Origin of the sequence: Arthrobacter sp. MAHUQ-56, from assembly GCF_019710585.1 — a bacterium.
Taxonomy (GTDB): Bacteria; Actinomycetota; Actinomycetes; order Actinomycetales; family Micrococcaceae; genus Arthrobacter.
The window spans coordinates 451,438-506,510 of sequence record NZ_JAIFZQ010000008.1 but is presented as its reverse complement, the minus strand read 5'-3'; the positions used below and the strand labels follow the sequence as shown (position 1 = coordinate 506,510).

Annotated in this window: 55 protein-coding genes (2 of these 55 only partly in view); 19 read left to right on the top strand and 36 right to left on the bottom strand. The window is 67.9% G+C overall.

Features of this window, described 5'->3' with window-relative positions; genetic code table 11:
- Positions 1-479: the 3' portion of a TetR/AcrR family transcriptional regulator gene (locus tag K4G53_RS06555; protein WP_221384690.1), read on the top strand. The gene continues 193 nt to the left of window position 1, outside the view; only the last 479 of its 672 coding nucleotides appear in the window; its start codon lies off the left edge, out of view; the stop codon is at positions 477-479.
- Between the two features lie 57 nt (positions 480-536).
- Positions 537-1,373, top strand: coding sequence for an alpha/beta fold hydrolase (locus K4G53_RS06550; RefSeq protein WP_221384689.1), 837 nt, complete (start codon positions 537-539; stop codon positions 1,371-1,373).
- 6 nt (positions 1,374-1,379) lie between these two features.
- Here the strand turns inward: K4G53_RS06550 and K4G53_RS06545 are convergent, their stop codons facing one another.
- A complete protein-coding gene (locus K4G53_RS06545; RefSeq protein WP_221384688.1) occupies positions 1,380-2,858 on the bottom strand; it encodes a DHA2 family efflux MFS transporter permease subunit in 1,479 nt (492 codons plus the stop codon).
- A 127-nt stretch (positions 2,859-2,985) separates the two neighbouring features.
- On the bottom strand, positions 2,986-3,552 hold the full coding sequence (locus K4G53_RS06540; RefSeq protein ID WP_221384687.1) for a type 1 glutamine amidotransferase domain-containing protein: 567 nt from the start codon (positions 3,550-3,552) through the stop codon (positions 2,986-2,988).
- A gap of 262 nt (positions 3,553-3,814) precedes the next feature.
- Here K4G53_RS06540 and K4G53_RS06535 point away from each other — a divergent pair, with 262 nt between their 5' ends.
- Positions 3,815-5,542 (top strand): HNH endonuclease signature motif containing protein, encoded by a 1,728-nt coding sequence (locus tag K4G53_RS06535; RefSeq protein ID WP_221384685.1) that lies wholly within the window; start codon positions 3,815-3,817, stop codon positions 5,540-5,542.
- A 60-nt stretch (positions 5,543-5,602) separates the two neighbouring features.
- Here K4G53_RS06535 and K4G53_RS06530 read toward each other — a convergent pair whose 3' ends face one another.
- A complete protein-coding gene (locus tag K4G53_RS06530) occupies positions 5,603-6,238 on the bottom strand; it encodes a TetR/AcrR family transcriptional regulator (RefSeq protein WP_221384683.1) in 636 nt (211 codons plus the stop codon).
- A gap of 128 nt (positions 6,239-6,366) precedes the next feature.
- On the opposite strand from K4G53_RS06530, the gene K4G53_RS06525 reads away from it, so the two are divergent.
- Entirely contained in the window at positions 6,367-6,633 is a 267-nt protein-coding gene (locus tag K4G53_RS06525) for a hypothetical protein (protein WP_221384680.1), read from the top strand.
- A 56-nt stretch (positions 6,634-6,689) separates the two neighbouring features.
- Here the strand turns inward: K4G53_RS06525 and K4G53_RS06520 are convergent, their stop codons facing one another.
- From K4G53_RS06520 to dacB, 15 genes are all read right to left on the bottom strand, one after another.
- Entirely contained in the window at positions 6,690-7,619 is a 930-nt protein-coding gene (locus K4G53_RS06520) for a pantoate--beta-alanine ligase (protein WP_221384678.1), read from the bottom strand.
- Positions 7,620-8,513, bottom strand: a complete 894-nt coding sequence (locus K4G53_RS06515; protein ID WP_221384676.1) for a Rossmann-like and DUF2520 domain-containing protein — start codon at positions 8,511-8,513, stop codon at positions 7,620-7,622.
- Complete coding sequence (locus tag K4G53_RS06510) at positions 8,506-10,080, bottom strand: PH domain-containing protein (RefSeq protein ID WP_221384674.1); 1,575 nt, start codon at positions 10,078-10,080, stop codon at positions 8,506-8,508. Before K4G53_RS06510 ends, K4G53_RS06515 begins: the two co-directional genes overlap by 8 nt.
- The gene (locus tag K4G53_RS06505) at positions 10,077-10,589 is read right to left on the bottom strand and encodes a PH domain-containing protein (protein WP_221384672.1); all 513 of its coding nucleotides are present in this window, start codon (positions 10,587-10,589) and stop codon (positions 10,077-10,079) included. The genes K4G53_RS06510 and K4G53_RS06505 overlap by 4 nt, the downstream gene beginning before the upstream one ends.
- The gene (locus K4G53_RS06500) at positions 10,570-11,118 is read right to left on the bottom strand and encodes a DUF3180 domain-containing protein (protein WP_221384670.1); all 549 of its coding nucleotides are present in this window, start codon (positions 11,116-11,118) and stop codon (positions 10,570-10,572) included. The genes K4G53_RS06505 and K4G53_RS06500 overlap by 20 nt, the downstream gene beginning before the upstream one ends.
- Positions 11,115-11,660, bottom strand: coding sequence for a 2-amino-4-hydroxy-6-hydroxymethyldihydropteridine diphosphokinase (gene folK / locus K4G53_RS06495; protein WP_221384668.1), 546 nt, complete (start codon positions 11,658-11,660; stop codon positions 11,115-11,117). The genes K4G53_RS06500 and folK overlap by 4 nt, the downstream gene beginning before the upstream one ends.
- Entirely contained in the window at positions 11,657-12,028 is a 372-nt protein-coding gene (gene folB, locus K4G53_RS06490) for a dihydroneopterin aldolase (RefSeq protein ID WP_221384666.1), read from the bottom strand. The genes folK and folB overlap by 4 nt, the downstream gene beginning before the upstream one ends.
- 15 nt (positions 12,029-12,043) lie before the next feature.
- Positions 12,044-12,994: a dihydropteroate synthase gene (gene folP / locus K4G53_RS06485; RefSeq protein WP_221384664.1), complete on the bottom strand. Its 951-nt coding sequence runs from the start codon at positions 12,992-12,994 to the stop codon at positions 12,044-12,046.
- A 9-nt stretch (positions 12,995-13,003) separates the two neighbouring features.
- Positions 13,004-13,648, bottom strand: coding sequence for a GTP cyclohydrolase I FolE (gene folE, locus K4G53_RS06480; protein WP_221384662.1), 645 nt, complete (start codon positions 13,646-13,648; stop codon positions 13,004-13,006).
- A 9-nt stretch (positions 13,649-13,657) separates the two neighbouring features.
- Positions 13,658-15,718 (bottom strand): ATP-dependent zinc metalloprotease FtsH, encoded by a 2,061-nt coding sequence (gene ftsH, locus K4G53_RS06475; RefSeq protein WP_221384660.1) that lies wholly within the window; start codon positions 15,716-15,718, stop codon positions 13,658-13,660.
- A 159-nt stretch (positions 15,719-15,877) separates the two neighbouring features.
- Complete coding sequence (locus K4G53_RS06470) at positions 15,878-16,945, bottom strand: LacI family DNA-binding transcriptional regulator (RefSeq protein WP_260323302.1); 1,068 nt, start codon at positions 16,943-16,945, stop codon at positions 15,878-15,880.
- Between the two features lie 16 nt (positions 16,946-16,961).
- A complete protein-coding gene (gene hpt, locus K4G53_RS06465; protein ID WP_131132307.1) occupies positions 16,962-17,513 on the bottom strand; it encodes a hypoxanthine phosphoribosyltransferase in 552 nt (183 codons plus the stop codon).
- A 31-nt stretch (positions 17,514-17,544) separates the two neighbouring features.
- On the bottom strand, positions 17,545-18,618 hold the full coding sequence (tilS, locus tag K4G53_RS06460) for a tRNA lysidine(34) synthetase TilS (RefSeq protein WP_221384792.1): 1,074 nt from the start codon (positions 18,616-18,618) through the stop codon (positions 17,545-17,547).
- A 144-nt stretch (positions 18,619-18,762) separates the two neighbouring features.
- The gene (locus tag K4G53_RS06455) at positions 18,763-19,953 is read right to left on the bottom strand and encodes a zinc-dependent metalloprotease (protein WP_221384652.1); all 1,191 of its coding nucleotides are present in this window, start codon (positions 19,951-19,953) and stop codon (positions 18,763-18,765) included.
- 130 nt (positions 19,954-20,083) lie between these two features.
- The gene (gene dacB, locus K4G53_RS06450; protein WP_221384650.1) at positions 20,084-21,589 is read right to left on the bottom strand and encodes a D-alanyl-D-alanine carboxypeptidase/D-alanyl-D-alanine-endopeptidase; all 1,506 of its coding nucleotides are present in this window, start codon (positions 21,587-21,589) and stop codon (positions 20,084-20,086) included.
- Positions 21,590-21,745: 156 nt separating this feature from the next.
- Here dacB and K4G53_RS06445 point away from each other — a divergent pair, with 156 nt between their 5' ends.
- The 3 genes from K4G53_RS06445 (at position 21,746) to K4G53_RS06435 (ending at position 24,454) form a co-directional block, all read left to right on the top strand.
- The gene (locus K4G53_RS06445) at positions 21,746-22,234 is read left to right on the top strand and encodes an inorganic diphosphatase (RefSeq protein WP_221384648.1); all 489 of its coding nucleotides are present in this window, start codon (positions 21,746-21,748) and stop codon (positions 22,232-22,234) included.
- A gap of 119 nt (positions 22,235-22,353) precedes the next feature.
- Positions 22,354-23,697, top strand: coding sequence for a carboxylesterase family protein (locus K4G53_RS06440; protein ID WP_221384647.1), 1,344 nt, complete (start codon positions 22,354-22,356; stop codon positions 23,695-23,697).
- A gap of 7 nt (positions 23,698-23,704) precedes the next feature.
- Positions 23,705-24,454 (top strand): DUF429 domain-containing protein, encoded by a 750-nt coding sequence (locus K4G53_RS06435; protein WP_221384645.1) that lies wholly within the window; start codon positions 23,705-23,707, stop codon positions 24,452-24,454.
- A 1-nt stretch (position 24,455) separates the two neighbouring features.
- Here the strand turns inward: K4G53_RS06435 and K4G53_RS06430 are convergent, their stop codons facing one another.
- Complete coding sequence (locus tag K4G53_RS06430) at positions 24,456-26,879, bottom strand: phosphoketolase (protein WP_260323300.1); 2,424 nt, start codon at positions 26,877-26,879, stop codon at positions 24,456-24,458.
- A gap of 108 nt (positions 26,880-26,987) precedes the next feature.
- On the opposite strand from K4G53_RS06430, the gene K4G53_RS06425 reads away from it, so the two are divergent.
- Together K4G53_RS06425 and K4G53_RS06420 are read left to right on the top strand one after the other, a co-directional pair.
- Positions 26,988-29,222 (top strand): catalase, encoded by a 2,235-nt coding sequence (locus tag K4G53_RS06425; protein WP_221384644.1) that lies wholly within the window; start codon positions 26,988-26,990, stop codon positions 29,220-29,222.
- A 166-nt stretch (positions 29,223-29,388) separates the two neighbouring features.
- On the top strand, positions 29,389-29,988 hold the full coding sequence (locus tag K4G53_RS06420) for a hypothetical protein (RefSeq protein ID WP_221384643.1): 600 nt from the start codon (positions 29,389-29,391) through the stop codon (positions 29,986-29,988).
- Between the two features lie 23 nt (positions 29,989-30,011).
- On the opposite strand, the gene K4G53_RS06415 is transcribed toward K4G53_RS06420, so the two are convergent.
- The 4 genes from K4G53_RS06415 to serS all read right to left on the bottom strand — a co-directional run bounded on the left by K4G53_RS06415 (position 30,012) and on the right by serS (position 34,247).
- Entirely contained in the window at positions 30,012-30,596 is a 585-nt protein-coding gene (locus tag K4G53_RS06415; RefSeq protein ID WP_221384642.1) for a histidine phosphatase family protein, read from the bottom strand.
- Between the two features lie 68 nt (positions 30,597-30,664).
- A complete protein-coding gene (locus K4G53_RS06410) occupies positions 30,665-31,564 on the bottom strand; it encodes an HAD family hydrolase (RefSeq protein ID WP_221384641.1) in 900 nt (299 codons plus the stop codon).
- Positions 31,565-31,800: 236 nt separating this feature from the next.
- Positions 31,801-32,814 (bottom strand): type IV toxin-antitoxin system AbiEi family antitoxin domain-containing protein, encoded by a 1,014-nt coding sequence (locus tag K4G53_RS06405; RefSeq protein WP_221384640.1) that lies wholly within the window; start codon positions 32,812-32,814, stop codon positions 31,801-31,803.
- A 152-nt stretch (positions 32,815-32,966) separates the two neighbouring features.
- Complete coding sequence (serS, locus tag K4G53_RS06400; protein ID WP_221384639.1) at positions 32,967-34,247, bottom strand: serine--tRNA ligase; 1,281 nt, start codon at positions 34,245-34,247, stop codon at positions 32,967-32,969.
- A gap of 89 nt (positions 34,248-34,336) precedes the next feature.
- Here serS and K4G53_RS06395 point away from each other — a divergent pair, with 89 nt between their 5' ends.
- A complete protein-coding gene (locus K4G53_RS06395; RefSeq protein ID WP_221384638.1) occupies positions 34,337-35,416 on the top strand; it encodes a diacylglycerol kinase family protein in 1,080 nt (359 codons plus the stop codon).
- A gap of 29 nt (positions 35,417-35,445) precedes the next feature.
- On the opposite strand, the gene K4G53_RS06390 is transcribed toward K4G53_RS06395, so the two are convergent.
- From K4G53_RS06390 to K4G53_RS06380, 3 genes are all read right to left on the bottom strand, one after another.
- Positions 35,446-35,649, bottom strand: coding sequence for a hypothetical protein (locus K4G53_RS06390; protein WP_221384637.1), 204 nt, complete (start codon positions 35,647-35,649; stop codon positions 35,446-35,448).
- Between the two features lie 93 nt (positions 35,650-35,742).
- The gene (gene pheA, locus K4G53_RS06385; protein ID WP_308287834.1) at positions 35,743-36,720 is read right to left on the bottom strand and encodes a prephenate dehydratase; all 978 of its coding nucleotides are present in this window, start codon (positions 36,718-36,720) and stop codon (positions 35,743-35,745) included.
- Positions 36,720-37,046, bottom strand: coding sequence for a rhodanese-like domain-containing protein (locus K4G53_RS06380; protein ID WP_221384635.1), 327 nt, complete (start codon positions 37,044-37,046; stop codon positions 36,720-36,722). Before K4G53_RS06380 ends, pheA begins: the two co-directional genes overlap by 1 nt.
- A gap of 206 nt (positions 37,047-37,252) precedes the next feature.
- Here K4G53_RS06380 and K4G53_RS06375 point away from each other — a divergent pair, with 206 nt between their 5' ends.
- The 4 genes from K4G53_RS06375 to K4G53_RS06360 all read left to right on the top strand — a co-directional run bounded on the left by K4G53_RS06375 (position 37,253) and on the right by K4G53_RS06360 (position 39,943).
- Positions 37,253-38,659: an amidase gene (locus tag K4G53_RS06375; RefSeq protein WP_221384634.1), complete on the top strand. Its 1,407-nt coding sequence runs from the start codon at positions 37,253-37,255 to the stop codon at positions 38,657-38,659.
- A gap of 128 nt (positions 38,660-38,787) precedes the next feature.
- A complete protein-coding gene (locus tag K4G53_RS06370; protein ID WP_221384633.1) occupies positions 38,788-39,021 on the top strand; it encodes a hypothetical protein in 234 nt (77 codons plus the stop codon).
- Positions 39,022-39,068: 47 nt separating this feature from the next.
- Positions 39,069-39,296 carry a hypothetical protein gene (locus K4G53_RS06365; protein WP_221384632.1) on the top strand — a complete coding sequence of 76 codons (228 nt, stop codon included), beginning with the start codon at positions 39,069-39,071 and terminating at the stop codon, positions 39,294-39,296.
- Between the two features lie 206 nt (positions 39,297-39,502).
- Positions 39,503-39,943, top strand: a complete 441-nt coding sequence (locus tag K4G53_RS06360; RefSeq protein ID WP_221384631.1) for a lipopolysaccharide assembly LapA domain-containing protein — start codon at positions 39,503-39,505, stop codon at positions 39,941-39,943.
- A 97-nt stretch (positions 39,944-40,040) separates the two neighbouring features.
- Here the strand turns inward: K4G53_RS06360 and K4G53_RS06355 are convergent, their stop codons facing one another.
- Genes K4G53_RS06355 through K4G53_RS06345 form a run of 3 tightly spaced genes read right to left on the bottom strand, consistent with a single transcriptional unit; the run spans position 40,041 to position 44,214 of the window.
- Positions 40,041-41,567, bottom strand: a complete 1,527-nt coding sequence (locus K4G53_RS06355) for a carboxyl transferase domain-containing protein (RefSeq protein WP_221384630.1) — start codon at positions 41,565-41,567, stop codon at positions 40,041-40,043.
- A gap of 1 nt (position 41,568) precedes the next feature.
- Complete coding sequence (locus K4G53_RS06350; protein WP_221384629.1) at positions 41,569-42,789, bottom strand: CaiB/BaiF CoA-transferase family protein; 1,221 nt, start codon at positions 42,787-42,789, stop codon at positions 41,569-41,571.
- 54 nt (positions 42,790-42,843) lie between these two features.
- Positions 42,844-44,214, bottom strand: coding sequence for an SLC13 family permease (locus K4G53_RS06345; RefSeq protein ID WP_221384628.1), 1,371 nt, complete (start codon positions 44,212-44,214; stop codon positions 42,844-42,846).
- Positions 44,215-44,347: 133 nt separating this feature from the next.
- On the opposite strand from K4G53_RS06345, the gene K4G53_RS06340 reads away from it, so the two are divergent.
- Complete coding sequence (locus K4G53_RS06340; protein WP_221384627.1) at positions 44,348-45,046, top strand: FadR/GntR family transcriptional regulator; 699 nt, start codon at positions 44,348-44,350, stop codon at positions 45,044-45,046.
- 65 nt (positions 45,047-45,111) lie between these two features.
- Here the strand turns inward: K4G53_RS06340 and K4G53_RS06335 are convergent, their stop codons facing one another.
- Positions 45,112-45,528 (bottom strand): DUF4190 domain-containing protein, encoded by a 417-nt coding sequence (locus tag K4G53_RS06335; RefSeq protein WP_221384626.1) that lies wholly within the window; start codon positions 45,526-45,528, stop codon positions 45,112-45,114.
- 51 nt (positions 45,529-45,579) lie between these two features.
- A complete protein-coding gene (locus tag K4G53_RS06330) occupies positions 45,580-46,176 on the bottom strand; it encodes a LysE/ArgO family amino acid transporter (RefSeq protein WP_221384625.1) in 597 nt (198 codons plus the stop codon).
- A gap of 71 nt (positions 46,177-46,247) precedes the next feature.
- On the opposite strand from K4G53_RS06330, the gene K4G53_RS06325 reads away from it, so the two are divergent.
- Complete coding sequence (locus K4G53_RS06325) at positions 46,248-47,210, top strand: LysR family transcriptional regulator ArgP (protein ID WP_221384624.1); 963 nt, start codon at positions 46,248-46,250, stop codon at positions 47,208-47,210.
- Here the strand turns inward: K4G53_RS06325 and K4G53_RS06320 are convergent.
- Positions 47,170-48,144, bottom strand: coding sequence for a nuclease-related domain-containing protein (locus tag K4G53_RS06320; RefSeq protein ID WP_221384623.1), 975 nt, complete (start codon positions 48,142-48,144; stop codon positions 47,170-47,172). The two genes, K4G53_RS06325 and K4G53_RS06320, sit on opposite strands and share 41 nt — an antisense overlap.
- A gap of 240 nt (positions 48,145-48,384) precedes the next feature.
- Between K4G53_RS06320 and pgm the strand changes: the two genes are divergently transcribed.
- Entirely contained in the window at positions 48,385-50,049 is a 1,665-nt protein-coding gene (gene pgm, locus K4G53_RS06315) for a phosphoglucomutase (alpha-D-glucose-1,6-bisphosphate-dependent) (protein ID WP_221384622.1), read from the top strand.
- A 78-nt stretch (positions 50,050-50,127) separates the two neighbouring features.
- Here the strand turns inward: pgm and K4G53_RS06310 are convergent, their stop codons facing one another.
- Both K4G53_RS06310 and K4G53_RS06305 read right to left on the bottom strand, forming a co-directional pair.
- Entirely contained in the window at positions 50,128-50,634 is a 507-nt protein-coding gene (locus K4G53_RS06310; RefSeq protein WP_221384621.1) for a 2'-5' RNA ligase family protein, read from the bottom strand.
- Between the two features lie 104 nt (positions 50,635-50,738).
- Positions 50,739-51,344, bottom strand: a complete 606-nt coding sequence (locus tag K4G53_RS06305) for a malonic semialdehyde reductase (protein WP_221384620.1) — start codon at positions 51,342-51,344, stop codon at positions 50,739-50,741.
- Positions 51,345-51,544: 200 nt separating this feature from the next.
- On the opposite strand from K4G53_RS06305, the gene K4G53_RS06300 reads away from it, so the two are divergent.
- The gene (locus K4G53_RS06300; RefSeq protein ID WP_221384619.1) at positions 51,545-52,897 is read left to right on the top strand and encodes a uracil-xanthine permease family protein; all 1,353 of its coding nucleotides are present in this window, start codon (positions 51,545-51,547) and stop codon (positions 52,895-52,897) included.
- 7 nt (positions 52,898-52,904) lie between these two features.
- On the opposite strand, the gene K4G53_RS06295 is transcribed toward K4G53_RS06300, so the two are convergent.
- Complete coding sequence (locus K4G53_RS06295; RefSeq protein WP_221384618.1) at positions 52,905-53,837, bottom strand: SGNH/GDSL hydrolase family protein; 933 nt, start codon at positions 53,835-53,837, stop codon at positions 52,905-52,907.
- The gene (locus K4G53_RS06290) at positions 53,834-54,718 is read right to left on the bottom strand and encodes a GAF domain-containing protein (protein WP_221384617.1); all 885 of its coding nucleotides are present in this window, start codon (positions 54,716-54,718) and stop codon (positions 53,834-53,836) included. Before K4G53_RS06290 ends, K4G53_RS06295 begins: the two co-directional genes overlap by 4 nt.
- Before the next feature lie 284 nt (positions 54,719-55,002).
- On the opposite strand from K4G53_RS06290, the gene treS reads away from it, so the two are divergent.
- A protein-coding gene (gene treS / locus K4G53_RS06285) for a maltose alpha-D-glucosyltransferase (protein ID WP_221384616.1) crosses the window boundary here: on the top strand, positions 55,003-55,073 show its 5' portion. 2,206 nt of this gene lie beyond the right edge of the window; 71 of the gene's 2,277 nt are visible here — the first part of the coding sequence; the start codon lies at positions 55,003-55,005; its stop codon lies off the right edge, out of view.

Genomic DNA, 55,073 nt, shown 5'->3' with positions numbered 1-55,073 from the left:
ACGACATCCTCGAGGACCTGCTGGAGGGAACCGTGTCCGCCGGGCTGACGTTCGCGCGGGCAGTGGCGGCGTTGCCTGCCGATTCCAGCGGGACTGACAGCCCCGCTGGAAGCCGGCTGCACGCCGTCGCGCTTTACGACGGCACCCAGCTGTGCACCGCGCGCTGGAACCTCGGTGTCCTCTACCACCTGCCGGAGGTCAGGAGCACCCGCTTTGCCCGGTTCCTGGCCGACCGCCAGGAACTCCGCCGGCTATACGGGCTGCTGGGCGCCAGCCTTTCCACCGCCACCGGCGGCCCGGACGGCGGAGATTTCACGTTCCGCCTGGTCGAATCCCTGATCTACCTCAGGGCGGACGGCATGGCCGGCAGCGACTCGGCGGCGCAGGCCGCCGACGCCGGGCTCACCCTTTGCGGACTCGGCGGCCAACTGCCGGCCATCCGGGCGGCGAGCCAAGCCCTGGTCAGCCGGATCGCCTAGGCCCTGGTCCCCGCGTCCGTTATGCCCCTACCCGGCCTGCTCGGCTAGGCTCGGACCATGACGCGAGAGAACATCAGGACCCCCGACGGCGGCACTGTGGAGCTCTTCTCCACCGGCACGGAACATGCTTCGGCAGGTTCGGGCGTGGTGGTGGTGCCGCCCTCCATGGTGACGGCCGCTGAGTACACCAAGTTCGCCCAGAAACTCAGCGCTTCCCTGGGCCGGCCGGTGCACACCTTCAACCGGCGCGGGCGCGGCTCGTCGTCACCGCAGCCCGAGGACTACACCCTCGACGTGGACATCCGGGACCTCGACACCGTCATGAAGCACACGTCGAGCACTGACGTCTTCGGCCACAGCTTTGGCGGCGCAGTGGCCCTGCACGCGGCCCGGACGCTGCCGGTGGAACGGCTGGCCGTCTATGACCCCGCGGTCTCCGTGAACGGCAGCGTGACCGCCGACTGGATCGCCGAGTACGAGAAGGCGATCGCCGCCAAGGATGACGACCGCGCCCTTGCGGTGATCCAGCGCGGCCTCGAGGCGGGCGGGGCGTTCTCCTCGCGCATGCCGCTGTCCATGCTGACCCTGGCCAACAAGCTGACCGCCGGCACTTCGGAGGGTAAGCAGCAACGGGAACTGATGCGCACCGGCGTCCGCGAAATCAAGGCCATCATCGCCGCCGACATGCCCGCGGAGCCGTTCCTGGACCTCCCGCTGGAAACGCTGATCGTCGTGGGCGAAAAGAGCCCGGCCTACTTCGGCATCGCCTGCGGGCAGATCCACGACGTGCTCTCCGGATCCAGCTACACCATCCTGCCGGGCTTCGGCCATGATGGCGCCATCAAGGCCCCGGACAAGCTGATCAAGGAACTGAGCGACTTCTTCGCGGGCTAGTTTCGGCTAGTGCGCCGGGCCGTGACCCGGGCCGGCGCCCTCGGTCTTACGCATCATCGCCGAAAGCACGACGGCGGCAAAGGCTATGACCGTTGCGGTCAGGAAGGCGGCGCTCATCCCGGCGACGAGCCCCGACGTCGCGCTCACCACGGCGAAGATGGACACCAGCAGGGCCGTGCCGGCGGCGCCTGCCACCTGCTGCGTGGTGCTCATGATCGCCGAACCGTGGGAGTAGAGGTGCGGGGGCAGCGGGTTCAGTCCGGTGGTGAAGGCGGGGGTGAAGAGCAGCGCCAGGCCGAAACTCAGGCCCACGTGGAGGGTGACGATCCACCAAACCGCCGTGCCGGCGTCGAGCATTGAAAACTGCCAGAGCGTCACAACCATGAGGATGGAACCGCTGACCGTGAGCGGCAGCGGGCCCACCTTGTCGAACGCGCGGCCGATGACCGGGCCAAGCAGGCCCATGGCGAGACCGCCGGGAAGCAGCGCCAGGCCGGTCTCCAGCGAGCCGAGGCCCCGGACTTCCTGCAGGTAGAGCGGCAGCAGGATGACCCCGCCGAACAGTGCCATCATGGCCACCACCATCAGCAGGACCGATACGGTGAACATCCGGAAGTTGAAGGCACGCAGGTCCAGCAGCGGCGCGGCCGCCTTCTGGAGCCGGACCTGGCGGAGCACGAAGACTGCCAGGGCGGCGACGCCGATGACCAGTGCTGCGATTGCCGCAGCGCCGGGACCGGCCTGGCCGCCGTGGCCGCCGCCGATCTGGCTGAGCCCGTAGACCAGGCCGCCGAATGCAGGGACGGTGAGGATGACGGACAGCGCGTCCAGCCGGGCTTTTTCAGTCTCTCCCACGTTGGTGAGGTATTTCGCTCCGATGGCAAGCGCCGCAAGGGCCACCGGCAGCACGAACACGAACATGAACCGCCAGGTGAAATGCTCCAGGATCAGGCCTGAGACAGTGGGGCCCATGGCGGGGGCAACGGAGATCGCGATGCTGACATTTCCCATGACCGCCCCGCGTTTGGCCAGCGGGACCAGGGTGAGGATGGTGGTCATCAGGAGCGGGAGCATGATGGCGGTGCCGCTGGCCTGGACAATGCGTGCCAGCAGCAGGACTTCGAACCCGGGGGCCACTGCAGCCAGGGTGGTGCCGCCGGCAAACAGGCCCATGGCCAGCATGAAGACGGCGCGCGTGGACAGACTCTGGAGGATGAATCCGGTAGTCGGGATGACCACGGCCATGGTGAGCATGAAGCCGGTCGAGAGCCACTGGACCGTTGGCGGGTCCACCCGGAGGTCCACCATGAGCCGCTGCAGGGCGACGTTCATGATGGTCTCGTTCAGGATCACCACGAACGTCGCCACCAGCAGCGTGCTGATGATGGTGACTGCCTCCCGGGACATCTTCTCCGGCGTGGCGGCCTCGGTTCCTTGGCTCTGGACGGCCTGGCCCTTGGCGTTCGGAGAGGCTTCGGTAGACATGGGTGTTCCCTCAGGGTTTTGGTGAGTGATGCGCGGTCAGCGCCGCTGCAGATGCCAACACTCTACCCGCTGGAGTAATTCCTCCGCACGGGTATTTTTTCCAAACCCTGAGGGAACAGGAGTAGTTCTAGGCCGTCTGGCCGGCGTGCTGGCCCTCCGAGATTTCCTCCACCAGCTTGTTGTTGAATGCCGGCAGGTCATCCGGGTTCCGGCTGGTCACCAGGCCTTGGTCAACCACCACTTCCTGGTCCGTCCAGTTCGCCCCGGCGTTCTTCAGGTCGGTTTCAAGGGTGAAGTAGGACGTGACGTTCCGGCCCCTGATGACCCCGGCCTCAATCAGCAGCCATGGTCCGTGGCAGATGGAGGCCACCGGCTTGTGCTGTTCGAAGAAGCTGCGGGTGAAGCTCTGTGCGTCCTTGTCCACCCGCAGGTGGTCGGCGTTGACGACGCCGCCGGGGAGGACCAGCGCGTCGAAGTCGGAGGCGTTGGCCTCTGCGACGGTGAGGTCGACGTCGAAGGTGTCACCCTTCTCCGTACCCTTGTACCCCTGCAGCTTGCCGCTCTTCGGCGCCACCAGGGTGGGCTCGCCGCCGGCGTCCTTCACTGCCTGCCAGGGGCTGGTGAGCTCCACCTGCTCCACGCCGTCAGTCAAAAGGAATGCGACCTTCTTGCCTGCGATGCTGTGCTCTGACATTCTTCCTCCTCGCTTGAGGCGGGACCGCGCTTTTCGGCGCACAGATCCGCTTCGAGAGTTGTTTGCCTGACAGGTTCCAGCCTAGGAAGTATGTAAGTGATAAGCAAGCTGACTATTTGTCCTGGAGCTGGAAGGTCCAGGAGGTGCGCACCCGCTGGGGAGCGTACGACGGCGGCGGGGCGGCTCGGGTCTTTTGGCTTACCTGCATGGGTGGCGGACCGGCGCAAGTCAGAATGTCAGTGCCTCGTTGGATGATGCTTCTATGGGAATCAGCAGCGGCGCAGTGAGCGGTGCAGGGGCGGGGATCGAGGGTGTTCATGCCTCTGTTGCTGCCCTTGATGCCCTGGACCGTGAGGATGCTTTCCTGGCGGCCGGCTTTGGCATCGGTTCTGGTTTTGACGTGTTGCAGCGGCGGTACGAGATCCGGTTGGAACGGCTGGAACTCGCGTCCCGGCTGGACGCTCAACTCGCCGCAGTAAAAGCGCGGGATACCGCAGAAGCCGTCGCGTTTCAAGAGGCCATGACCCCGTCGAACGCCTCCCTGCAGGACCTTCTTTACGCAGAGATGTCAGTGGTGGAGGAAATTGCCGGGGTGCTCACTGTCAGCTCCGCCGCCGCGGGGGCGTTGGTGGACCAAGCCCGGCGGATCTGCGCAATGCCCCGCGTGTTCGAGGCGCTGTCTGCCGGGGTCATGTCGTGGCAGCACGCGAAGGTCGTTGCGGACGAAACCGAGGGCCTCGATGCGGCTGGGGCCGCTGCGTTGGTGGCGCACTTCTTCGACCCGGACGCCCCGAGCCCTGCCCGCGGTGCGGCCCCCGGTGAACTCATCCCGTCCCGGTTCCGGGCGAAGGTCCGCAGTTGGCGGGAGCGGCACCACCCCGAATCCATTGAGAAACGCCACGCTAAAGGTGTGGCAGACCGCCGGATGGAATACACCCCGGACCGGGACGGCATGGCCTGGGTCTCGCTCCACCTCCCCGGCGACACCGCCTGCGCCATCTGGAACCGCACCACCGCGATCGCCCGCGGGCTGCAGGGGCCCAACGAACCGCGCACCCTCACCCAACTCCGCCCCGACATCGCAGCCTCTTTGCTGCTTGGCGCCGGGGCCACTGCTACCGGCACAGCCACCGCGGACACGGAGGAACCTTCGGAAATCTGCAAGGCCCCCACCCCACGGGCCGACGTCCTGGTGACTGTGCCGGTGTTCTCCCTCCTCGGCCTCACCGATGAACCCGCCGAACTCGACGGCCACGGGCCGATCCCGGCCTCCATGGCACGGAAGCTGGTCGCAGACGGCGCCGACTCCTTCTACCGCGTCCTCGTCGACCCCCGCGACGGCGCACCCCTGGAGATCGGCCGCAGAAGCTACCGGCTCCCCGAGACGATCAAACGCTGGATCAGGATGCGCGATGCCAAGTGCACCTTCCCCGGTTGCACCAACCGATCACTGGACAACAACACCGACCACCTCACCGCCTGGAAACACGGCGGTAAAACCGGTGCTTCCAACCTGGGACAACTCTGCCCCAAGCACCACCGGTTGAAACACGCCGGCGGCTGGACCCCCACCCCGGCCACCGCAAACGAGCCACCCGGCTGGACCTCACCCACCGGCCGCCACTACAACCCCGAACAACCCGACCCCGAACCCACCCACTGGCCGCAGTCACTAACCTGTGCGGCGAGGGGCGAGGGATATGTTGGCGCCGAAGATTGGAAGCCGCGGGGAGTACCTTCTCTGCAGGAAGCTCTTCCTCCATGGGAAGCGCCTCAGTGGGAAGCGCCTCAGTGGGAAGTGCCTCAGTGGGCGCCGCCCGGGCAGGTGGAATCTTCTGCCCAGAGGGAGGCCCTCGATCCTGCCCAATGGGAACCCGACAATGGAGGGCTCATGGACCTCAACGATTTCTCCCCGGACGACCCAGAATGGGCCGAATTCTTCGAGAAGCCATTCGTCTTGGTTGGGGACCTTGCTGTAGCGGGCAGATAACCCGGAAGGAACGTCCAGGCACGAGCGTAAGAGGGCCGGAAGGTAGCCGGGCCGCCGCCGCTACTGGGCCTCCGGCCGGGCCGTGTGGTGCTCGATCAGCCAGCCAGCCATTTGCTGCGCCCGCGTGGCAGCCTGCAGATCGCCGCCCGTGGCCGAAATGATGGATCCCTTCATCAGGATCTGCCAGGACCGGGCGAACTCGTCGGGGCTTGTCAGTCCCGCCTCCTCCGCCAGCGCCTCTACGTGCCCCCGGAGCTTTGCCAGGTAGTCAATGCTGGCCTGGCCCAGGGGGTGGGACGGTCCCATTTCCAGCAGAACATGGATGAAGGTGCTCCCCTCGAAGTCCTCGCGCTGGAACCACTCCCCCAGGACGTCGAAAATCGCCAGCAGGCGCTCAACCGGAGTCCTTCCACGGCGGCGCGCCTGGGTCACGATCGCTTCTACCGTCCAGAGCTTGTCCCGCTGCTCCAGGAATGCCAGGACCAGCGAGTCCTTGGAGGGGAAGTGCCTGTAGAAGGTGGCCTTGGCTACTCCCGAGCGCTCAATGAGCTCATTGACGCCCACATCCCGGATTCCCCGGCGTGAGAAGAGCTCATAGGCCACCGCCAGGATCCGCTCCTCGGAGTTGGCCTGGCCTTCCGGCGCCACCGTCAGCGAAGATGCGGAGGACAACGGGACCTTCGCCTCTGTACTCATAGAACTTGAGTCTACTCCAGGGGGAGACAGACTGGTCTTTCCGGCTGTAGTGTTGACCACGCGCAGTGCTCTCAAACGCCGTGGAGGCCAAACCTTCGGCCGCTTCGGATTGGTGCAAGGAGGCCCCGATGACAGCAGAGCGGATATTCCAGACCGTGCCCTCGGATCCTGATCCCTGGATGTCCAGTGAAACGCCGGCCGAGATCCGGCAGTTCGCCATCGAGTCGCTCCGATGGCAGGCGCAGGAAATTATCGATGAGCTGCTGTGCAGCAAGGACCCGGCCGACGAAGTCGTGCGTAACCGCCTTCGCCGTTGCGTCGCCCGGAATCCCGGCCGCCCGGAACGCGCGCTCCTCGAACAGCTCATGACCAGCCGCGACAGGCCCGGCATCTAGCCAGCCACGCATCCGGCCAGCCCTGCATCCAGGCCAACGGAAGCCCAGCTCCGCAGCTAGGAGCTCAGCGGCATGTTGTCGATCAGCCGCACCGGGCCCACCTTCGCGGCGATAAGGGCCAATGCTTCTCCCCGGAACGGCGTTTCCCTGCAGTTCTCGGCCAGCGGTTCCAGGGTGCCCGGATCCACCACGTCGAAGTAGTCCAATCCCACGAGGGGCTGGGACTCAATCATTGCCTGGGCGGAATCGAGGTCCAACGGCTCGTGCGCGTTGGCTCGTTCCTCCAGCAGCCGCAATGCCCGGGACAGGACCAGCGCCGCTTCCCGCTCTTCGCCTGACAGGAACCGGTTGCGGCTGGACAGCGCCAGGCCGTCGTCCGAACGCACGGTGGGCACGCCCACGATTTCCACCGGAAAATTGAGGTCCGCCGCCATCCGCCGCACCAAGGCCAACTGCTGGGCGTCCTTCTGTCCGAAATAAGCCCGGTACGCGGGCAGGGCAGCCCCGGATGGAGCATCCCCACCGAAACCTTCGGGAAGGCCCGCGGCCGGCATGCCATAGTGCAACAGCTTCGCCACGACGGTCAGTGCTCCATCGAAGTGGCCCGGCCGGGAGGCACCCTCCCACTTTTCCCCGAGCCGGCCGGACGTGACCCGGACCAGCGGTTCCCCGCCGGGGTAGACCTCCTCCACAGAGGGTGCGAAGACCAGGTCCACGCCCTGTTCCTCCAGCAGCACCAGGTCCGCCTCCAAGGTCCTCGGGTACCGGTCCAGGTCCACGGCGTCGCCGAACTGGAGGGGGTTGACGAAGATGCTCGCCACCACCACGTCATTTTGTTCGACGGCGGTGCGCGCCAGTGCAGCATGGCCTTCATGGAGTGCGCCCATGGTGGGCACCAGCCCCTGCGAAATGCCCTTCCGGGACCGGAGGAGCCGCGCGCTCTCTGCCTTCAGGCCGGCCACTGTGGTGACGAGTTGAATGGACATTCAGTCCTCCTTCGGATCGAGGGCCTCATGCAGCCCCTGCAACTGGTCGGGTTTCAGCAGCCCGCGCCCTTCAGCCCGGCGGGCCGTGGCGCGCGCCATCGCAAGGTAGGCCGCCAGCACGTCGCCCTGCCCGCCGCCGTCGTACTCCCGCAACGCCTCCGCGTGGGCACGCACTGTTCCCACGTCACCGCGTGCCACCGGCCCGGTCAGGGCGGACTCGCCCGAGGCCAGCGCGTTCTCCAGCGTTGCGCGCAGCAGCGGACCCAGCATGCGCTCGGGCGACTCCACGCCCACTTCGCGCAGCAACTGCGATGACTGGGCCACCAGGGTGACCAGGTGGTTGGAACCGTGTGCCAGCGCCGCGTGGTAAAGAGTCCGGTCGGCCTCGGCGATGACCACCGGCTCGGCCCCCATCTCCACTACCAGCGCCTGCGCGATGGGAAGCATCGCCGCGTCAGCGGTCACCCCGAACGTGCAGTCAAGCAGGCGCGTCAGGTCAAGGCTCATGCCCGTGAACGTCATGGCCGGGTGCAGTGCCAGCGGGACGGCCCCTGCGGCGCGGACCGGGCGCAGCACGCCCACGCCGAACCGGCCGGAAGTGTGGGCAACCAGCTGGCCGGGCTGCCAGGCCCCCAGCTTCGCCAAGCCCTCCACGAGGTCCGGCAGGGCGTCGTCCGGCACGGCCAGCAGCACCAATTCTGCGCGCTCCACGATGTCTTGGACCTCCAGGACGGGGACGCCGGGCAGCAGCGCCTCGGCCCGTTCACGGCTGGCCTCGGATACCGCTGAAACCCCGACGACGGCATGCTCGGCTGCGCGCAAGGCAGCACCAAGCACGGCGCCGACCTTTCCTGCGCCGATGATTCCGACGCCAAGGCGTCCGGGCTTAGCCATGCTGTGGGCCTTCCTGTTGGTGGTTGGTCGGGGCAGCGGGCGCGCTGCCGGCGACGGCCACGCCTGCGGCGTTCGGCGGGCCTTCTACTGCCGGCGGGACCACCTGCCGAAGCCATTGTTCCGTTGTCTGCCGCGTCCGGGCCAGCCGGGCGCGGGCGGCCTGGTCGTCGAAGAGCTGCCTCGCCTCATCCAGCCCCGCCTGGACCAGCCGAGGGGATACGGGTCCTGCCGTGGTGTGCAGGACCAGGTCCGCCACCCGGAAACGGCGCGCCAGGGGGCCTTGGTGCAGTGCCATTGACTGCGTCCTCTGGTGCGGGACCACCACCAGCTCACGCCACCAGCGGCCCGACCGGATCAACAGGGCCGTGCCGGTCGCTGTGAAACCGTTCCGGCGCCATGCCAGCGGTGCCAGCAGCCGGGCCCGGCGCGGCGTGGTGACGAATCCGCCGTCGGAATCCCTTCCGGCGAGTCCGGCCCCGAACACCGTGTCCGGTTGCGTGGTGCCGGGATCCGGCAGCACGAGCGCGAGGATGTTCAGGGCGTCGGCGAGCTTGCCCACTGGCAGCAGGGTGGTCCTGGTGTTCCCCGCGGCCGCGTTCCCGGCCAAGCCGTACCCGGCCACGTTGACCTGCACCCGGTACCAGCCGAACGGACGCCACAGTGGCGGCTGGGCAATCTTCACCGCCTGGATCCGGCCGGGCGGGAGCGTCTGGGCCTGGGTGTCCAGCAACCCGTACCGCAGGCGGATCCCGTCGGGCGAGATGGCGGCGGTGAAGTTGTAGCCCTTGGTGAAAAGGTTCCAATAGTTGGCTGCGAGGCCCAGTGCCGCCGGAACCAGGTAGAAGTAGAAGGCGCGGTTATCCGTCACGGCGGACAGCAGCACTGTCGCGACGCCGCCCAGCACCACGAAGAAGCTTTGCTCGCTCAGCAGCAGCGAACCGATAAGGCGCGACGGCGGCACGGTGAGTACCTGGTATTCCGGCGCCTCGGGTGCGTGGTTGCCGGCGTGCTCCGCTGCGGGAACGGCGCCGGAGGCCTGGGCGAGGATGGTGGCGCGAAGCCGGCGGGCGTCGTCGATCCTCAGGTAGGCCAGGCGCACTGCCGACTCGCCGGCGTCGGCCACCTCGAACTTGAGCTCGGCCAAGCCGAAGATGCGGGCCAGCAGGGGCTGCTCGATGTCTATCGCCTGCACCCGGTCCAGCCGGGCCTGGCGGTGCTGGCGGAACAGGAATCCGCTGTCCACCCGCACATAGCCACCGGACACCTGGTACTTGGTGAAGTACCAGGTGAGGACGAACCCCAGCACCGCCACGGCCAGCACAGTACCGCCGCCGGCCAGGAGCCACGGAGCCCGCCGGGCCAGGCCCTCCTCGAAGATCGGCTGTCCCTGCAGGAGGCGTTCGAAGATGTCCCGGCCAAAGAAGAACACGATGGCGGCCAGCGCAACCCAGCCCCGCACAAACGGCGAGGCAGGATGCACGCGCCGCCATTCGTCGTCGGACGCTCCTAATGCTTCCTGGCCGGCCGCCGTAGTTGGGACCGCAGGCCGCTGGCCGTCAGCGGTCACAGCCCTGCCAGCCTGGCTTCGCCGCGCGCGGCCAGCTGCTCACGGAGCCGTGCCCCCTCTGCTGCCGGCAGGCCGGGGATGCGCGCGTTGGTGCCGGGCGAAGCGGTGTGCAGCTTCAGCGTGCAGAGGCCCAGGCCGCGTTCCACGGGCCCCACGGCGATGTCGACGTACTGCATCCGGCCGTACGGCACGGCCATGGCGCGCTGGAAGAAGATGCCGCTCCTGATCAGGAGGTCGTCGTCGCGCTCCGCGTAGCCGATGGCGCGGACCTGCCGCGGAATCAACGCCAGCCGCCACAGCGCCACGACCAGCATCACGGCAGGCACGGCGATGGCCAGTCCCAGCGGCGGCCAGGACCACCAGCCCAGAAGTACGAAACCCAGCGGAAGGGACAGGACCAGGACCATGGCGAGGTTGGCGAGGGCCCACTCCACCAGCCGCACCGTCACATATTTGGGTGAAACCCGCTGCCAGTCGATACCGGGCGGGTCAATCGCCTCGGTACGCATACTCGCCTTCCCCGGCGGCCTCTCCACGGGCGGCGCGGCCCTTCTTGCCCTCCACGCCGGTGGTGTCTCCGTCCTCCGGGGGGATCCGGCAGAACCGCTCCACCACGAGGCCCACCACGATCATCACCAGGCCGCCGCCGCCCATGACCAGGGCCAGCCAGGTGATGCCCTGGTCGCTGCGCAGGCTCCAGATCCTCAGCTGGTCCAGGAAGATCCCCACGTGCCAGCCCAGCAGCACCGTCCCCGCGTAGGCGCAGGCCTGCGCCAGGACGAGCGTCCGGGCGGCCAGAAGCGGGTCCAGCTGCGTCTTCTTCGCCTTGCTCTCCGGCTTGTGGCTGTTTCGCCACCGCAGGACCCGGATCCCGAGGACCAGGGTAATGATGACGATCACGGCCATGGTGGCCAGCGCAGTGGGAGGCAGGACCGGAGTGGACATGCCGTACCGGCTGGTGACCACGGTTGCCGACCAGCCCGCCACCGCAAGGATGACGCCGATCAGCATCAGGCGCAGCGGATTGACCGGCTTCATCGTTCCTCCACCGCTCCCGCCGTGGGCATGCCGTCGAAGTCGCCAAAACCATCAAACGGAGCGAGGTCCCCGAAATCGTCGGCCCGGGCGGCCAGCGCGCTGATGCGTTCGCCGTCGAGCGTGGCAGCCGGTTCGATGAGGGACCAGGGGTAGAGGACGAAGGCACGGGAGGCCGCGCGCGGGTGCGGGAGGGTCAGGTCGGGGTCGTCGCTGCGGACATCGCCGTAGGTGATGATGTCGACGTCGAGCGTCCGCGGCCCCCAGTGCACCTCCCTGACGCGGTGGTGCTTGTTTTCCACCGCCTGGCAGTGTTCCAGCAGCCCCTGCGGGGACAGGCAGGTTTCCACTGTGATGACCATGTTCAGGAAGTCCGGCTGCCCCGCGGGGCCGCCCACGGCCTTCGTCTGGACAACCGGCGAAACGGCAAGGAGGCGGACTTCAGGAGGATCCACAAGGTCCGCCACGGCCTCGGTCAGGGTCTCATTGCGTTCCCCGAGGTTGCTGCCCAGCGCCAGCACGGCCTTGGTGTAGATGCCGTTCATGCGCCCACCCTTGGCGCGTCGCGATGGACGGTCACTGCGACGTCGCCGAACGGAACCTCAATAGGGGCCTGCGGCTTGTGCACCGTGACGTCCACGGCCAGGAGCGGGAATTCGCTGAGAAGGCTGTCGGCGATACGCACAGCCAGTGCCTCGATGAGGTTCAGGGGTTCCCCGGAAATCCAGTCAGTAATACGCTGCGCCACCTCGCCGTAGTGCGCGGTGTCCATGACGTCGTCAGACTCCGCCGCCTTGGTGAAGTCGAGGTAGAGCACCGCGTCCACCACAAAGGGCTGGCCCTCCCGGCGTTCGAAGTCAAACACGCCGTGATGGCCGACGGCTGTCACACCGGTCAGCGTAATCCTGTCCATCGGGGTCCCCCGGCCCTAGGTGGTTCTGGGTATTGCGGAACTGGGTGCGGCAGCCTTGGGCGCTGCTGCCATGCGGGCGGCGACCTTGACGGCGTCGAGGCTGGATCCGACGTCGTGCACCCGCACGGCCCAGGCTCCGCGGAAGGCGCTGATCGCCGTGATCGCGGCCGTGGCGCCGTCCCGCTCGTCGGGAGCGGCAGACTTGCCGGCCACCGTCAGGAGGGTGCCGAGGAAACGCTTGCGGGAGGCAGCCACCAGGACCTTGTGGCCCAGGCTGTCCAGCTGGTCCAGGTTCTGCAGCAGTTCCCAGTTCTGCGCATCGTTCTTGGCGAAGCCCAGGCCCGGATCGATGATGATCTGCTCCCTGGCGACGCCGGCGGCGTACAGCTTGTCCCGCACTCCTGCCAGCTCCGCGACCACTTCCCCTGCCACGTCCGTGTATTCGGCGAGCGAGTTCATGGTCCTGGCGTCCCCGCGGCGGTGCGTGAGGACATAGGGAGCCTTGGACGCTGCCACCAGCTCCACCATTTCCGGCTCGATGGTCAGCCCGGAGACGTCGTTGATGATGGCCGCGCCGGCCTTCAGGGCAGCGGCTGCGGTGGAGGCATGGGTGGTATCGATGCTGACCAGCGCGCCGGCCTTCACCAGCGCCTCGATGACGGGCAGCACGCGCCGCTGCTCCTCGTCGGGGCTGACGTCATCTGCTCCCGGGCGGGTGGATTCACCGCCGACGTCGATGATGTCGGCGCCCGCGTAGAACATCCGCAGGCCCGCCGCGATGGCGGTGTCCGCCGTGGCGTGCTTGCCGCCGTCGCTGAAGGAATCGGGGGTGACGTTCAAGATCCCCATGACCAGGGTGCGGTCGGTGGGGAGGTCTTCGAAACGCGCTGCCGGGCGCGGTTTGCGCAGGATGGGCAGCGGCGAGGTTGCGGGCCCCGTTCCGGGGGCTGCGGCGAGTGAGTCCATGGTGTGTGGTTACCTTCCGAGGATGAGGCTCATGGCTTCGGCACGGGTGGCCGGGTCATGAAGCTGCCCGCGGACCGCGCTGGTGACGGTCTTCGCTCCGGGCTTGCGGATACCGCGCATCGACATGCACATGTGTTCGCATTCAACAACGACGATGGCACCACGGGGTTTGAGGTGGCGGACCATCGCTTCGACAATCTCAGTGGTCAGGCGCTCCTGCACCTGCGGGCGCCGGGCGTAGATGTCCACCAGCCGGGCCAGCTTGCTGAGCCCTGTGACCCGGCCGTCATGTGACGGAATGTAACCCACATGGGCCACCCCGTGGAACGGCACCAGGTGGTGCTCGCAGGTGGAGTAGAACGGGATGTCCTTGACCAGGACCAGTTCTTCGTGGTCCAGGTCGAAGGTGGTGGACAGGACGTCCGCGGGGTCGTGGTGCAGCCCGGCAAACACCTCGGCGTAGGCCTTGGCCACGCGCTTGGGGGTGTCTATCAGGCCGCCGCGGTCCGGGTCCTCGCCAATGGCCAGCAGGATCTCGCGGACAGCCGCTTCGATCCTTGGCCGGTCCACTTTGTCGTGCTTTGAATGGGAGGAAACGCCCTCCGCCACGGAAGTGGCGGAGGGGGAAACGTCGTCGTCGTCGAAGGAATTCACAGGGAAAGCTTAGCCGCGAAGGGTGTCAGGACCCGAGTCGGGGGTTCCTCCCCGGAACGGGGCATCCTCGGAAACGCCCTGCGCGTGCGGGGGCTGGGCGTCCAGCGGTTCGTCCATCCTGGCCCTCTTGGCCTCTTCCTGGGCTTCCCGTTCAGCCCGCTCCTGGCGGGTCTCCACGGGGCCCGCAAGGACCGGGCGGGTCTCCTTGGACAGCCACACTTCGCGGAAGTCGCGCTTCCGGACGTCCCGGAAGATGTCGGCGATTTCTGCCTGGTTAAGGGTCTCCCGCTCCAGCAGTTCCAGGGCGAGAAGGTCCAGGATGTCCCGGTTCTCCGTGAGGATGGCGTACGCCTCGTCGTGGGCCTGGTCGATCAGGCGGCGCACTTCCTCGTCCACCACGTAGGCGATCTGGTCGGAGTAGTTGCGCTCGTGCCCGGCATCGCGGCCCAGGAAGGGTTCGCCACCGCCCTGGCCGAGGCGGACAGCACCAACGCGTTCGCTCATGCCGTACTCGGTGACCATCTTGCGCGCGGTGCCGGTGGCCTTTTCGATGTCGTTGGAGGCGCCGGTGGACGGATCGTGGAACACGATCTCCTCGGCGACGCGCCCGCCCATGGCGTAGGCCATCTGGTCCAGGAGCTCGTTGCGGGTGATGGAGTACTTGTCGTTCTCCGGAACCACCATGGTGTAGCCAAGGGCGCGGCCGCGGGGAAGGATGGTGATCTTGGTGACCGGCGCGGAGTTCCGCAGCGCCGCGGCAACAAGCGCGTGGCCGCCCTCGTGGTAGGCGGTGATCTTGCGCTCGTGTTCCTTCATGACCCGGCTGCGCTTCTGCGGGCCGGCCATGACGCGGTCGATCGCCTCGTCCAGGGCACGGTCGTCGATCAGGTTGGCATTGGAGCGCGCGGTCAGCAGCGCCGCCTCGTTGAGGACGTTGGCGAGATCGGCACCGGTATAGCCGGGGGTTTTCTTCGCAACGGCCTTGAGGTCCACGCCGGGCGCCATCGGCTTCCCCTTGGCGTGCACCTGCAGGATCTGGTCGCGGCCGATCAGGTCCGGTGCCTCCACGGAGACCTGGCGGTCGAAACGGCCGGGACGCAGCAGCGCCGGGTCCAGGACGTCGGGCCGGTTGGTGGCGGCGATGAGGATGACGTTGGTCTTGACGTCGAAGCCGTCCATTTCCACCAGCAGCTGGTTCAGGGTCTGCTCGCGTTCGTCGTTGCCGCCGCCGATGCCGGCGCCGCGGTGGCGGCCTACGGCGTCGATTTCATCCACGAAGATGATGGCCGGGGAGTTCGCCTTGGCCTGTTCGAAGAGGTCGCGGACGCGCGAGGCGCCGACGCCGACGAACATTTCCACGAAGTCCGAGCCCGAGATGGAGAAGAAGGGGACACCGGCTTCACCGGCAACTGCACGGGCCAGCAGGGTCTTGCCGGTGCCCGGAGGGCCATACAGGAGCACACCCTTGGGGATCTTGGCGCCGACCGCCTGGAACTTGGCCGGTTCCTGCAGGAATTCCTTGATTTCCTGCAGTTCCTCCACTGCCTCGTCGGCACCTGCAACGTCGGCGAAGGTCACCTGCGGCATGTCCTTGCTGACCATCTTGGCCTTGGACTTGCCGAACTGCATGATCTTGGAGCCGCCGCCCTGCATGCGGGTCATCAGGAACCAGAAGAGGGCGCCCAGCAGGATGACCGGGATCAACAGGGACAGCAGGCCGGAGAACCAGTTGCTCTCGATCGGCTGGTCGGTGAAGCCCTGGGCCGGCTTGGCGTCGGTGACAGCCTTCACCACGTCCTGCGCGCGGGCATCCACGAAGAAGAACTGGACGCTCTTGCCTTTGTCCTGCCCGTCCAGGTTCAGGTTGTCCTTCAGCGTGAGGTCAACGCGGTTCTCGCCGTCGAAGATCTTTGCCTGCTCCACCTTGTTGCCGGAGAGCAGTTCCAGGCCCTTGTCCGTATCGATCCGTGACGCGCCGCCGGGGGCGAGCGTTGCAAAAGCCACCAGGAGCAGACCGACCACGACGACGATCCAGATGCCCGGGCCTTTGAAGAAGTTCTTAGCTTTCATCTGTTCGGGGGCTGGCCCCGTCCCTTCCGGTAGTGCTGCACGGCGAGTAGTCTGCGCGCGTGATGGTGCTGCGTCAGCTTCTAGCTATACACCGTCCGGAGTACATCACGCATAGTGAAAAGCAAAAGTTCCCTTTGGGCGTAGCGCTTTAAGGCGGCGTCACGGCCTCGCCGGCGCCACGTCCCCCGGCGCAGCGACGGACCCCCGGCTGACCAGCGGACACTCCAGGAGGACCGGCTCCGGTACCGGGCCGGTGGTGCCGGCTTCAATCACGTCGATGAGCCTGTCCGCCGCCCAGGCGCCCATGGCATAGTGCGGCAGGGCCACGGTGGTCAGCCCCGGGTGCAGGTTGGCGGCGATCAGTTCCTGGTCATCGAAGCCCACAATGGACAGGTCCGCGGGGATGGCCAGGCCGCGCTCGGCCGCCGCGCGGTACGCCCCCATGGCCATGCGGTCGTTGTAACAGAAGAGGCCCGACGGCGGGTTGTCGCCGTCGAGGATCCGGCCGGCAGCAGCGTATCCCCCGTCTGCATCGGACGACGCCGTCAGGACCGGCGCGGAGTCGCCATCCAGTCCGGCGCGGGTCAGCGTCTCCCGGAAACCTTGCAGGCGCAGGTGCGTGGAGGGAACGTCCTCGGTGTTGTTCAGGAACCCGATCCGGGTGTGGCCGGCGGCAAGCAGGGCTTCCACCGCGGCGGCCGCCCCGCCATATTCGTCCGGCACCACGGCCGGGAATCCGCCGTCCGCGGTCACCGCGTCCACCAGGACCGCCGGGACCTTGCCCAGGTTGGCCGGGGGCTGCAGCCGGCGGTGGTACATGGTGGCGTAGAGGATCCCGTCCACCTGGCGTTCCAGCAGGGACTCGACGTCCGCTTCCCGCAGGTCCGGGTCGGCTGAGCCTGCGGTATTGATCAGCATCAGCGTGTAGCCGCGCGCGCGGGCGGCCTGGTCTGCGCCGAGGATCATGCGGCCGGCATGCGGCGTGGTGGCCACCTCCTCGCTGACCAGGCCAAGGACGCCGGACCTGCGGCTGCGCAGGGCCTGGGCCAGGCGGTTGGGGCCGTAGCCCAGCTCGACGGCGGCTGCCTTCACTTTGTCCCGTGTCTCCGGGCTGACCCTGGCATAGGACACGTCATTGAGGACATGGGAGACCGTGGTGGCGGACACCCCGGCGGCCCGCGCCACGTCCTTGATGCCGATGCTCCTGGGCAGATCCTTGGGCGGCAAGATGTTGCGGCGCAGCCTACTCGTAGACGTGCGGGGCGAGGGTGCCCACGAAGTCCAGGTTGCGGTACTTCTCGGCGTAGTCCAGGCCGTAGCCCACCACGAACTCGTTGGGGATGTCGTAGCCGACGTACTTGACGTCGATCTCCACCTTGGCCGCCGTCGGCTTGCGGAAGGCGGTGCAGATCTCCACCGATGCGGTGCCGCGGGATTCGAGGTTGGTCTTCAGCCAGGACAGGGTGAGGCCGGAGTCGATGATGTCCTCGACGATCAGCACGTCCTTGCCCATCAGGTCGGTGTCCAGGTCCTTCAGGATGCGCACCACCCCGGACGACTGGGTGCCGGAGCCGTAGGAGGACACGGCCATCCAGTCCATGGAGATGTGGCTGTGCAGCGCGCGCGCAAGGTCCGCCATGACCATCACGGCACCCTTGAGGACGCCCACAATGAGGATCTCGCGGCCTTCGTAGTCCTTGTCGATCTCCGCAGCGAGCTCGGCGATGCGCTGCTGGATCTGTTCCTTGGTGTAGAGAACGTGCTTGAGGTCTGCCTGGACGTCGTTTGAATCCACCAATGGCTCCTGTTTAGATGCGGGGGTGCGACTATTTTGCGGGCGGCTTTTGCGGCCGGAATACTAGCTTCCCACAGCGCGCCCGTTCGCGGGGAACGGAGCCAGGGCGCTCGGGCGTTCCCGGCTGCGGGCCAGGCGTCGATCCTTCCAGCTGGGCCAGCGACAAGCGGTACACGCTGACGCCCCCGGGAAGCTCCACCGGCCCTGCCGATCCCTGCCGCCGCAGCAGCGCTTCCGCCGCTAAAAGGCGCCGGTAACTGGGCTGCTGCCCGCCGGCGTCGGCCGCCGCCTTCGCGATGACCCGGAACCTGATGGCCGGGGCCAGCGCGCGCAAAGCCTCCTCTGGAAGGCTCAGTTCCTTGTCGTCCCGCTCCACGAGGGATGCGTAGGTGCTTTCCGCCACATCCTCCAGGTAGTCGGCGTCCAGCTGCAGGATGGCGGCGGTCCGGGCCAGCGATTCGGCGACGCCGGGACCCAGCTTTTCCTCAAGGTGCGGGAGGACTTCCACCCGGGTACGCGACCGCGCGTAGGCGGGGTCCTCGTTGGTGGGGTCGTGCCAGGGCTCCAGCTCCTCGACCGCACAGATCTCCTCGGTGTCCGCGCGGCGCAGGCCCAGGAAAGGCCGCAGCAGGAGGGCATTGCCCGGGCTGACGCGGGCCGGCCGCATGCCGGCAAGCGAGCGGGTTCCGGAACCGCGGGCCAGGCCCAGGAGTACCTGCTCCGCCTGGTCGTCCAGGGTGTGCCCCAGCAGGACCGCACCGGCGCCCTGTTCCGCCGCGGCGGCTTCCAGCGCTTCGTGCCGGGCTTCGCGCGCGGCGGCTTCCGGGCCCATCCCGGCACCGCCAACCGTGACTTTCCGGATGTCCACCGGTGCGAAGCCGAGTTCCCTCAGGGCCTGGGCGGTGCGGGCGGCGACCTCGGCGGAGCCGTCCTGCAGCTGGTGGTCCACCACTACCGCGCCTGCCGTCAGCGGGTGGCCATCCACATGGCCGCGGCGGGCGAAGTACGCTGCGACGGCGGCAAGCGCCAAGGAATCGGGTCCGCCGCTGCAGGCCACCACCACGTGCCGCGGATATCCGGCCGCGGCCAGGGCGTCCTGCACCATTTTGCGTGCGGTGCCGACGACGGGCGCCAGCCTGCCGGGCCGGCGCCGGCCGCTGCCGCGTGATACGGGGGCCGCCGTTCCGCTGGCAGGTGCGGCCGGCTGAACCCCGGGAGAAGGCTGGTGGGGCACCTGCTCGTCAGGCAATCAGAGCCCCATCCGGTCAAGCCACAGCTTGGCATCGTGGATCTCGGGTTCGGTGGGCAGGTGGTCGGCCGACTCCCATACTTTGTTGAAGCCTTCCATGCCGGCCACGTCCACCACGGCCCGGACGAAGCGGGCGCCGTCGGAGTATTGGCGCATCTTCGCGTCCAGGCCAAGAAGGCTGCGGATGAACTTTTCGATGACGCCGCGGTCCTTGCCGCGGTCGTTGAACCGCTGGCGGATCGTCTTAACCGAGGGGATGATGCTGGCGTCCACGGCGTCCATCACCACGTTGGCGTGGCCTTCGAGGAGGCTCATCACGGCGGTGAGGTGCGAGATGGCTGCCTTTTCCTCGGGGTCCTGCAGCAGGTCCAGGATGGCGCCGCGGCCGGGAGTGTTTCCGTTGACGGAGCGATCCTTGAGGGAACGGGCGGCTGCCGAGGCACGCTCCATCAGGGTGTCGACGTTGCCCAGCAGGTGGCCGCTGAGTTCATCGATCTGTTCCAGCATGTGGTGCCGCAGCCACGGCGCGGCGGCGAACTGCACGCGGTGCGTCTGCTCATGCAGGCAGACCCACAGCCGGAAATCCTCCGGCGTGACGTTGAGCTCCCGCTCCACCGCGACGATGTTCGGTGCCACCAGCAGGAGCCTGCCGGCGGCGGGTGCCGTGGAGTTTTCGGCCAGTGCCGCGAAGGGATCGTACTGGCCCAGGACCTTGCTGGAGAGGAAGGCCAGGACGGCACCAAGCTGGCTGCCGGTAATGGCGCCGCTGACGTTGGCGGCCGCCGGGCTCAGCGTCCCACGGCGGTTGTCCAGCATCTTCTGCATGGCCGGCTTCAGCATCACGGCGAAGCTCTGCGTGTTGGCCTTGGCCCAGGATGCCCGGTCCACCACCAGCACCGAGGAGTCCCGCAGGTCCCGTGCCGCTTCCAGTCCCGTAATCTCATGGACGTGCGGAACGGAGGCGTCCGCGAGCCGGCGCAGGCTGTCCACGGCCTCGCCGATGGCAGCCTGGCTGAGTACCGGGCCGGCGGGAGCCAGCCGCGCTGCTGCGGAGGCTGCGAGATCCCAGTTGATCAGGGAAGGGGCAGCGGTTGATTCGGCTGCGTTGGATGGTGCTGCCGGGGACTGGCCCGTTGGGGACTTATCCGTTGAAGACAGCATCGATGCGGACTCGCGTGAAGTGGACTCCATAGGTCCCATCAGAACACAGGAGGCTGGGGATCGGCTTTAAGTTCGCCCACCGGGGAACTCCACAGCCGCGGCGCAACCTGGACGGCCCGGACATGAGCGGCCGTGACCCGCGGGACCGCGCCTGGGAGTGTTATCGGCAGCCGCACCCGGCCAGCACGGTGGCGGCCCGGTCGAGGGCCTCCTTGTTGCCGGCCGCGCCGGGGGTCAGCCCATTCCCGACGAACGAAAACACCAGAAGCCGCCCGTCGGCGTCAACGACGTAGCCGCTGAGCGCCAGCACGGTGTTCAACGTCCCGGTCTTGGCCCGCACCAGCCCGGCACCGCCGGACGTGGTGGCATTCCCGTATCGCATGTCCAGGGTGCCGGTCAGGCCCGCCACAGGAAACCCGTCGAGGGCGGCACGGAGCCTGCTGTCGGTACCGGAGGTGATGGCCCGGACCACTTCGGTGAGCTGCCGGGCGGAGGCCCGGTTTTCCATGGCCAGCCCGCAGACGTCCACAAGTTTCAGGGAGTCCACGGGGATGCCGGCCGCCGCCAGCTGGGCCGTGACGGTGGCGACTGCGGCCTCACTGCTCCCGGGCTGCCCGGACGCGAGTGCCGCCATCCGGCCCATGGTTTCGGCCAGGTAGTTGTCCGATACCTGCAGCATCAGGTCAACCTGCTCCGCGACCGTGGCCGAATCGACCTGCGCCAGGACGGCGGGGTGCGCAGCCTGCTGGGGTGATGCGTGGACTGCACGTTCGACGCCGGCCGCTACCGCCAGTCCCGCCCCGGCACCCGCGGCGCGAAGCCGGGCCGCGAACTCCTCAGCCGCGGCCATGGCGGCGTCCTGCGGCCGTGGCCCCGTGGTGACGGCGGGATCGAAGCGGGCCGAGTTGAGGGCAAGCGGGTACAGCGGGGCCACCTCCCCTGCCTCCACATCCCCTGCCTGCCAGGCGGGGTTGAGCGCGGGGCCGTTGAAGAGGGAATCATCCAGAAGCACCTTGATGCTGCCGGTTGTTCCGGCCTCCCGCAGGGTTTCCGCCGTGCGGGCGGCAAGGGTGGCCAGGCCGGCGTGGCCCATCGTTGACTGCGGCCGGGACTCTCCCGCAGCCAGGAGGACGTCGCCGCCACCCACCAGCACCACCTGCCCAGCCTCCGGGCCGGGCACCACCCGGGTGCTGAAACGGTGGTCCGGTCCCAGCGTGCGCAGGGCGGCGAGGGCGGTCAGCAGTTTCAGGTTCGACGCCGGCACCCGGTTTTCCGCGCCGCCGCGGTCGAAGAGGACCTGGCCGGTCAGCGCATCCTGGACGATCCCGGTGAATGTTCCGCCGCCGTCGGTCTTGAGCACCGGGTCCACCTGGGCCGCCAGTGCTGACGGGACGGGCACCTGGGCCGAAGGTTCCAGGGCCGCCAGCCCCTGCGGGCCCGAAAGGGTGGCAGGAACCTGTTGCCAGGCGGGAGGGGCGGGGGCCGGCGCGGGCGGTTCGGGGCCGAGGAATCCGGGGGCCACCAGCAGGACTGCGGGGATGGCGAGGGCACACAGGAGCAGGGTGGCGAGGGCCAGGGGCCACAACTTGCGGAGGACTGCGGGAAGGCTGCCGGAACGCTGCGGGGGCCGGGCGCGCCGCCGCTCCGGGCCGGTTGTTTTGGTCATGCTGGTGCTGGTCCTCAAGTCCTGAAATTTCCCCACAAGTTCCTGATTCCAGGGCCTCTCGCTATATCCTCAATTGTAGTCGGCGGCACCGACACTCTTTTTTGTGGGCCCGTCAAGTGTGCCGCGCACCCCCTGCAATTGCCGAGGAGCATTTCCATGAAGCACGACGTGACCATCGAGATCCCCAAGGGATCGCGCGTCAAGTACGAAGTTGACCACGAGACCGGCCGCGTCCGCCTGGACCGCGTCCTCTTCACCTCCATGCAGTACCCCACGCACTACGGGTACTTCGAGAACACCCTCGGCGAGGACGGCGACCCGCTGGACGCACTGGTGCTCCTGCAGGACTTCGACCTGCACCCGGGCGTCATCGTCGAGTCCCGCCCCATCGGCGTCTTCAACATGACCGACGACGGCGGCGGAGACGCCAAGATCCTGTGCGTCCCCGTGGATGCCCGCTTCGACCACATCCAGGAAGTCAGCGACGTCAACGAGTTCCTGATCAAGGAAATCGAGCACTTCTTCACGCGCTACAAGGACCTGGAGCCGGGCAAGTGGGTCAAGGCCGAAGGCTGGGGCGACCGCGCCGCCGCCGAAGCCGAGCTGGAAGCCTCGATCAAGCGCTACGTGCCTTCGCAGCACTAATCCCCACCGTCCCCCTAACGGCGTGGGCCCACCCACAGCACGTCCGACGGCGGGTGGCCGGCTTTCCGAAGCCGGCCACCCGCCGTCGTTGTTTCAGGAAGTTGTGGCATGGTGGGGCTGTGAGTTCCGAGCCCGCCCTGACCTCCCAGCTGTTGTTCCGTCCTCCCTGCGGCCCCATCAGCGGATGGCGCGACGGCGACGTCCTCCGCGCCACCGGCATCCCCTACGCCACCGCCAAGCGGTTCCAGCCGCCGGCGCCAGTGCCGGACTGGACCGCCGAATTCGCCGCCACGTCCCTGGCGCCGGCCTGCCCGCAGGCGCCGGTCCCGTTCCTGGACGATGTCCTGGGCACCAAGTACGGCGAGCTTCCCGGCAGCGAAGACTGCCAGAACCTGTCGATCACCATGCCCAGCGATCTCTCTCGGGACGAAAAGCTGCCCGTCATGGTCTGGATCCACGGCGGCTCCTACACCACGGGATCCGGTGACCTGGCGATCTTCGATCCCGCCCGGCTGGTGGCCGAGAACCGGGTGATAGTGGTCTCGGTGACGTACCGGCTCGGTTTGTTCGGGTTCCTGGCGACGCCTGCCGGGCGTCCCGGCAACCTGGGGCTCCTCGACCAGCTGGAGGCCTTCCGCTGGGTGCAGCGGAACATCGCCGCCTTCGGCGGCGATCCCGGCCGGGTCACCGCGTTTGGCCAGTCCGCCGGGGGCGATGCAATCGCCCACCTGATGGCCACGCCGGAGGCGCCCACACTTTTCCAGCGCGCCATCATCCAGAGCGCGCCGCTGGGCATTACCCAGGGCCGGGCCAAGATGAACCACGCCATGGGCATCGCGGCCGACGGCGTCACGGAGCAGACGCCCGCCATGGATGTGGTGGCTCTCGAAGCACAGGTTACGCAAGTGGCCAAGAAGTTCGGCATGTTGGCGGCCATGCCGTTCGGCACCCAGTACGGCCACGATCCGCTCCCCGAGGAGTCCGAAATAGAGGCGGCCTGGAACCGGACTGCCCCTGCCATCGAAGTCCTGATCGGACATACCTCGGAGGAAGCCCGATTGTTCCTCCCCCGCAGCCCGCGCCTGATGCGCTTGGCGGGCGTTCCCGTGGTGGGTCCCGCGGCCGTCCGGGCCATCGACTGGGTTGTCACGGAGACGGTGTATGGGCGGGCAACCCGGAAGTTTGCGCGCCGGCATGCCAAGGCGGGCGGAAAAGTGCACCGCTATGTCCTGGACTGGCATGCGCCCGGCAACATCTTTGGCGCCGCCCATACCGTGGACCTGCCCCTGCTGCTCGGCAGCAAGAAGACCTGGGACGGGGTGGGCCTGACCGATGGCGCCCGCTGGGAGGATGTGCAAGCAGCAGGCCGTGAACTGCGGGCGCTGTGGGCCGGTTTCGCACGTGGCTCGGACTTGGGCGCAGCCGGGGAAATTCCCGGGGTCCTGCGGTACCGGGCTGCCTGAGAACCCCATGAGGACCCTCGGTGTGGACCTCGCGGCAGCCTCGAAGAAGACCGCGGTGGCTGTCATCGACTGGAGTGACAGCCTGGCCCGGCTCACCCACCTGTCCCTGGACGTGGACGACCAGGAAATCGTGGACCTCTTCGGCGCCTGCACCATGACCGGCGTCGACTGCCCGGTGGGCTGGCCTGATGCGCTGATCCCGTTCCTTACCGGGCACCGGAACTTCGACGGCGGCCCCGTCCTGGCGCACGACGGCATCGCGGGCCGGCGGCTGCTCGCCTACCGCGACACCGACCGTTTCACCACTGCGCACACCGGGCTGATCCCGCTGAGCGTCTCCGCCGACCGCCTGGCCCACCCCGCCATGCGCTGCGCCGTCATCCAGGCGAAGATCGCCGCCATCCACGGCCCGCAGCAGCGCGACGGTTCAGGGCGGCTCGCCGAGGTGTATCCGGCGGCCTCGCTGAAGATCTGGGGCTTCAACGGGCGCGGTTACAAGGGCCGGGGAATCCCCGAAGCCGATCGCCTTGGCCTCCTGTTGGCTGCCTTTGAGGAGCGGGCGCCCTGGCTCGACCTGGGCGGGTACCGGGACAGGCTGGCCGGTTCGGACGACATGTTCGACGCCGTCATCGCCTCCCTCACCGCGCGTGCGGTGGCGCGCGGGCTCACCCTCCAGCCGGACGGGGGCCAGGCGGAGGCAGCCCGCAGCGAGGGATGGATCCACCTTCCGTCCTGCGCCCTTGACGGACTTCGGTAAGCTACCCGCCGAGCTTCCAGTTCCGGATCTCCTCCGGGTCCTCGCCGTGGGTGCGGGTATGTTCGCGGGCGCGGTTCCGCCGGTCCTGCAGGTCCTGGCGCAGGAGTGAATACTGTTCGGCGAGGCCCGGCACCCGGTCGATCGCGTCGATCGCCAGGGTGAAGCGGTCGATCCGGTTCATCATCGCCATGTCGAACGGAGTGGTGGTGGTCCCTTCCTCCTGGTAGCCGTGCACGTGCAGGCCCTGCTGGTTGGTCCGCCGGTACGCGAGCCGATGGATCAGCGCCGGGTAGCCGTGGTAGGCGAAGATGATGGGCTTGTCGTTGGTGAAGATCCCGTCAAAGTCCCGGGCCGGCAACCCGTGCGGATGCTCGCTCTCATCCTGCAGCCGCATCAGGTCCACCACGTTGACCACCCGGACTTTCAGGCCGGGGGCACCGTCACGGAGCAGTTCCGCCGCGGCCACGGTCTCCACGGTGGGAACGTCGCCGGCGCAGGCCAGGACGACGTCGGGCTCCTCGCCCGGCACCTCGGACCCCGCGAACTCCCAGATACCCAGCCCGCGGCTGCAGTGGTTCGCGGCGTCGGCCGGTCCCAGCCAGGTGGGTGATGGCTGCTTGCCGCTGACCACAATGTTCACGTAGTCGGTGGAGTCCAGGCAGTGCTCCATGACGGACAGGAGGGTGTTGGCGTCCGGCGGCAGGTACACCCGGATGATCTCGGCCTTTTTGTTCACTGCGTGGTCGATAAAGCCCGGGTCCTGGTGCGAAAAACCGTTGTGGTCCTGCTGCCACACATGCGAGGACAGCAGGTAGTTCAGGGACGGCACCGGCTGGCGCCACGACAGCGTGCGGTGCACCTTAAGCCATTTGGCGTGCTGGTTGAACATGGAGTCGACGATGTGGATGAAAGCCTCGTAGCAGTTGAACACCCCATGGCGGCCGGTGAGCAGATAGCCTTCGAGCCAGCCCTGGCACAAGTGCTCGCTCAGCACCTCCATGACCCGTCCGGACCGCGCAAGGTGCTCGTCGACGTCGTCAATCCGGTACTGCCACACTTTGTCGGTGACCTCGTAGACGTTCTGCAGCCGGTTCGAGGCCGTCTCGTCCGGCCCGAACAGCCGGAAGTTCTCCATGTTCTGCGCGATCACGTCCCGCATCCAGGAGCCCAGCGTGATCATGGGGCTGACCCGTTCGGTCCCGGGGTTCGGGACTTCGACGGCGTGGTCCCGGTAGGCGGGCAGTTTCAGGGCCCGCCGGAGCAGGCCGCCGTTGGCGTGCGGTGTGGCACTCATCCGGAAGTCGCCGGTGGGCGCGGCCCTGGCGACGTCGGGACGCAGCCTGCCGTCGCCGTCGAACAGTTCATCCGGGCGGTAGGACTGCAGCCATTCCTCCAGCTGCTTGAGGTGCTCCCCGTTGGTCCGGACCTCGGACAGCGGCACCTGGTGGGCGCGCCACGTCCCTTCCACCTGCAGCCCGTCCACCTCCCGCGGGCCCGTCCACCCCTTCGGCGAGCGCAGCACGATCATGGGCCAGCGGTGTCCGCCCTCCCCCGATTCGCGGCCTTCCCCCTCTGCGCGGTGGACGTCCTGGATGGCCCGGATCTCTGACAGGCACCGGTCCAGGACGGCGGCAAAGTCCCGGTGCGCCTGTTCGGTGTCGTCCGGGTCCGCGACCGTGACGAAGTGCGGTTCGTGGCCGTATCCGCGCAGCAGCTGCTCCAGCTGCTCCTGCGGCATGCGCGCCAGGATGGTGGGATTGGCGATCTTGTAGCCGTTCAGGTGCAGGATGGGCAGCACGGCGCCGTCCGCGGCCGGGTCCAGGAAGTTGTGCGAGTGCCAACTGGCGGCCAGCGGGCCGGTCTCGGCCTCGCCGTCACCAATGACGACGGCGGTCACCAGCTGGGGGTTGTCCAGTACCGTGCCGTAGGCGTGCGCCAGGGAGTACCCGAGTTCACCGCCCTCGTTGATGGAGCCGGGGCTTTCCGGAGCGGCGTGGCTGGGGATGCCGCCGGGGTACGAGAACTGCCGGAAGAGTTCTGCAAGGCCGGCCTCGTCATTGCCCACATGGGCATAGATTTCGGAGTACGTTCCCTCCAGCCAGGCGTTGGCGACGACGGCCGGGCCGCCATGGCCGGGGCCGGCAACAAAGAGCATCTCGGCTGAGTCGCGGCGGATGACGCGGTTCAGGTGGGCATAGACGAAGTTGAGTCCTGGGGTGGTGCCCCAGTGGCCCAGCAGGCGGGACTTGGTGTCCTCCGCCCGCAGCGGTTCCCGCAACAGGGGGTTGGACCGCAGGTAGATCTGGCCCACCGACAGGTAGTTCGCGGCCCGCCACCACTTGTCAACGAGCTCGAGTTCTTCCGGCCGCATGTCATCCTGCGTCCCGTCCTGCGGCTTTACATCCTGTCCTGCGCTGCCAGCCATAACCATCCTTACGTCGGGTGTGCCGCCGCAGGCGGCCTGTAGGGTAGTAAGTAAGCTTAGCTTCCCGGTACGGGGGCTGGGGCAAATCTACTGTGGGGAGAGATAGACATGCCAGCCGAAGACGACGTTGTAATTCCCGGAGTTCCGTCCAGTGAGCCTCCGGCGCTTGAAGAGCCCACCACCCCGCGGGAGCCGTTGCCGCCAAAGCCGGACCAGCGCGGTCCCGAAGCCGTGTCACCCACCGGCAGCCCGACGGGTGCCCCGGCCACCGCCCGCGCTCAGTCCGGCCAGTACCTGACCACTGCCCAGGGGCTCCGCCTGCCGGATACGGACCACTCCCTGAAAGCCGGGGCCCGCGGTCCCATCCTGCTCCAGGACCACCACCTGCGCGAGAAGATCACCCACTTTGACCACGAGCGGATCCCGGAGCGCGTCGTCCATGCCCGGGGCGCAGGGGCGCACGGCACCTTCCGCTCCTACGGGACCGCTTCGAAGGTCACCAAGGCCGGCTTCCTGGCCCCGGGCGTTGAGACTCCCGTTTTTGTCCGGTTCTCCACCGTGCTGGGCTCCCGCGGGTCCGCGGACGCGGTCAGGGACACCCGGGGGTTCTCCACCAAGTTCTACACGGATGAGGGCACCTACGACCTCGTGGGGAACAACATTCCGGTGTTCTTCATCCAGGACGGCATCAAGTTCCCGGACGTGGTCCACGCGGCCAAGCCGCACCCTGACCGGGAGATCCCGCAGGCCCAGAGCGCGCACGACACCTTCTGGGATTTCGTGTCGCTCCACACCGAGGCGCAGGCGCACACTCTGTGGAATATGTCCGACCGCGGCATCCCCCGGTCCTACCGCACCATGGAAGGCTTCGGCGTCCACACGTTCCGGCTGGTCAACGCCGCCGGTGACACCACACTGGTGAAGTTCCACTGGAAGCCGAAACAGGGCGTGCACTCGCTGGTGTGGGAGGAAGCCCAGATCATCAACGGCATGGACCCGGACTTCCACCGGCGCGACCTCGCCGACGCCATCGAGGCCGGCGCCTACCCGGAGTGGGAACTGGGCATCCAGACCTTCCCGGACACCGAAGACCAGATGTTCCAGGGAATCGACCTGCTGGATCCCACCAAGTTCGTCCCCGAGGAACTCGCGCCGGTGCAGCCCATCGGGCTCATGACCCTCAACGCGAACCCCACCAACTACTTCGCTGAAACCGAGCAGGTGGCCTTCCACCCCGGACACCTGGTGCCGGGCATCGACGTCACCAACGACCCCCTGCTGCAGGTCCGGTTGTTTTCCTACCTGGACACCCAGATCTCACGCCTGGGCGGACCCAACTTCGCGCAGATCCCCATCAACCGGCCGCACGCTCCGGTCAACGACATGCTCCGCGATGGCATGCACCAGACTGCGGACCACGCCGGTGTTGCACCGTACCGGCCCAATTCCCTGGATGGCGGGTGCCCGTTCCTGGCCGGCCAGGACATTGGCGCGTTCGTGGACGTGCCGGAGGCAGTTGCGGAATCCATCAAGGAACGGCGCAACCCTGCATCCTTCGATGACCACTACAGCCAGGCCCGGCTGTTCTTCCGGAGCCTGAGCGCGGTGGAGCAGGACCATGTCATCCAGGCGTACACATTCGAGCTCGGCAAGTGCTACGAAACGGCCGTCCGTGAACGCCAGCTCCAGGCCCTGGCAAATATCGACGCCGGGCTTTGCGCGGCCGTCGCCGCCGGCCTGGGCATGCCTGCGCCGGAGGCCACGGAGCAAGTCCCGGACCGGGACCCCAGCCCGGCCGTGTCCCAGGTGGGTGAGACCTGGCCGGTTGCCGGGCGCGTGGTGGGCCTCATCGCCGATTCGGCCAGTGACCTGGCCGAGGTGGAGGCTGCCCGCAAAGCGCTCGACGGCGAGGGCATGGTTCCGCTGGTCATCGCACCTACCGGGGGCGTGCTTTCCTCCGACGGACTTTCGGTGACGGTGCAGCGGACCTTCCTCACGGCGCGGTCCACCGAGTTCGACGCGCTGATCGTCGCCGGAGGCAAGCAGCCTGCGCCTGACGCCGCAGCAGGGCGTGACGCCAAGGCCGGGGAACCGGTTGAAGCCCCCGATCCGCGCGTCGCCCTCATGCTCTCCGAGGCGTACCGCCACGCCAAAGCCATTGGCGTCTGGGGCTCCGGGTCCACAGTTCTTGAGGCGATCGGCATTCGGCAGGAAACGGTTGGCATCGCTGCCGGGGACAGCGCAGCGGAAGTCACCGCTGCGCTGACCGGGCTCCTCGCCGCCCACCGCGCCTGGGACCGTTTCCCGGCAACCGGCGCGGCAGCCGGGCAGGCCGGCGACTGAGCAGGAAAACTGACTGCCGGAGGTCATTCCTCCGGAGGATGGCTGAGGGTCCGCAGCACCAGGCGCGGACCCTCAGCTGTGCCTCCACCAGGAAGTGCACAGGCCGCCCACCAGCCGTAATACTGGCGGTCCCACAGTTCCTACTTCCGGGTAGTGTGTACCCAGAATGTTCACCCTGACCATCAACCAGACGGACAGCCGGCGCGACGGCGACCAGGTTCCGCAGCTGCTCAAGGCCCTGCGGCACATCCCCGCGCGCCTGGACTTTGACCGCTCGGTGGAGGACGAAGTGCAGGGGATCGTCGACTGCCCGCACCAGGCGGTGGACGCGGCGCTGATCGCGCTGCGCAGCGGCTCCTGGTATGTCGGCATCGGTGCGGGGCCGGTGGACGAGCCGCTGCCCAACCAGATCAAGGACGCGTCAGGCCACGGCCTGGTGTATGCGCGGCGGGCAGTTGACCGGCTCCGCAGCAGCAAGGAAAGGGTTCCCGTGGCTGTGGAGGGGCCGCTGGCCGACGTCGCCCACGACGCCGAGGCCGTGCTGCGGCTGCTGGGCCACGTCGTGCGTGAACGCTCCGATGCGGAGTGGCGGGTGCTGGACCTGCTTACCCCCGGAGTCCGCGGCCAGCAGAAAGCCGTGGCCCAGGAGCTGGGCATCACCACCCAGGCCGTCAGCAAAGCCGTGGCCCGCGCCCAGTGGAATGAAGAACATGCCGCCCGGCCCGCGGCGGCCCGGCTGCTGGCCTTGATCCTCGAAACGGGGTAACCCGGCCTGGTGGCCAGCGTGGCTTAGCTGCCGGTTGCCGCCATCACGGGTTCGCCGTTGAAGTACTCCAGGTTCCACCCGTCGATGGCGTGGTGGTGGGCCAGGTTGAGCACGGCGTTGTCCACGCTGGCCAGGGTCTGGCCGGTGGCGCGGCTGAGGCTGACCCGGAGCAGGGTCCCGTGGGTGACCACCAGCAGCCGCTGGCCGCGGAACTCCTCCGCGAGGTCCTCCAATGCAGCCAGGCCACGGTCTGCGGCTTCGTCCTCGCTCTCGGCCCCCTTGAAACCGCCGGGAATGCGCAGGGCATCGAGTTCGGGGCCGGCCTGCATCCCCTCTGCCGGTCCGAAGCTGCGCTCGGTGAGTTCCGGGACACGGCGCGACACTGCCAGGCCCAGGCCTTCGGCGATCAGGTCCGCGGTTTCGGCGGCGCGGCTCAGGGGCGAGGAGACGATGGCGTCCCATTCGTACGGCGCAAGGACGGCGACGGCGTCACGCGCCTGGCCGCGGCCGACGTCGTTCAGGGGGATGTCGGTTGATCCCTGCAGCCGGCGCTCGGCGTTCCAGTCGGTCTGGCCGTGGCGGACGAGGGCGAACGTGGTAAGGGTCATGGCTTCTATTCTGCCTTGGCCGCGGGCGGTCACCGGAATCGCGGCAGCGGGGGGCGTCCTGCAGCGCCTTACAGCAGGCTGCGCAGGACGTGGGCGGCGCCGTCGTCGAACACGGAATGGGTGACCTCATCGGCGGCAGCGATGACCTCGGCCGGAGCCTGGCCCATGGCAACGCCCCGGCCCGCCCAGCTGAGCATCTCGATGTCGTTGCGTCCGTCCCCGACGGCCACGGTTAGGTGCTGTTCGATGCCGAGCCTCAGGCGGAGGCTTTCCAGCGCGCTGGCCTTGGTCACACCTGCGGCGGCGATGTCCAGCCACGCGGTCCAGCCCACGGAGTATGTCACCCCGGCGAGGCCCACATGGTCAATGGCCTCGTTGAACTCCTCGGGCGTGTTTTCGGTGCTGAACACCACCACGCGCACGGCGGTCGCTTCCAGCATGGTGTGGAAGTCAACGCCCACGGCCTCCACGCCGAAGCTGGCGTCCTGGAAGCGCTCGGTGGACAGGAAGTTGCCGTCGGCGTCCTCAAGCGCGTACTTGGCGGACGGAAGCCGTTCACGCAGCGCACGCAGCGCAGGGGCGGGGTCGAACGTGGCCTTGTGGATCACCTCGTAGCCGTTCTCCAGGCCGGGGTGGAGCCGAAGGGTCACGCCGCCGTTGCAGCAGACGGCGTAGCCGCGCTCGATGCCGATCTTTTCAATGATGGGAAGCGTGGCATTCAGGGACCGGCCGGTGGCGATCATCACCTCGTGGCCGGCGGCGACCACCGCCTGCGCTGCTTCCCGAACGCCCGGCGTCATGTGGCCGTCGTGGTCCACCAGGGTGCCGTCCACGTCCAGCGCGACCATCAGCTTCTGGTCGATGCTGGCGAAGGAGTTGTTGCGGCCTGCGAAGGCGTTGGTGTTGTTCTGGTTGTTATCCCGCCGGTCATCGTTGCCGGCGACTGAGGTTTCAGTCAGCGTTGTCATTGAAACAGTGAACCAGAGGTAACTGACAGGCGCTAGGACGCAGGACACAGCTTTACGGAACTGTTGGCTAACTGGTGGTTAACTGCGGGTTCCCGCACCTTCGGGCGGAGCGCCTTGGCCGTCCGGCCGTGCCTCCCGGGGCTCATAAGCCTGTTCGCAAAACACGCCCTTCAAGGCCCGGATCCGCGAACAAGCTTATGACGGGTCCGGCTGGAGCTACCGGCGGGGTGCTGGAGCTAACAGCGGGTGCCGGGGCGGAGGCCGGCGGCGAGGAGTTTGGCCCGGAGCCGCTCCGGGTGCTGCAGGTCGGTCCATCCCCAGCGGCCAAAGCCGTGGCCTAAAGCCCGTATCCGGTCCTCGCGGAGCTTCTCGCGGTACACGGCCTCGTCCGCGGTGATCCCGCCGCGGAGCGCGGCCTGCACGTATTTGCCTTTGCCATCGAACTCTCCCACCACGCCCTGCCGCGGCCACCAGAAGTCGCTCCGGCCGATAAAGCCTTCGCTGTCCGTGAAGACCTTCTGAAGGAGAGGCTGCTCAAACCCGAGAAAATCAAAGACGGCCCGGCTGTAGGACTCCCCGACGGACTCCGGCAGCGGGCTGGCCAGGCGGGCTACCCGCTCGGCACGGCGCTGGGCAGCCGCTGACGGAAGGGCAGCTATACCCGAAGCTACGGCCGGCAGCGAGAAGAGCGGCGCGCCTGGTTCCAGGGTTCGGTCCGCCAGGAGCTTCCGGGCTACGCCGTCGGCAAGTACAAGCGCCCGGTCCAGCCCGGCCGAGGCCAGGACGTCCACCGTGGTTTCGATCAACCCCGAACACAGGAACTCCCCGTGCCGCACCGGTTCGAGCCCGGTGATGAGCCGGTACCTTAGCGGATACGAACGCGTGCGCCGCACCTCCCGCGCAGTTTCGTCCGCGCCGAGAACCAAAAGCGGCGACTTCCGCACGCCGCTACGGCCAGGGAGAGCCGTGGCAAGCTCCACGCAGGGCGGCGTCCCCAGCGTCGGCAGGCCGCTGGCCAGGGCCGCCGTTTCCCCGCACAAAACCGCACCTTTGACCGACCTGGCAACCGCCGTCGTGGTCCACGCGAAGCGTTGGGAAGGGACTGCCCGCAGCCAATCCCCGGTAGCGACGTAGAAACCGCGCCTGATCCGGACGAGCTGCCCGGCCTTGAAGGCGCGGTGAATGCGGTCGGTAGTGGCACCGGAGCGCAGGACTGCGGCGGTGTCGATCAGTCCGGGCGGTGTCTCCATCCCCACAGCATGCAGTCCAACCGTGCCGCACAGCGCCTGCGGATACGCCTATGTGGACAGCGGCCGCCCCACCTAGGCTTGTTCGCGGATCAGAACCGTGAAAGGTGCGGATCCGCGAACAAGCCCGGGAGCGGCGGAGGCAGGGCCGAAACCTACAGGACCGGCAGGACCTCGAGGCCGCCCAGGTACTTCTGCAGCGCCTTGGGCACGTTGACCGAGCCGTCCGGGTTCTGGTGGTGCTCCAGCAGGGCCACGATCCAGCGGGTGGTGGCCAGCGTGCCGTTCAGGGTGGCCACGGCACGCGTGCCCTTGGAGACGCCCTCCGCGTTCACCACGCGTTCGCGGATGTTCAGGCGGCGGGCCTGGAACGTGGTGCAGTTGGAGGTGGACGTCAGCTCGCGGTACGCGCCCTGGGTGGGCACCCAGGCTTCGCAGTCGTACTTGCGTGCAGCGGACATGCCCAGGTCGCCGGCGGCAGTGTCGATCACCCGGTAGGGCAGCTCGCACTTGGCCAGCATCTCCTCTTCCCAAGCCAGCAGCCGCTGGTGCTCCGCGGCGGCCTCTTCAACGGTGGTGTAGATGAACATCTCCACCTTGTTGAACTGGTGCACGCGGATGATGCCGCGGGTGTCCTTGCCGTGGGATCCGGCTTCGCGGCGGTAGCAGGAGCTCTGGCCGGCGTACCGGATGGGGCCTGCGGAAAAGTCGAGGATCTCGTCAGCGTGGTAACCGGCCAGGGCGACCTCGGAGGTGCCCACCAGGTAAAGGTCGTCCTCGGCGAGACGGTAGATCTCGGCGTCGTGCTTTACATCGAAGCCCGTGCCCTGCATGGTTTCCGGACGCACCAGCGTGGGGGTGATCATCGGGATGAAGCCGGCTTCGATGGCCTGGTCCATGGCCATCTGCAGCAGCGCCATTTCCAGCCGGGCGCCAACGCCCTTGAGGAAGTAGAAGCGGGCACCGGAAACCTTGGCGCCGCGTTCCATGTCGATGGCGCCGATCAGCTCGCCGATTTCCAGGTGGTCGCGGGCCTCGAAGTCGGGGAACTCGCGGGGCATGCCCACGGTCTTGACGACGACGTAGTCGTCCTCGCCGCCCTCGGGAACGCCGTCCTCGATGAGGTTGGGGATGGTGCGCAGCAGTTCTTCCTGCTTGGTCTGGGCAGCATCGGCTTCCGCGGAGGCAGCCTTGACCGAGTTGGCGAGCTCCTTGACCTCGGCCAGCAGTGCCTGCTTCTCCTCCCCCTTGGCCTTCGCCACCTTCTTGCCGAACACGTTCTGCTCCGCGCGGAGGTTCTCGAAGCGGAGCAGGGCCTCGCGGCGGTCGGAGTTTGCGGAGATGATCGCGTCCACCACTGATTCGTCGGCGCCGCGGGCGCGCTGGCTGGCACGGAACTTGTCCGGGTTTTCGCTGAGGTCTTTTACGTCGATCACCAGACAAGGGTATCCAATACCGTGCACGACGGCGGGCGGCTGGGGCGGTGGGGCCAGCGCGCCGTCCACCGGGCTACTGTGGAAGCACCATGAGCGACTGGATTCTGTACCTGCTGATCGGAGTGGCGCTTGCCTTCGCCATCTCCAGTTGGTGGGGTGTGCGCCGGCTCAAGGCGCTGCACATGCGCAGCACAGTGGCCGGGGAGGCCTATGATTCCGGGCTGGCGCAGCAGCGGGTGGCCGTCCTGATCAACCCCATCAAGGCGCGGGCGGACGAGGCGAAGGCAGCCATCCAGCGGGCCTGCCTCACTGCCGGCTGGGACGAACCGGTCTTCTACGAGACGACGGCTGAGGACCCGGGCTTCACCCAGATGCAGGCGGCGCTGGTGGGAAAGCCCGACGTCGTACTGGTGGGCGGCGGCGACGGTACCGTACGTGTGGTGGCTGAGGCCCTCGCCCACACCAACGTGGCCATGGGCCTCATTCCATTGGGGACGGGAAACCTCCTCGCCAGGAACGTGGACCTGGACGTCAACGACCTGCACGGCAACATCCAGACCGCCCTGTTCGGCCGCCAGCGCTACATCGATACAGCCCGGATGGCCATCGAGAATTCCCGCACGGGCACCTACTCCGAACATGTGTTTACGGTGATTGCCGGCATTGGCATGGACGCCGAAGTCCTCGCCGACACGAACGACGGCCTGAAGAGGGCCGTGGGCTGGCTTGCCTACACGGAGGCGGGCATGCGCCACCTGCCGGGGCGGCGCAAGAAGGTGTCCATCTCCCTGGACGATAGTCCGGAACAGGTCCGGAACATCCGCAGCGTGCTGTTCGCCAACTGCGGCCTCGTGCCCGGCGGCATCGATTTCATCCCGCAGGCAATGATCGACGACGGCATGCTCGATGTGGTGGTGATGAGCCCCCGCAGCGCCCTGGGCTGGCTGCTGATGTACGTGAAGATCATGTTCAAGCACAGCGGCAAACTGCCCATCATGACCGTCTACCGGTCCGGCAAGGTTTTGATCAAGTGCCCCGAGCCCATGCCTACCCAGCTCGACGGCGATACGGCAGGCGAGGCGACGCGGCTGACGGTTCAAGTGGAGCCGCGGTCGCTGTTGGTAAGGGTACGCGGGGAGATTGCCAGCGGTGCCGGGGTGGCTCGCTAATCTGGCTGCAGCTCAGGTTGGGCGCCGCGTCAGGCGCCGGATTCCTTCGCGGCCTGGGCGGCAGCTTTGGCGGCGGCGTGGGCCTCGGACTGTTCGCGGATCATGGCCTGCTCCTCTTCGAAGCGCAGGCGGTCGGCGCGGTCGGCGTCGTCTCCGTCCCAGTCCTGGTTCTCCTTGGCGGGCTTGGGGTTGACGATCATCCCCTGGCCGTCGTTGTCAGTGCTGCTGGTCATGACCCGCTCCCTTCGTTGGGGCCCTCCCCCATGTGGATCAAGCAAGCATACGCATTGTCCACAGCCCGCGGAAGTACTCCGAAGGGCATTCGCCTACGCTGTGGGCGAAGCTGCGGAACCGCTTTCACCTGCGGAGAACTCCGTTTGGAGCAAGGACCCAACCCATGCCCTCGCTGCGGCGAAGGCATCGTCGGACGTGTGCGCAGCCACCACGGTGGCCTGCCTGTCCGCGCGGGGATACGAGCCGAGGAAGCGCGTCCCCGGGCTGATGCGGTGCAGCCCGGCCAAGGCATCGGCCACACGCGCCTCGCAGGCGTGGCCTTCGGCGTCGATGCTGAAGAAGTAATGCCCCAGATACTGCCCGGTGGGCCGGGATTCGATGCGGCTGAGGTTGACCCCCCGGCTTGCGAGCTGGTCCAGGATCTCCATCAGGGCCCCTGGACGGTCTTCGGGAAGCGGCACCACAAGGGTGGTTTTGTCAGCGCCGGTGGGGGCAGGCAGCGTGCCGGGCCGGCTGACCAGGACGAAGCGGGTCACGGCACCCGGGTTGTCACCGATGTTCTCGGCCAGCACCTCAAGGCCGGGGTTCTCCTCGGCCACCAGCGGTGCGCAGATGGCTGCGTCATAGTGGCTCCCGTCCGCCAGCAGGCCCAGGGCCGCGGCCGCGGTGGACGACCCGGGGACATATTCCGCCCCGGGTATGTTCTGGTCCATCCACAGCCGGCATTGTGCCCAGGCATGGCCGTGGGTGGAGACCCGCCGCACGTCCTGCAACCGGACACCCGGGCGCGCCACCAGGACGAAGCTGATGGGGACCAGGACCTCCCGGATAATCCGGAGTTCCTGGCCGGTGGCGATGGCGTCGAGCGTGGCTGTCACGCCGCCCTCCACCGAGTTTTCGATGGGGACCATCGCTGCGTCCGCGGACCCGGAACGCACCTGGTCCAGCGCAGCATTGACGGTGGACGCCGGCACCCGGGTGGCCTCCGCGGCGCCGGGAACCTGCATGAGAGCTGCCTCGGTGAACGTTCCTTCAGGCCCCAGGAAGGCGTAGGTGGGAGCAGGCTGCACTAAAGGACCATCGGCTTGAGTCCGTTGTCGGAGACCAGCGGCTTGCCGTCCTCCAGCCACTGGTCCATGCCGCCGGAGACGTTGATGGCGGTGTAGCCCTGGGCAGTCAGCCACTGCGCGGCGCGGAACGAGCGGCCGCCGGTGCGGCAAATGACGTAGAGGTCCTCATCCGGGTCGAGTTCCCCCAGCCGCGCCGGGATCTGGTCCATCGGGATGTGGAGGGCGCCTTCGGCGTGCCCGGCAACCCATTCGTAGTCCTCCCGCACATCCAGGATGACGGCGTCAGCCGGGATGTCGTGGACGGGGACGGTCTGGAAATCGCTCATCGGAGTCCTGTCTTGGCGGATCAGAGTCAGCATTAAGCCTAGTCCTTCCGTTGTGCTGGGTGCCGTTTCGCCCTGGGGGCGCCGAGGCAGGGCAGGCTAGGCTGGAGGCGCCGAGGAGGTTGCCTTGCCCGCTGAGCCGAACGCCCACCCGCCTGCCCCGGAGACATTCGTCCCGGCGGGAAGCCACATCCTGGAATGGCGGATCCTTGACTGAACTTCACGAGCTTTCGGCCGTGGCCCTGCGGGAGAATTTGAGGCGTGGTGAAGTCTCAGCGGTTGAGGCCACCACCCATTTCCTTGCCAGGATTGAGCATGAAAACCCCCTCCTCGGCGCCTTCATCACCGTCACGGCGGACCTCGCCATGGAACAGGCCCGGGCGGCCGACTCCCTGCAGCGAATGACAGCCGCGGAGGACCTGCCGATGCTGCACGGCATGCCCCTGGCCTTCAAGGACCTCACGGACGTGGCGGGGGTGGTGACCACCCACGGCAGCGCGGCCCTGGACCACAAGCCGGCGCCGGCGGACGCGCCCCTGGTGTCCCTCTTCAAGGAATCCGGCGCCCTCACGCTGGGAAAGACGCAAGTTCCCGAATTCGGCCTGACGGCCTACAGCGAAAACCGCATCGCACCGCCGTCGCGCAATCCCCACGCCCTGAGCAGGAGTTCGGGAGGTTCTTCCGGCGGAAGCGCCGCGGCGGTAGCGGCCGGCTTGCTGCCCTTCGCGCCCGGGACCGACGGCGGCGGATCGGTCCGCATTCCGGCTGCGGCATGTGGGCTGGTGGGGTTGAAACCGGGCCGCGGCCTGGTGGTTGCCGGGGAGAGTGCGGGCGACCCGGCCCGGCTGGTGGTGCCCGGGCCGCTGGCCAGGAGCGCGGCGGACGCCGCGCTGATGATGGACGCCCTGGTACCCGGCGGCCAATTCCTTGCCGCGATCGGGGAGCCACCGCCACGGCTGCGGATCGGCGTCACTCTGGACAGCCCCTGGGCCACAACTTTTCCCTTCACCCCGGAGCGCGAAGCCCTCGACGCGCTCCGTACCGGCGAAACACTGCTGGAGCACGCGGGCCACATGCTCAGCGATGCATCGATCCGCTACGACAACCGGTACCCGGACGCCTTCACCACCGCCTGGACTGCAGGGGTGGGCGCAGCCCGGATCAGCCCCTCCCGGGAAGCGCTGCTGGCGCCCCTGACACGGACGTTCCGGCGGCGGGCGCAGCAGCGCAGCCCGGCCAAGCTCGCCGAGGCCCTGGCTTTCCTGCGCCAGTTCCAGCATGACACCGTGGCCCAGTATGCGCAGTGGGACCTGCTGCTGATGCCGGCCCTGGCCCTGACTCCGCGGCCCGTTGGCTGGTTCACGGGGACCGAACACGGCGGGGACCGGTGGCCGTCGGCGCACTGGCCGGGGGATGCCGACGGCGACTACCGCAGGCAGTGCGAATTCGCGCCGTGGTCCTCGCTGGTCAATGTGTGCGGGCTGCCGGCGATCACCATTCCCGTGCACTGGACCGGCGGAGCAGGCGGACAGGGCCTGCCGATGGGAATCCAGCTGGTCGGTCCGATGGGTTCCGAAGTTCTCCTGCTGCAGGTGGCGCACCAGTTGGGGTACTAGCGTCGGATGCGTGCATCCTTGTTGACCTGAACCTAACGCCGGATTAACCCGCCTGTAACCCCGCCGGAGCAGACTGGAAAGGTACCGCACCCTCCACTCGCCACCAGCCCGAAGAGGAGTTGCCCGAGATGAACCCTGACCACCCCGCACCCAGTCCTGAGGACCCGTCATCGGAAGGTGAAGCCCGGCCGGATCTCAGCAACACCAATGTCAGGGAGGACCTGGCCATGGCCGGGCGCTGCGCGCTGGTCCACCTGCCGACCGGCCGGACCTGCCTGCTCCCGCTGCGCCACCACGGACCGTGCGAATTCCATCAGCCGCAGGAGGCGCAGGAAGTGGTGGCCGGGAACCTCGACTCCTAGGCCGATCAGGAGGACGATTAAAGGGCAGTCACCAAAGGAGGTCTGTGATGTGCTATTCATCCAGCAAGGACTTCGGGTGGGGCATCAGGAAAGAAGCTGGCCGCAAACCCGAAACCAAGCAGGAAACTCCGGTTGAGACTCCGGTCGAAACACCCGTCGAAACACCGGAACCGCGGGTCAAGGCGCAGGACTTTACGTTCTGGGCGTTCCCCAAATGGCGCAGGACGCCTTCGCCCCGCGCCCCCTCCGGCGAGCGGAGCAAGGAGCGGGTCTGAGCCTGCAGCTACGGAAGGGCCCCCGAAGGGGCCCTTCCGCCATGCCCGGGCACGTCCGCTCGTCAACGGAGCAGGAGCCCTGCCGCAAGGGTCGAGCGCCCTTGCTGCGACTGCCTACCCGGCCGGCGGGCACGTTGTGCTGCCGCAATCCGGACGGCTAAGGTTGCACAATAAGCATGCTTAGCATTCTGGGAAAGGGGACGAGCATGACCGCAGGACAGTATTCGCCAGGACCCGACGGGCAGCGCGAACCGGGCACCACGGCGGCCGGGCCAACTTCACCTGGCGGCACGCCTGAAAGCTACGGCAACGCGCCTTCCTACTCCACCGGGGCAGCGGGTGCGCCGGTTTCGGGCACCGGCCCGGCACCGGCGCCCGCCGCCGAACGCAAGGTCACACGCACCGGCGTCATCTGGGCGGCCGTCGTCGCGGCCCTGGTGCTGCTGATCCTGCTGATCATCTTCATCCTCCAGAACCAGGAACTGGTCCTCGTGAAGTTCCTGGGCCTCGAGGGCGCCGTTCCGCTGGGTATGGCCTTGTTCATCGCCGCCGTGACCGGGGGCGTGCTGGTAGCCGCAGCAGGCGGCGCCCGCATCCTGCAGCTTCGCACCAACGCCCACCGGGCACGCGTGCGCCAGCGGGGCTAGGCTCAGCCGCGGCCCGCCCCGCCCGGCGGGCCAGTACGACGCCCCGCCCGGCGCCGCACAGCCCGGCCACCCGCCGCACTGGCAGCTACGTTTGCCGCTAACCGCCGAGCCGGCTGCCCAGGTTGCCGAACTTCCGGGCCCGGGCGGCCACAAGCTCCGGCACGGGAACCCGGGCCACCGCGCCCAGCTCGTATTCGATGGCACGGGCCATCCGGCCACAGAACGCGCGTGGCTCCAGGGAGGCATCGTCACGCTCATCCACGATGTGGTCCACCAGGCCGTTCGCGTACAGCGAGGCTACATTCACCCCTTGAGCCTGGGCCATCGCAGGAGCGAAGGCCGTGGTCCGGTGCACGATGGCGCTGGCACCTTCCGGGGGCAACGGCGACAGCCAGCTGTGCTGGGCAGCGATGGTCCGGTCCGCCGGCAACAGCGCGAGCGCCCCTCCCCCGGCGCCCTGGCCCAGCAGCACAGACACCGACGGCGATTCCAGGCCGATCAGTTCATGCAGCGAGCGCGCGATTTCTCCCGCGAGCCCACCTTCCTCCGCTTCCTGGGACAGCGCCGCCCCGGCAGTGTCGATGACGGTGAGCAGCGGCAGCCGCAGTTCCTCCGCCAGTTTCATGCCGCGGCGCGCCTCGCGCAGTGAACCGGGCCCCATGCCCGCGGCGTCCTTGCGCAGCGGCCGTGCATGGCCCAGGACAATGCAGGACTGGCTGCCGAAGCGCGCCAGCGCCAGCAGCAGGCCGGGATCCTTCTCCCCCTGCCCGGTTCCGTTCAGGGGCAGGGCGTCGCTTGCACCGAACTTCAGGAGTTGGCGCAGGTCCGGGCGCCGCTGCCGGCGGGAAATCCCGATCGACGTCCAGGCGTCCACGGCAGCCGGCCGCACGGCGAGCGTTTCCGGTTCGGGAAGCGCGGCCCGCCCCTCGCCGCAGGTATTGGACAGTATGTCCAGCGCGCGGGCCACGAGGTCGGCGAGGTCAGCCGGTTCCACCACGCCGTCGATCAGGCCCTTGTTGAAGAGGTTCTCCGCCACCTGCACGTTGTCCGGGAACGCTTCCCCGTAGAGGGCTTCGTAGACCCGGGGGCCCAGGAAGCCCAGCAGGGCGCCCGGTTCAGCGACGTTGATATGCCCGAGTGAACCCCAGGACGCCATCACTCCACCGGTGGTGGGGTGCCGCAGGTAGACCAGGTAGGGCAGGCCCGCCTGCCGGTGGGCACGCACGGCACCGGTAATTTTCACCATGGACAGGAACGCCAGCGTCCCCTCCTGCATCCGCGTCCCTCCGGAGGCGGGGCCCGCCAGCAGCGGCAGTCCCTCCGCGGTGGCGCGTTCGACGGCGGCGACGATCCGTTGCGCCGCAGCGTGGCCGATCGAGCCGGCCAGGAAGGAGAACTCGCTGACGATCAGCGCCACCCGGCGGCCGCGGATCAGCCCGGCGCCGGTAATCACGGACTCGTCGGCGGCGCTGCGTTTGCGCGCCTTCGCCAGGTCGCGGGCGTAGTCCTCGGAAAGCGCGGGCTGTTCGGGAGGCGTGTCCCAGGAGACGAAGGAGCCTTCGTCCACCACGGTGTCCAGGAGTTCGGTGGCGCTCAGGTGCCGCACCTTTTCCGTGGTCGGCATGCTACTTGGCCCCCGCGGCTGCAGCGGCCGTGGCCAGGCCCAGCCACTCCCGGATGGCAGGCCCGTCCTCGTCCAGGAGCGGCGGCGCGTCGTGTCCCGTCAGTGTGGTTTCCGCGGTGTCGCCGGGCGCGAAGAACCGCAGCGGCGGCCCGGGCAGGCTCACCTTGCCCAGCACCGGGTGCTCGACATCCACGACGAGGCCCTGGGAGGCCACCTGCTCCCAGGCGTACACCTCGTCAAGTGAGCGGACCTTGCCGGCCGGGATCCCGGCGTCGTTCAGCTTTTGCAGCAGCTCCTGCGCGCCGTAGCCGGCAAAGACGCGTTCGACGGCGGCAATCACCCCCGCGCGGTTCCGCACCCTTTCGGCGTTGCTGGCAAAGCCCGGGGCAGCCGGGTCCAGGCCAAAGGCCGCAGCGAACGAGGTCCACAGCTTCTCGCTTCCCACGCTGATCTGCACGCTGCCGTCCTTGCAGTTGAACAGGCCGTAGGGGGCGATGGACGGGTGGTGGTTGCCCTGGGCCTGCGGCACTTCACCAGCGACCGTGGTCCTGGTGCCCTGGAAAGCGTGGACGCCAATCAGCGATGCCAGCAGCGAGGTGCGCACCACCTTCCCCTGGCCGGTCCGGTTCCGCTCCACCAGCGCGGCCAGGACGCCGAACGCCCCGTTCATGCCGGAGAGCAGGTCCGCGATGGGAACGCCGACCCTTTGGGGGTCGTCCGGGCCGGACCCAGTGAGGGACATCAGGCCCGCTTCGCCCTGCAGGATCTGGTCGTACCCGCTGCGCCGGGACTCGGGCCCGTCATGGCCAAAACCCGTGATGGACAGGATCACAAGCCGGGGGTTGAGCTGATGCATCGCCGCAGTGGAGAAGCCCAGCCGGTCCATGACGCCGGGCCGGAAGTTCTCGATGACCACGTCCGCCCGCTCCAATAAACCGCGGAGCACTGCCCTGCCATCGCCGCTTTTCAGGTCCAGGCTGATGGACTCCTTGTTGCGGTTGCAGGACATGAAGTAGGTGGACTGCAGGTCATCCTCCGGGCCAACGAAAGGCGGGCCCCAGCCGCGGGTGTCATCCCCCGTTCCCGGGTTCTCCACCTTGATGACGCGGGCACCCAGGTCCGCCAGCATCATGCCGGCGTGCGGTCCGGCCAGTGCGCGGCTGAGGTCGACGACGGTGTGCCCGGCCAGGGGGCCTCTGCGGGAAGTTTCGGCGGTGCTCATGTGCGGGTTTCCTTTCTCAAAGACGGGCGGCGCTCAGGCCTGTGGTTGCGCCGGCTAGAGCCAGCCGGGCACCACCAGGGCCAGCCAGGCCAGGACGGGTCCGGCCACGATGACGATTCCGCTGTAGCCGAGGATCTTCCTGTAGAACCTGTCCTTGTCCACGCCTTCGGGGGCGTTGGCCAGCACCAGGGCGCCGTTGGTGGAGAAGGGCGAAACGTCCACGATCGTGGCGGACACGGCGAGGGCACAGATGACTCCAATGGCCCCGATCTCACCGGTGGAGAGGAACGGCACCGCGAGCGGAATGAGCGCGGCGAGGATGGCGGTGGAGGATGCAAACGCGGAGACGATGGCACCGATGAAGCAGATGATGAGTGCTGCCAGCAGCGGCATCCCCATGCCGGCCACACCGCCGGAGACGAATGTGATGGTGCCGGCTTCCTCCAGCACCCCGACGAACGTCAGCATTCCGCAGATCAGCAGCACGGTGGACCAGCTGATCTTGTTGATGGCGCCCTTCTGGGCGGCAGGCGAGACGAGGGCCAGCACGATGGCGATGGTGATGGACACGAACCCGACGTCCATCTTGAAGCCGAGGGCGACGACGGCCAGCACCACCAGGCCGGCGATGGTGACCAGCTGCGGGATCCGGTCCTTGCGTTCCTTGGTGGCGGCGACGCCGTCGCCGGCGGGGTCCCGGGGGCCGTACATGCCGGAGCCGAAGCCCTTGAACGGGACGTCGCCGCCGGCTGCCTTGGCGCCGACGCTGACGGCCATCCGGGCCTCGGCTGCCTGCTCTACGAAGTGCCCAACCTTGGAGGACATGAGGTTCTTGCCGCCCAGGACCACAAAGAGCACCACCGCGATGACGAGGTTGAAGACCAGGCTTGAGAGGAACAGCGCGGTGGGGCTGAACGCGAGGTCCGTCTTGGCAAGGATGCCGTTGACGGTGACGCCATAAACGGCGATGGGCGAGAAGCCGCCGGCCTGGGCGCCGTGGATCACCATCATGCCCATCAGCAGCGGGCTGATCCTGTACTTTCCGGCGAAGCTCAGCGCGATGGGGGCGATGATGGCGACGGCGGCCGGAGACAATGCGCCCACCGCGGTGATCACGGCGGTGATGGCGAACATGACCCAGGGGATGAGGGCCACGCGGCTGCCCACGAGCTTGACGGCGCCGCGGACCAGCAGGTCGATGGTGCCGTTGTTCTGGGCTATGGCGAACAGGTAGGTAACGCCGACGATCGTGAGGAAGAGGCCACCCGGGAAGTTGGCCAGGATCTCGTTGGTGGACATGCCCAGCACCACGGCGCCGAGCAGGAATGCCCCCACGAAGGCAAGGGCGCCCATGTTGAGGGGCAGGACGGTAGCGAGCAGGAACATCGCCGCAAGGATGATGATCGACAAGACAGGAGCGGACATCGTTGGTCCTCCATTGGGGAAGAAAGAAGTGTGACGTGAGTTACTGGCTCACTGGACTAGCCTCTTAGACAGTGAGTCTATCTGTCAATAGCAGCCCGGGGTATCCTGTTCGTGGATAACCTCGGGAGGAACTGTGGAAAAGACAGCGCGGGCAGGTCTGGAGCGGGTAACGCGGCCGCGGCTTTACGAACAGCTGGTGGAGCAGATCCTTGCCTACATCGAGTCCGCCCAGCTCCGCCCCGGGGACCTGCTGCCAGCGGAGCGTGACCTGGCCGAGCGGCTGGGAGTCTCCCGCGCCACTCTGGCCCAGGCACTGGTGGCGCTCGAAGTCCTGGGTGTCATCGACGTGCAGCACGGTACGGGCGCGGTGCTGGCCCGGCGCCCCAGCGTGGCGTCCGTGATCAAGGGGCTGCGCGAACACCGGAGCAGGCTGCCGGAAATCGTCGAAGCCCGAAGCACGCTGGAGGGAAAGCTCGCGGCGCTGGCCGCGGAACGCCGCACCGACGACGACCTCGCCGCGATCGACAACGCCTTGGAGGTCATGGCCCGGGAGATCAACGACGGCGACCGCGGCGCGCAGGGGGATGAACTCTTCCACCAGGCCATCACCGCCGCGGCACACTCCTCGGTACTGGCCCAGCTGATGGCCTTTATCGCGGAGATGATCCTGGAAACCCGGATGGAGTCCCTGGGCCAGCCAGGCAGGCCGGAGCAGTCGCTGGCCTCCCACCGCAAGATTGCCGACGCCATCCGGGCCCGGGATCCCGAGGCCGCTGCCAAGGCCATGCTGGCGCACATTGAACTTGTCTCGGACGTGGAGCTGCTCCGCTAGCCGCAGCCAGGCCACTCCGGCGCCGCAACTCCCCGCCGGCGGTGGCGCAGGAGGCGGACGGGCCGCTAGAAGGTGCCGCTGGTACCGCTCGAAGCCGCCAGCGCCAGGCCGATAATGAGCAGCAGCCACATGGCACCCCAGCCCAGCAGGCAAAGGTAGCCCAGCACCAGGCCGGCGATGGACATGCCTTTTCCGGAAGGTTCGCGGCGCAGGGCCAGGTGCCCGGTGACGATCGCCGCGACCTGCGGAAGCATCAGCCACCCCATGATCACTGAGGCGATGCCGCAGACCATGCTGGCGATGCTCAGCGTCTTCGGTCCGGCAGGCTGTCCGTAATAGGGCGGCCCGCCATAAGTGGAGGCCTGCCCATAGGGAGACTGCTGCCCGTACGCACCCGGAGGCTGGTAGGCGGGCCACGGCGCCCCGTGCTGCCCGTAGTCCGGACGCTGGTATTCGGGGTATTGGGACGGCTGGTTGCTCATGGCTTCTCCCCTGTAGCTCAGGTTCCAGCGTACGTCAGCGCGGGCCGGCCGTCAGTGCAGGACCAGGCGGATAGCCAGGACAACCATCAGCACACCGATGCCCGCATCGATCCAGCGCCAGGTGCGGGGACTCCGGAGGATTCCGGCCAGGGCCCGGGCTCCGTATCCGAGTGCCGAGAACCAGAGGATGCTGCCTGTGACCGCCCCACCGGCGAAAGTCCAGCGGAGGCCCGCCCCCTGCTGGTTGGCCAGGCTGCCCAGCAGCACCACGGTGTCCAGGTAGACGTGCGGATTGAGGAACGTCAGGGCCGCCGCGGTGGCCACCACCGAGTGCTTTGAGCGGGGTGCCTGCTCTGCCAGTGCGGAGGGTTTCAGGGCCGCCAAGAACGACCGCACGGCGAACCACACCAAATACGCTGCCCCGGCCCAGCGCAGCACTTCCAGGGCGTCCGGAAAGCGGGTCACGAGCGCCCCGATTCCGGCGGTGCCCCCGACGATGAGCAGTGCGTCGCCGGCCATGCAGACAGCCACCACGGCGCCCACGTGTTCGCGCCGGATCCCCTGCCGCAGCACGAACGCGTTCTGGGCACCTATCGCCACGATCAGTGCCAGGCCGGTCAGGAGTCCCGTGATCCCTGCAGTCAACATTCCATCGACGTTAGGTAGCGCGGCTGCCATAAGGCAAGTAAAGGATTCTTCAGGTTCATTAGAATGCCTTCATGAACCTCGAGCACCTGAAAGCCCTCACCGCGGTCATCGATGAAGGTACCTTCGAGGCGGCGGCGGACCTGCTTCGGGTCACGCCGTCGGCCGTGAGCCAGCGGATCAAGGCCCTGGAAGCCTCAGTGGGCCAGGTGCTGGTGCGCCGCCGCCTGCCGTGCACAGCCACCGACGCCGGGTCCCTGCTGCTGCGGATGGCCCGGCAGGTGCAGCTGCTGGAGGCGGAAACGTCGGCGGCCCTTGGAGCCGTCTCCCCTGCGCGCGCCCACCTGCCGCTGGCCATCAACGCCGATTCGCTGGCCACCTGGTTCGTCCCGGTCCTGCACCAGGCCGCGGGCTGGGAGGATGCCGTCCTTGACCTCCACGTGGAAGATCAGGGCTACAGCAGCCAGCTTCTGCGCGAGGGAACCGTGATGGGTGCGGTCACCTCCGACCCCATCCCGGTCAGCGGATGCCGGGTGGAACTGCTGGGCCACATGAGGTACCTGCCGGTGGCAACCCCTGAACTCGTCCGGCGCTACTCGGCCTCCGGCGTCATCGACTGGGCTGCCATGCCGGTCCTGAAGTTCAACGCGAAGGACAACCTGCAGCGGCAGTTGCTCGGTTCCAAAGGCGTGGCACAGTCCCCTCCGACGCATACCGTCCCATCCTCGGAAGGCTTCCTCGCCGCCGTCACGGCGGGCCTGGGCTGGGGAATGCTCCCCGAGCTCCAACTGGCCGGGAAGCTGGAGCTCGGGAACGGCCTGGTCCGGCTTGAGGACGCCGCCTGCGAGGACGTCCCCCTGTACTGGCAGGCGTGGACGTTGGATTCGGAACGGCTCAACCGGGTATCCGCTGCAGTCCACAGCGCCGCGAAAGAGCAGCTCCGGCAGCCGAAAGGGAACGCCGGCGAGCCGGCCCCGGCAGGACCTGCGCGCGGAACTAGCGGCCCAAGTAGGGCAGGATATACACGGCAAAAATGACGAATGCCGCCAGCAGCGCGAGCCTGCCGCCGCTGGTGCCGCCGTGCTGGTGCGCCTTCATGCTGCGCCCGCCCCCTGATACTGGCCGCCCTGATCCGGCCGTCCCCGCTCCTGGAGCTGCCAAGCCTGCACGTGCTCCTGGTCCGGCCGGTTGCCCCGCTTTGGGCAGGGCACGCCCAGCAGGATGCCGGGAGGCACTGCCGTTCCGGCTCCTGTCCAGTTTCCCGGCCCTTTCCACTCCCGCGGCCGGCCCGCCCGACGCGTCCGGGCGGGGCCCGCCGGGCGGCAGGGCTCCTGCCGGCCGGACCACGGTTCCGGGCCGCACGTTGCGCAGGGCCGTGATGCCGGGTTCCTGTTCATGGGTGAGCTGCTGGCCCAGGTGCTCGTAAACTCCCACCACGGCCTGCTGGTCCAGCACGGGAGGCAGGGCTTCGATGGCTCCCACCAGGCGCTGGGAACCGGCCACCGCAACATCGGAACTGGTGATCCCGAAGAGATCAGGCTGCGCTGCCATGCAGATCAGCGGCCGCACCAGCCGGCGATGCGGCGGCATCAGGACTGATGCCACCGCTGCGCACTGCGCCAGCGCACCTTCCACAGCCTGGGTCCGTGCATAGCGCCCTTGCCACAGCACCCCGGATGCCACCCGCACCTCGCCGGTCCAGTTCTTTGAATCCACCACCACGACGCCGCCGGGGCCCACCAGGACGTGGTCCAGGCTCGCCTTGGGCCGTCCCGGCCAGTGGACATCGTGCAGCACATACCAGCCGCGCGGGACCAGTTCGCTGAGCTTGTCGGCCACCACCCGCTCGCCCACGGCTCCGGCGTCCCACGCCTTCGTGGTCCGCTCGGCCTGGTCCAGCTGCCGCTTAAGCCTGGCAACCCTCTCAGCAGCCAGCCTGGACTGCTCCGCTGCCCCGTCTCCTGCCCCCATCGGACGTCCCCGCTTCCCTGCCGGACGGGACGGCGGCGGCTGGCCGCCGTCGTCCGTTGCTTCAGTGGTTTTCCCGGATTTTCTTGAAAGTATGCAGCGCGCCGGGGGCCGGGTATATAAGTACTTTCCGGGCCCTGTACTCAGGTGGACTACTTGTTTGGCGAACGTCATGGCATGTCACAGGGTCCGGATTCTGGGCGCGTCGTTTTGACTCCTGCCAGCTTCTGGCATGCTGTAGCCATGGCTAGCCGCGCGGGTACAGTTGCCCAACCCCAGGACCTTGTTGACATCACTGCGCTCCTTGACGCGTACTACGACATCTCACCGGACCTGGCCGATCCCGGCCAGCGCGTGGTGTTCGGCACCTCCGGGCACCGGGGCTCCAGCCTCAAGGCGTCCTTTAACGAGTTGCACATCGTGGCCATCACCCAGGCGATCGTGGAATACCGGGCGGCACAGGGTGTCACCGGTCCCCTCTTCCTGGCCAAGGACACGCACGCCCTGAGTGAGCCGGCACAGAACTCGGCCCTGGAGGTGCTGGCCGCCAACGGCGTCCAGGTCCTCGTCGACGCGCGCCACGGCTACACCCCCACTCCGGCTCTAAGCCACGCGATCCTCACCTACAACCGGAACGCTGCCCCCGGCGCCCCGCAGGCTGACGGCATCGTGGTCACGCCCAGCCACAACCCGCCGGCCGACGGCGGCTTCAAGTACAACCCCCCGCACGGCGGCCCGGCAGATTCCGACGCCACGGGCTGGATCGCCAACCGCGCCAACGAACTGCTCGAAAACGGGCTGCGCGGCGTCAAGCGGATCCCGCTCGCCGATGCCCAGGCCGCGGACACCACGGGCAAGTTCGACTTCCTCAGCAGCTACGTGGACGACCTCCCGTCCGTCCTGGATCTGGACGCCATCCGCAACGCCGGGGTGCGGATCGGTGCCGACCCCATGGGCGGCGCCTCGGTGGACTACTGGGGCGAGATCGCTGAGCGACACCACCTCGACCTCACCGTGGTGAACCCCACGGTGGACCCGCAGTGGGCCTTCATGACCCTGGACTGGGACGAGAAGATCCGGATGGACTGCTCCTCGCCGTCCGCGATGGCGTCGCTGATCCAGCGGATGTCAGACGCGGCAGCCTCCGGCCAGCCGGCCTTCGACGTCGCCACCGGCAATGACGCGGACGCGGACCGCCACGGCATCGTGACCCCCGACGGCGGGCTGATGAACCCGAACCATTACCTCGCCGTCGCCATCGACTATCTGTACCGGAACCGCAGCGGCTGGAACCCCAACTCTGTGGTGGGCAAGACCCTGGTGTCCTCCTCGATCATCGACCGCGTGGCCGAAAGCCTGGGCCGCAAGCTCGTGGAGGTTCCCGTGGGCTTCAAGTGGTTCGTGCCCGGCCTGCTCTCCGGCGAGGGGGCGTTTGGCGGCGAGGAATCCGCCGGTGCCTCCTTCAACAAGCGCGACGGCAGCGTCTGGACCACGGACAAGGACGGCATCCTGCTGGCCCTCCTGGCCTCCGAAATCACCGCCGTCACCGGCAAGTCGCCGTCGCAGCTGTACAAGGGACTGACGGACCAGTTCGGCGCCCCCGTCTACGCCAGGATCGACGCCGCCGCCACGCGTGAGCAGAAGGCCAAGCTGGGCAAGCTCTCCGCTGCGGACGTCACTGCCACCGAACTGGCGGGCGAGGCGATCACCGCCAAGCTCACCGAGGCACCGGGCAATGGCGCGTCCATCGGAGGCCTCAAGGTCGTCACCGAGAACGCCTGGTTCGCGGCCCGGCCGTCCGGTACCGAGGACGTGTACAAGATCTACGCCGAGTCCTTCAAGGGCGAGGAGCACCTGAAGCAGGTACAGGCCGAGGCCAAGGCCCTCGTGGACAGCGTCATCGCCTAGAAAACCGCCGGATGCTCTATCACTTTTGGTCCCTAACCGGGCTGGTTAAGGACCAAAAGTGATAGAGCATCTGTGTTTTTAACGGGACCAGAGCCGCAGGACGCGCCTGATGGTGTGGTCGCCGCCGGGAGCCATATCCACCAGGGCGATGCGCTCAAGCACGACGGCGTCGCCCTGGTTCAGGCGCTTCAAGCCGGCTCCCGGGGCGCCATGGTGGGAGACATGGGGGCGGTAGCCGGACAGGGTATGGCGCGGGGTCAGGATCCTGCCGCCCACGCCCGCCACCACCTGCACCAGCTCCTCATGCAGCGACTGCAGGGCCGGGTGCGGATCCACCAGGCTGACGGGCACCGAGCCGTTCCGCCCGAAGGCCGCGTCCTCCCCTACCCTGAGGCCCGCCCCGAGAGCAGCCCTGGCCGGCGCCTCGGCCAGCGCCCCCACAGATACGGCGGGGTCGGCACCTGCCGGCGCGCCGACGTCGAACCTCACCAGGGTGATGTGCAGCGGCCAGTCCGAGCGCGGAAACACCTGGCCGCCAGCCACCGGCTCGACGAACGCCACGAAAATCAGGTTCCGCAAGGGCATAGCCACAGTCTCCCACCTCCCCCCTTAACCACAGATGCTCTATCACTTATGGTCCTTAAACGGGCTGGTTAGGGACCATAAGTGATAGAGCATCCGGGAGGGGGTTAGACGGTACGGACGGCCTCGCTGTAGGAGAACTTCGGCTTTGCCTCGCCCCAGGCGTCCTCACCGGGCTGGCCGATATTGACCACCAGGAAGCTCTTCTGGTCGCCGGCGGGGAAGAAGGCGGCGTCGATCGCGTTGAAGTCCGCGCCGGTCATGGGGCCGGCTGCGAAACCGAGCGAGCGGACGGCGAGGATGAAGTACCCGGCCTGCAGGTGCGCGTTGTTGTTGCCGGTGGCGGCGGCCAGTCCAGGGTCGGCGTCGTACATGGCTTTGGGGGCGTTGTAGCCGGGGAGGAAGTTGTCCCACTTGCCTGCCCAGTCGGTGTCGTAGCTAAGGATGGCCACGAGCGGCGCGGAGGCGGTCTTGGCGCGGTTTCCCTTGGACAGGGCGTCCACCAGGGTGGCGCGGGCCTCGTCGGAACGGACGTAGGTGACGCGCAGCGGCTGGGAGTTGAAAGCTGTGGGACCGAACTTGGTGAGTTCGTAGATCGCCTGGGCCTGCTCCTCGGTCACTTCTCCGGTGAAGGAGTTGGCGGTGCGGGCCTGGGCAAAGATGGCGTCGACGGCTGCCGAATCGATAACCGCTTCTTCATGGGCAATGGTCATTGCGTACCTTTCGCTGCGCCGCCCCGCCTTCCGGGGGTGGCCTCGTTGCTTTCCATAGTTGCAACTTCAAGCGCTTCGACCCTCTTCCCGTGACGGCCGGTGACCTTGGCCACAGAGGATCGGGCCGGGAGGCCGGGGAGTATTCTGGAGCGAGTTGATCTTCGCCCCCTCGAGGCACCCCCTGAAAGGCATTCCTTCCCATGAGCATGCTCGGAATCAAATGGAAGCTGCACGGCACCGGTAAATCCATCAAGCCGGGCGGCGTCGTGGCACCGGACGAGCGGCTGGTCTGGCCGCTCACCATCGGCGTGGGCATGCAGCACGTGGTGGCGATGTTCGGCGCGACGTTCCTCGTTCCCATCATCACCGGCATGCCCCCGGCCACCACGCTGTTCTTCTCCGGCATCGGAACCCTGCTCTTCCTGGTGATCACCAAGGGCCGGATCCCCAGCTACCTGGGCTCGAGCTTTGCGTTCATCGCGCCCATCATGGCCTCACAGCAGCAGTTCGGAGTCCCCGGAGCGCTCGGCGGGGTGGTGCTGGCCGGCGTGGTCCTGGCGCTGGTGGGCGCCATCGTGCAGAAGTTCGGCGCCGAGTGGATCAACCGGCTCATGCCGCCCATCGTCACCGGCGCCATCGTGGCGCTGATCGGCCTTAACCTTGCCCCGGCAGCCAAGCAGAACTTCGACGCCGCGCCGGTCACCGCCGTCGTCACCCTGGCAACCATCATCCTGGTCAGCGTCCTGTTCCGCGGGATCCTGGGCCGGCTCAGCATCCTGGTGGGCGTGGTGGTGGGATACCTGGTGGCCATGCTCCGCGGTGAGGTGAAGTTCGACAAGATGGACGCCGCTGCCTGGGTGGGCCTGCCGCACTTCCAAACCCCCGAGTTCCACATCGGCGTCCTGGGCCTCTTCGTGCCCGTGGTCCTGGTGCTGGTGGCCGAGAACATCGGCCACGTCAAGTCCGTTGCCGCCATGACCGGGCAGAATCTCGACGGCGTCTCCGGACGTGCGCTGATGGCCGACGGCGCCGCCACGGTCCTGGCGGGCTTCGGCGGCGGGTCCGGCACCACCACCTACGCCGAGAACATCGGCGTCATGGCGGCCACGAAGGTCTATTCGACGGCGGCCTATTGGGTGGCAGGCATCTTCGCCATCCTGCTGAGCTTCTCGCCGAAATTCGGCGAACTGATCGCCACGGTCCCGCCGGGCGTGCTGGGCGGCGCAGCCACCATGCTGTACGGCATGATCGGCGTGCTGGGCGTGAAGATCTGGGTGCAGAACAAGGTGAACTTCTCCAACCCGGTGAACCTGACTACCGCCGCGGTGGCCCTGGTGATCGGCATTGCGGACTACACCTGGACCGTTGGCGACCTCAAGTTCAACGGCATCGCCCTCGGATCCGCAGCAGCCCTGGTGGTCTACCACGGGATGCGCGCCATCGCGAAGGCGCGCGGCAGCGTGGCCGAGCCGGAAACCGAGCAGTCCGGGCTGCCGCCGGCCGTGAAGGCAGCGATGAACGCCGCCGCCAAGCGGGCTCCGAAGAAGCGCTGAGCCCCGCTCAGGCGACGTCGCCCATCACCGCGCCCCTGCCTCGAGCTGTACCGGCCCCCTGGGTGCCCGTCTTTACGGTGGCTGGAGCCAGGGCCGGGTGCGCGGCCGGGAAGGGGCCCGGGCGGCCCAGTCCGAACACCGGTCCGGGCTGCGGCCGCTTTGCCGCCAGCGAAACCGCTGCCGGGTGCGGGCGCAGCTGTTTCAGGACCCAGGGGACGAAGTAGTGCCGCACCCACACCAGGTCTTCGGCCCTGGCGTGCTTCCACCCCTGCGCGGGAAGTGGCCGCGGCTGCAGCGGCTCGAGCGTGTGCGGCACGCCCAACGCGTTGAGGGTTGCCACGGCCACGGCGTGGTGGCCCAGCGGGGACAGGTGCAGCCGGTCCGGGTCCCACATGCGCGCGTGCTGGAGTTCGGGCAGGCACCACAGGTCCACCATGACGGCGTGGTGCCGTGCCCCGATCGTATGCAGGTGCTCGTTGTAGATGGCCACACGTCCGCGGATGGTGCTGAAGACCGGCGTGTTGCCCCAGTCCGGGCCCGCGAACAGGAGCACGGTGGCCCCCGTGGCTGCAAGGGCGCCAATTGCCTGGTCCAGTTTTTCCGCAAGCTTGTCGGGGTCGCCGTGCCGGAAGATGATGTCGTTGCCGCCGGCCGCCATGGCCACCAGGTCCGGCTTCAGTGCCAGCGCCGCGGCCAGCTGCCCGTCAAGGATCTGCCGCAGCAGCAGGCCGCGAATGGCCAGGTTGGCGTACGCGAAATCCGCCTGCCCGGCGGTCAGTTCCTCGGCCACCCGGTCAGCCCAGCCGCGAAGGCCGCCAAGGCTCCGCGGCTCAGGGTCGCCCACCCCTTCCGTGTAGGAGTCCCCCAATGCAACGAACCGGTGCCAGGGGTGGCCGGGCGCGTCCGCGCCGGCCCGCAAGTCCTGTTTCTCGATGGTCATGCCGTCCTCCCTTCCGCGGCGGGCGGGGGTTCTGCCTCCGCCGCACCGTCCTTGCGGAGCGACGTTCCGGTTGGAAGGTCCCGCCCCGCCGCCGACGGCCGCGGAAGCTCCGTGACGCCGTCGTACTTTTCCTGCCCCGGCCCAGGAGGCTGCCCGCCGCCCGGGTTCAACCCGCCCGGGGCGACAATGTTCAAGGCCGCGTCCCGGAGGTCAACCTCGTGGTGCAGTGCCTGCGTCTGCAGGAACCGCAGCGCGCCCTCCCGGGTGAGTCCGTATTCATTCATCAGGCTGCGCACCGCCAGGTCCACCAGGACCAGGGAGCTTTGGACGACGGCGATGCCCGCCGTCGTTTCGGCGCGTTGGGCCACGCGGACCAGGACGCGCAGGGCCCGGGCCATCTGGCGCGCGTAGTTTTGGCTTGCCAGCAGGTCGTCGCTGTTGAAGGCATGCGGCACGGGTGCGTAGAGAGTGATGGCGGCGCTGGTTGCGCCTTCGCTGAGGATGGGGACCGCGAGCAGGGACTGCACGCCATGGCCGGCGGCTGCGCTGGCATAACCGGGCCACCGCCGGTCGCGGCTGAGGTCCGAGACCACCACGAACTCCCCGCTGCGCAGCGCCTCCATGAGCGGGCCGTCGGCGAAGGAGCACTGTTCCCGGTCCGCCTCGCGCGCCTGTTCAGTGCTGGCCGCAAGCGTGCGCGCTTTTCCAAGCCGGAAGAGGGTGGCAGCCCAGCCGATGCTGCGGCGGTCACCCTTGATGTCCCTCATGAAGTCATGAGCGACTTCCCAGAGGTAGGTTTCGACATCCTTGCTGTCGTAAACCGGCTCCGGTGGAACTGGAAGCGGTCCCCAGCCAACCTGCCCCGAAGGTTCAGCGGCCATGTTCCAGCCTTGGTCGAAAGCGCTTCGGCCTACTGCAAAACCTATTTCTAAGAATACGTCCGGAAAGCGCGTGGAGGTGCGTGAATCCATCAATTGGGGGAATTGGGGGATTCGGGTCATGCGGCCACGCCGCGCCCCGCATGCTTGCTTCCGCCACGGGCCCGGGCAGTAGCATCGGGAGAGGGAACGCCGAATAGTCCCTGTTCACATGGGTACGGGTTTGCGTGGGCAGGGTTTGGAAGCATCCACGCCAGCACGGAAACGAGCAAGGGAAAGAGGAGCTTATGCGGGAGCCTGATACCAGCGAGCGCATTTCTGAATCGGATGCCGCCGCAGGTAATGGGGAAGTGGACCA

Coding starts and splice junctions, on each gene's coding strand:
- K4G53_RS06550 (WP_221384689.1), top strand. CDS start 537: ATGACGCGAGAGAACATCAGGACCCCCGACGGCGGCACTGTGGAGCTC.
- K4G53_RS06545 (WP_221384688.1), bottom strand. CDS start 2,858: ATGTCTACCGAAGCCTCTCCGAACGCCAAGGGCCAGGCCGTCCAGAGC.
- K4G53_RS06540 (WP_221384687.1), bottom strand. CDS start 3,552: ATGTCAGAGCACAGCATCGCAGGCAAGAAGGTCGCATTCCTTTTGACT.
- K4G53_RS06535 (WP_221384685.1), top strand. CDS start 3,815: ATGGGAATCAGCAGCGGCGCAGTGAGCGGTGCAGGGGCGGGGATCGAG.
- K4G53_RS06530 (WP_221384683.1), bottom strand. CDS start 6,238: ATGAGTACAGAGGCGAAGGTCCCGTTGTCCTCCGCATCTTCGCTGACG.
- K4G53_RS06525 (WP_221384680.1), top strand. CDS start 6,367: ATGACAGCAGAGCGGATATTCCAGACCGTGCCCTCGGATCCTGATCCC.
- K4G53_RS06520 (WP_221384678.1), bottom strand. CDS start 7,619: ATGTCCATTCAACTCGTCACCACAGTGGCCGGCCTGAAGGCAGAGAGC.
- K4G53_RS06515 (WP_221384676.1), bottom strand. CDS start 8,513: ATGGCTAAGCCCGGACGCCTTGGCGTCGGAATCATCGGCGCAGGAAAG.
- K4G53_RS06505 (WP_221384672.1), bottom strand. CDS start 10,589: ATGCGTACCGAGGCGATTGACCCGCCCGGTATCGACTGGCAGCGGGTT.
- K4G53_RS06500 (WP_221384670.1), bottom strand. CDS start 11,118: ATGAAGCCGGTCAATCCGCTGCGCCTGATGCTGATCGGCGTCATCCTT.
- folK (WP_221384668.1), bottom strand. CDS start 11,660: ATGAACGGCATCTACACCAAGGCCGTGCTGGCGCTGGGCAGCAACCTC.
- folB (WP_221384666.1), bottom strand. CDS start 12,028: ATGGACAGGATTACGCTGACCGGTGTGACAGCCGTCGGCCATCACGGC.
- folP (WP_221384664.1), bottom strand. CDS start 12,994: ATGGACTCACTCGCCGCAGCCCCCGGAACGGGGCCCGCAACCTCGCCG.
- ftsH (WP_221384660.1), bottom strand. CDS start 15,718: ATGAAAGCTAAGAACTTCTTCAAAGGCCCGGGCATCTGGATCGTCGTC.
- tilS (WP_221384792.1), bottom strand. CDS start 18,618: ATGGTGCAGGACGCCCTGGCCGCGGCCGGATATCCGCGGCACGTGGTG.
- K4G53_RS06455 (WP_221384652.1), bottom strand. CDS start 19,953: ATGGAGTCCACTTCACGCGAGTCCGCATCGATGCTGTCTTCAACGGAT.
- dacB (WP_221384650.1), bottom strand. CDS start 21,589: ATGACCAAAACAACCGGCCCGGAGCGGCGGCGCGCCCGGCCCCCGCAG.
- K4G53_RS06445 (WP_221384648.1), top strand. CDS start 21,746: ATGAAGCACGACGTGACCATCGAGATCCCCAAGGGATCGCGCGTCAAG.
- K4G53_RS06435 (WP_221384645.1), top strand. CDS start 23,705: ATGAGGACCCTCGGTGTGGACCTCGCGGCAGCCTCGAAGAAGACCGCG.
- K4G53_RS06430 (WP_260323300.1), bottom strand. CDS start 26,879: ATGGCTGGCAGCGCAGGACAGGATGTAAAGCCGCAGGACGGGACGCAG.
- K4G53_RS06425 (WP_221384644.1), top strand. CDS start 26,988: ATGCCAGCCGAAGACGACGTTGTAATTCCCGGAGTTCCGTCCAGTGAG.
- K4G53_RS06420 (WP_221384643.1), top strand. CDS start 29,389: ATGTTCACCCTGACCATCAACCAGACGGACAGCCGGCGCGACGGCGAC.
- K4G53_RS06415 (WP_221384642.1), bottom strand. CDS start 30,596: ATGACCCTTACCACGTTCGCCCTCGTCCGCCACGGCCAGACCGACTGG.
- K4G53_RS06410 (WP_221384641.1), bottom strand. CDS start 31,564: ATGACAACGCTGACTGAAACCTCAGTCGCCGGCAACGATGACCGGCGG.
- K4G53_RS06405 (WP_221384640.1), bottom strand. CDS start 32,814: ATGGAGACACCGCCCGGACTGATCGACACCGCCGCAGTCCTGCGCTCC.
- K4G53_RS06395 (WP_221384638.1), top strand. CDS start 34,337: ATGAGCGACTGGATTCTGTACCTGCTGATCGGAGTGGCGCTTGCCTTC.
- K4G53_RS06390 (WP_221384637.1), bottom strand. CDS start 35,649: ATGACCAGCAGCACTGACAACGACGGCCAGGGGATGATCGTCAACCCC.
- K4G53_RS06380 (WP_221384635.1), bottom strand. CDS start 37,046: ATGAGCGATTTCCAGACCGTCCCCGTCCACGACATCCCGGCTGACGCC.
- K4G53_RS06370 (WP_221384633.1), top strand. CDS start 38,788: ATGAACCCTGACCACCCCGCACCCAGTCCTGAGGACCCGTCATCGGAA.
- K4G53_RS06365 (WP_221384632.1), top strand. CDS start 39,069: ATGTGCTATTCATCCAGCAAGGACTTCGGGTGGGGCATCAGGAAAGAA.
- K4G53_RS06360 (WP_221384631.1), top strand. CDS start 39,503: ATGACCGCAGGACAGTATTCGCCAGGACCCGACGGGCAGCGCGAACCG.
- K4G53_RS06355 (WP_221384630.1), bottom strand. CDS start 41,567: ATGCCGACCACGGAAAAGGTGCGGCACCTGAGCGCCACCGAACTCCTG.
- K4G53_RS06350 (WP_221384629.1), bottom strand. CDS start 42,789: ATGAGCACCGCCGAAACTTCCCGCAGAGGCCCCCTGGCCGGGCACACC.
- K4G53_RS06345 (WP_221384628.1), bottom strand. CDS start 44,214: ATGTCCGCTCCTGTCTTGTCGATCATCATCCTTGCGGCGATGTTCCTG.
- K4G53_RS06335 (WP_221384626.1), bottom strand. CDS start 45,528: ATGAGCAACCAGCCGTCCCAATACCCCGAATACCAGCGTCCGGACTAC.
- K4G53_RS06330 (WP_221384625.1), bottom strand. CDS start 46,176: ATGTTGACTGCAGGGATCACGGGACTCCTGACCGGCCTGGCACTGATC.
- K4G53_RS06325 (WP_221384624.1), top strand. CDS start 46,248: ATGAACCTCGAGCACCTGAAAGCCCTCACCGCGGTCATCGATGAAGGT.
- K4G53_RS06320 (WP_221384623.1), bottom strand. CDS start 48,144: ATGGGGGCAGGAGACGGGGCAGCGGAGCAGTCCAGGCTGGCTGCTGAG.
- pgm (WP_221384622.1), top strand. CDS start 48,385: ATGGCTAGCCGCGCGGGTACAGTTGCCCAACCCCAGGACCTTGTTGAC.
- K4G53_RS06310 (WP_221384621.1), bottom strand. CDS start 50,634: ATGCCCTTGCGGAACCTGATTTTCGTGGCGTTCGTCGAGCCGGTGGCT.
- K4G53_RS06305 (WP_221384620.1), bottom strand. CDS start 51,344: ATGACCATTGCCCATGAAGAAGCGGTTATCGATTCGGCAGCCGTCGAC.
- K4G53_RS06300 (WP_221384619.1), top strand. CDS start 51,545: ATGAGCATGCTCGGAATCAAATGGAAGCTGCACGGCACCGGTAAATCC.
- K4G53_RS06295 (WP_221384618.1), bottom strand. CDS start 53,837: ATGACCATCGAGAAACAGGACTTGCGGGCCGGCGCGGACGCGCCCGGC.
- K4G53_RS06290 (WP_221384617.1), bottom strand. CDS start 54,718: ATGGCCGCTGAACCTTCGGGGCAGGTTGGCTGGGGACCGCTTCCAGTT.